This window comes from Ureaplasma ceti (genome assembly GCF_040369755.1).
Taxonomy (GTDB): Bacteria; Bacillota_I; Bacilli_A; order Mycoplasmatales; family Mycoplasmoidaceae; genus Ureaplasma; species Ureaplasma ceti.
On sequence record NZ_BAABQM010000002.1, the window covers coordinates 115,343 to 173,013 of the forward strand.

Sequence of the window (57,671 nt, forward strand, 5' to 3'; positions counted from 1 at the left end):
TTAGCAGCATCTTTTAAAGCCATAGATGCAGCGATCTTGTAAGCCATACCAGATGAGTCAACGTCGTGGTAAGAACCATCGAATAATGTTGCCTTAACATCGATAATTGGGTATCCAGCTAATGGACCAGCTTGCATTGCGTCTTTTAATCCGTTTTCAACTTCTTTGATGTATTCCTTAGGAATCTTACCACCAACTACAGCATCAACGAATTCAAATCCTTTGTCTGTGTTTGGTTCAAAGTTAATTTTAACGTGACCATATTGACCACGACCACCAGATTGTTTAATGTATTTACCTTCTGATTCATTTGCGATTGTGAATGTTTCACGGTAGCTTACTTGTGGAGCACCAACATTTACGTTAACGTTGAATTCACGACGTAAACGGTCAACTAATACATCAAGGTGTAATTCACCCATACCAGCGATAATTGTTTGGCCAGTTTCTTCATCAGAGAATGTTCTGAATGTTGGGTCTTCTTCAGCTAATTTAGATAAAGCAATACCCATTTTTTCTTGGTCAGCTTTTGATTTTGGTTCAACAGCTAATGAAATTACAGGTTCAGCGAATACCATTTGTTCAAGAATTACTTTTCTGTCTTCTGAACATAAAGTATCACCAGTTGTAGTTTCTTTTAAACCGATAACAGCACAGATATCACCTGCACCTACTTCGTCGATTTCGTTTCTAGCGTTTGAGTTCATTTTTACTAAACGTGAGATACGTTCTTTTTTACCTTTAGTAGAGTTGTATACGTATGAACCTTTTTGTAATGTACCTGAGTACACACGAACGTATGTTAATCTACCGATGAATGGGTCAGTTGCTACTTTAAATGCTAAAGCTGCAAATGGTTCATTGTCATCTGAGTGAACTTCAAAGATTTCACCATCTTCTAATTCACCTTTAATAGGTGGAACGTCTAATGGAGAAGGTAAGAAGTCAACAACTGCGTCAAGTAATTTCTTAACACCTTTATTTTTGAATGCAGTACCACATAATACAGGGTAAAGTTCAGTAGAGATTACCCCTTTACGGATACATGATTTAATTTCGTCAATACTTAATTCTTCACCGTTTAAGTATTTTTCCATGATAGCTTCGTCGAATTGAACTACGTCGTCTAACATTTTAGATCTTCATAATTCAGCTGTTGCTTTTAAGTTTTCTGGAATTTCTTCAACTTTGAAATCTTCAGCTTCTTTACCATCGTAGTAGTAAGCTTTCATTTCTAATAAGTCGATGTTACCGATGAAGTCTGCTTCAGCACCAATTGGGTATTGAATAGGAGTTGCTCTAACACCTAATCTTGTAATCATTGTTTCAACAGAGTATTCAAAGTCAGCACCAGTTTTGTCCATTTTGTTAATGAAAACAATTCTTGGTACGTTATATTTTGTAGCTTGTCTTCAAACTGTTTCAGTTTGAGGTTCAACCCCGTTTTGACCGTCTAATACAGCTACAGCACCATCTAAAACACGTAGAGAACGTTCAACTTCAACTGTGAAGTCAACGTGGCCCGGTGTGTCAATAAGGTTTAATTCATGGCCTTTTCATTGTGCGTAAGTTGCAGCAGATGTAATTGTAATACCACGTTCTTTTTCTTGGATCATTCAGTCCATTGTAGATTCACCATCATGTGTTTCACCAATTTTGTGGTTAACACCTGTGTGGTAAAGAATACGTTCAGATGTAGTAGTTTTACCTGCGTCAATGTGAGCCATAATACCGAAATTACGGTATTTTTCGATAGGGAATTCACGTTTCATATGTTTTGGGATTTCCTTCTATAAAGTTTTATATTATCAACGTAAGTGTGCGAATGCTTTGTTAGCTTCAGCCATTTTGTGTGTATCTTCTTTTTTCTTAACAGATCCACCAATACCGTTTGAAGCATCGATGATTTCGTTAGCGATTCTTTCTTGCATTGTTTTTTCGTTACGTAAACGAGAATATTGAGTTAATCATCTTAACCCTAATGTTTGTTTTCTAGCAGGAGTTACTTCAGTTGGAACTTGGAAGTTAGAACCTGCAACACGACGAACTTTAAGTTCTAGTGTAGGCATAATGTTGTCTAAAGCAGCTGTGAATACTTCCATAGCTGGTTTTCCTGTTTTTCTTTCGATGTCTTTGAAAGCACCGTAAAGAATACTTTGAGCTAATCCTTTTTTACCATCTAACATGATTGAGTTGATTAACTTAGTTACAAGTCTTGAGTTGTAAACTGGGTCAGCTAATACTTGTCTTTTTTCTGGTTTTGCTTTTCTCATATTATCTTTCTCCTAGCTTACTATTTTGATCCCTTAGGACGTTTTGAACCGTATTTAGAACGTTGTTGACGACGTTTTTCGATTCCTGTAGTATCTAATGTACCACGAACGATGTGGTATCTTACCCCTGGTAAGTCTTTTACACGGCCCCCACGAATTAAAACAACAGAGTGTTCTTGTAAGTTGTGGCCTTCACCTGGAATGTAAGCTAATACTTCTTCATTATTAGTTAAACGAACCTTAGCGTATTTACGTAACGCTGAGTTAGGTTTCTTAGGTGTCATTGTACCAACCCGTGTACATACACCTCTCTTGAATGGTGATGGATTTTCGTTTACTTTTTTATCTAATGAGTCATAAGTTGTTAACAAAGCTGGTGATTTTGATTTTTTAGCTTTGATAGTACGTTTATGTCTAATTAGTTGCGCAATTGTAGGCATAGTTTACTATATTATCCTTTCCTGATAAAAATTTGTTTTTTTTGTAAACAACTATTCCGTGTGTATCAATTTTAATGACTAAAAAATAACAACACATAAACTATTATACTATACGAAGCAAAATAATCTACTGTTTTATTTTTTATTTTTTATTATTCTGTTGGTGCCGTTTTAGTTTTGAAAACGTTCTCTTTAATAAGTTCTAAAGTAACACTATAAGATTTAGTTTCTGGATGGCTTTCAAAAGCGGTTTTAATTCTGTGAGCCAATAAACCTAACTCTTCATCTTTAACAGCTCTTGGATTAACAATAATCTTAATCAAGAAACCACTCTTTAACACTCAACAAGTTTTTACTTCAGGGAATTCGTTCACGATTTTTTCATACAGTTCTACCCGTTTAAAGAAATCGTCTTTTGAATTATTTCTGCTTCCTGGTTTAGATGCTGATAATTTATCTGCAATTTTTGTTAAAGCGGCATACTGGTCTTGTACAATCACTTTATCATGATGTGCTTCAATAGAATGCATGATGGTAGAACTTAAATTACACTCTTTTGCAATTCTTAGACCTTCTTCCACATGATCAATTCCAGCCTCATAGTCAGTTGCCTTCCCGATATCATGGAAGAATCCACAAAGTTTAGCCGTAGTTTTATCTAATCCCAAGGCATCTGCCATTTGTTCACAAATCAATCCAACTTCAATAGAATGTTCTAAAACATTTTGACCGAAACTTGAACGATATTTTAAACGACCAATATATGGATAAATTTTTTCATTTAAACCAAACACATTTAAATCTTGTTTTAAAACTTGTTCCCCTAAACTGCTTAAAGAATTCAAGAATTTAGCCGTTTCTTCTTCGTAATAATTTTCAATTTTATTTGGTTCAATATTTTTTGTTTCTAACAAACGTAACAATAGTAATTTAGCAATTTCTCTTTTAAATAAATTTGGTGATGAAATTGTAATCACTTCATCTTCATTAATGATAAGTTCCATGCCAGTCGTTTTTTCAAACGCCTTTTTATTACGTCCGTTTAAACCAATTAAACGAGACTTAGTTTCTGGATTTTTGCAAACTACTTTAAAAATTAAGTCTTCTCTATATGAATTTAAACTAATTCTAGACATAGAATTTAAAATTAAATTTTGAGCGTACTCTTGAGCGTTAGCTTCTAGTTCCGCTTTTTTTAAATTAAATTGATTCACAAATTCTTTTTCGGCAGTATTTAAATAAGAATCTAAATAAGCTCGCTTAAGTTCTTGTGAATTCATGCTATTCAATTGAAGAATTTTTGATTGTAATTCTTCATTTAATTTTTGATATTTTTGAATTTCAATTTCTAAGTCTGTCTGACTATTATTCTGACTAGGCTTTGGCTTTCTTTGAAATCATTTTTTAAAAAACATTTGTTTTACCTTCAATTTCTTTATTTAAAGTTAATGAAATGATAAACAAATAAGACACATTTATATAATTATATTAATATAGATTACTTATTAAAGGATATTCACGTAATATGACAGCAAAAATTGATAATTTAATTTCGCTTTTAAAGAAAGGCAAAATAACTTTAACCACAGCTGAATCAGCATCTTGCGGTGAGGTTGCTAACATTTTAGGTTCTTATAAAGGAATTAGTCAAATTTATAAAGGTGGCTTTATTACTTACTGAACAGAAATGAAAACTACCTTACTAGGTATTCCTGCAGATTTTATTGCTAAACACGGAGTTGTTAGTTCTGAAGTAGCTTACCATATGGCGAGACAAGCCGCTTTAAAAACTAAATCACAAATTGGGGTATCAATTACTGGAAATGCTGGACCTACAGTTTTAGATAATAAACCAGTAGGTAATTTCTTTATTGGAATTAGTAACTTCAACAAAACTGTCTGTTACGAAATTCAATTAGATAGTCAAAATAGCAGAGAACAAAACAGAAAAGAAATTGCTATTAAAGCTTTAGAATTGCTTTACGACTACCTAGTGAAATAATTTAAGTAAAACAATATCGCTTTTCGTTAATTTGTAAATGAGGTATACAAATTATGAAAAACGAAAACATTGAATCACATAAAAATTTATTATCCAAAGAATATTTAAATAACCTAATTACGTTAAAAACTTTAGACATTCCAATTGAAGTTATTAGTACTGGTAATCTTCAATTAGATAATATTTTAGGCTGTAAAGGAATTCCTAAAGGACGGATTACTGAGATTTATGGTAATGAATCTTGTGGAAAAACTACATTAGCCTTACAAATTGCTAAAGAGGCAACCAATAATAACCAAAAAGTTTTATTTTTAGATTTAGAAGCATCATTAGATTTAAATTATGTCAAAGGCATCGGCATTAATTTAGATAATTTTTATGTTGCCCAAGCAAAAAATGGTGAATTAGCTTTCAGTTTAATTGAAGATGCCTTAGAAAAGAAATCATTTGATCTTATCGTTGTAGACTCGGTGGCTGCAATGATTTCTGAATTAGAGTATGAAACTAAAATGGAATCAGCTAATCTTTTAGGCTCACATGCTAGACTCATGTCTAGAGGTCTTAGAAGAATTCAATTACCGTTATCCCAATCGCAAACTGCTGTAATTTTTATTAATCAAGTAAGAGAAAAAATTGGAGTTCTATTCGGAAACCCAGAAACAACCACTGGTGGTAAAGCATTAAAATTCTTTTCTAGTTTAAGAATTGAAGTTAAAAAGGCTGATTTAATTAAAAATGGTACTGATAAAATTGGTATCAAATCTAAAATTACAGTTATCAAAAATAAATTAGGTAAACCTTATGGCACCTGTTTCATCAATATCTATTTCGGTGAAGGTTTTGATGAAATTGCTGACTTACTTGACTATGCAATTCAAACCAACATCATCAAAAAATCTGGTAGTTGGTATTCTCATGATGAAAAAAATATTGCTCAAGGTGCTAAGCAACTTAAGCAATATGCAATCGATAATCCTGAATGATATGCAATCATTAAGGAAAATGTTTTAAACTTATTAAACCAAACTTCTGAAACTAATCGCGAAGAAATCATTTCGAGTTTAGAAAATTTTGATGAAGAAGTTGAATAATTTTAAAAAGCTTTCTGTAGAAAAATAATTTTTTACATCAAAATCGTTAAATGGTTTGTTTGTAAAAGCGTTATAAAAGCCGTTTAACAAAATGACATTTTCTAACCAAAAGTTTACATCATCAGATGGTGATACATTAATATCCATTAACATTTCATTAATCATTTCATGCTCATGTTCAATTGGTTTGATAGTTAAACCAAATAAATGTAAAAAGCTAACAATCGCAGAAATTTTTTCTACTTTAGTTAAAGAACTATTTACAACAGCTTTTAATCAAGCACTAAATTGTGTTTTAAAAGATGCTTCACGTGGCAATGTAATATTTTTTAAACCAATTGCAGAACAATTTAAAATCATTTGATTAGCAAATGCATCGACATCTAAAATTGGATACATCCCTAAAATAAAATCGTCGTTATCAAATTCATTCATGTTCGTCTTAATTTGGTTAAAAATAAATTCATTTTCTAATTTATTTTTAAACAGTGGGATAACATAATATGTCATTATTTATTCCTAATACTAGTTGATGAAATCTGTACTTTATCAGCATCAGCTAAGAAAAAAACTGTTTCAATATCGGGAGCCAATTTTTGATTTTGTTGCGCTAATGCTAATTCATATTTTAAGTCTAATTCGTTTCTTAAACCACGAATAAGATAATGTGCATCTAATTGGTGAGCTATATCCACAGTCAAACCACTATTAATAATTACATCAAATTGCACATTGTGATCTTGTAAAAATTGTTGAATTTGTTGTGCGCGCATTTCTAAACTATTAGAATTTTTATCTGGATTATTACTTACTACTACATAAACTTTGTCAAACAAAGCATTGGCCTTTATCAAAATTGATAAGTGGCCTTCGTGAATAGGGTCAAAAGAACCGCTATAAATAGCAGTTCTTTTGTTTTTTTTAGATTTTGTCATTAAATGTTGAGAAAGCTAAATTCATGTTTGAGAAAGTTAATTCATTAACTGGTAAGTCTACTTTTCCGTTCATTTCTTTAGCAGTATATTGAATGTTTAATAGTTTAGACTGTAAGGCGTTTCTAGCAGATTGTTCTGCAGCAGATTGTTCTGCAGCAGCTTTTTCCGCTGGAGTCATATCTTTTGTAATATCAGCTTCCACGGGACCAAAATAAACTTTTGTAGCATAAGTTAATAAATTTTGGTAACAAGGTGTATAGTTCACAAAGTCGAAGTTTTGCATACTACCAAATGTATAGTTACCATCTTTGTCTTCATCACCCATCGCCATATATGATTTATTTTCTACAACGTAATTTGCAGGATTTTTTTGTTCTGCTTCAGTTAACACTTGTCCATTTTTGCCTACAGGTTGGCCTTTACTGTTAACCTTATATGTTGGTAATCCAGATAAAGATACGTCATAAGCGATTTGATAAACTTTTTGTAATTGTTGACCTTGCGTGTAAGAATCAATCGTAATTCCGTCCATGGCCAAGAAATTTTGTTTTGGCATGATAAAGTGGAATTCATTTTGTGGATTACAGTCTTTACCAAATTCTGGTAAGTTAGGAGTATTAGATGCATTATCTCCACCAGCTGCTGAATAAACAGCATCACCGTTATATAAGAAAGCACCTTTAATTTGGTTACTTGCTAACTTATTTAAGATTGGACTTGAGTTAGTGTTTAACGTAATAGTATTAGGGTTTAATCCCTTATAAAAATTAGAAATGGTTTCGTATTGTTTAATTAATCAATTAATATCTGGTGCATCATTTCTTTTGGCTTGAACGCCTTTTTTCATTGTTCAACCATGATGATTAATTCAACGTTCGTTAGTCTTGCTAATCGGTTCATTAGCATTGTAACTACTATTGTATCCTCAGCCCGGATTAATATTAATTTGTTCGTCTGGGACATTGTTTTTTACTTCTCTAATTAATTTAGCTACGTCTCATTCAGTTCTAGCATCCTTAACCATCATAACTTTAGAGTTACCACCTAAGAATCTATTGTTTTTAATCTTAGAGTCAGTAATGTATTTAAAGATATCGTAGAATGATGAATCGGAATTCAATGATTTAATTTTTGGTCCACGATATGCGAACACAAAATCTTGCAAGAAGTAAGGGATTGAATATTCTAACAAGTTACCTTCGTGGTGATCATATCCTTTGATTCCACATTCTTGTGCAACTTGTTCGCAAAGGTTTCAAATAACTGGCGTTACTACACCTTTTAAGTCTCAGTAATTAGTTACAGGACTGTTAGTTTGGTTGTTTCATAAATGAAACTTACTTCAATCGATGCGTTGAATTTTACCTTGTAAAGCTAGTTGAGCAGCCATATTATTAGTGGCTACTTGTAAAGCAAACGTCTTATTATTCACATATGTAGGAATTTCAGCATTAGTTCCATAATATGCTCAGTTGATGTCATATTTTTTTTGTAAGGTATTCATTAACTCAGGAGACATATATGCTTGGAAATTACCGAATACCAATTCATTTTTTCCAACAACAGATAAACTGAATGGTAAAGCAATAATCCCTGCAGTTAGACCAACCGCAACGGTTGAGAAAAGGGAAATCTTAGTTCATTTTCTCATTTTATAATCTCTTGTTATTCATTAAGACTTTTGTTTTATCAATAAATTTTTTATTAGATTTTGCTTTGTTTTTAGATTTTTCTGTAACAAATTTCTTAGTTGCAATAATAAAAGCAACTGCAAATGTTACTAAAACAATAATTGCTCCAAAGGTTACAGCTCACGCTTTAATCCCTTTCGCCATACTATACATTTCAGTTGAAATTGTGTTAATTTTTCCACCAACTAATTTTGTAATGATGAAGTCATCAAAACTCATACCAAATACAATTGCAGCACCTGATAAGATAGCTGGTAATAAGAATGGAATAGTTACTTTAAAGAATGTTTTAATCTTTGAGTAACCTAAGTCTAATGAAGCAGAGATTAAACTCTTTTTCATTTTTTGCATTCTTGGGTAAATAATAATTAACGCATATGGGGTACAGAAGGAAATATGAGCCAGAATAATTGTGGCAAATCCTAGATTAACCCCCATAGGAATAACTGTTACAGAGAATAATAACGCCAAACTAATACCAGTAATGATATCTGGAATAACCATGTTTACTTTAGAAGAACCTAATACTGTGTTTACGTAAACTTGTTTTGCATTTCAAATACCAAATGCTGTCATCGTTGCAATAATTGTAGAAATTGGAACTACAAAAGCTAAGATGATTGCGGTATTAGCTAAAGCATTTAAGAAATCACTATTTTTGAATAAGTGAATTCAGTTTTGACCATCATTGAAGTCAAAGTTAACATTGATGTTACCCTTACTTGATGGCTGTGTAAAACTTAAAAATACAACAATAATTAATGGGATGTAGATGATAGCAATCACAATAAAAATGTAACTGCGTCTTAATCAAGCGAAAAATGTATCTTTCATTATTTCTTTGCAGCCGCCTTTCTAATAACTTTTACTAATTTTGGAGTTCAAACAATCAAGCCGTAAATTACGAACATGGCTGCTGATACCACTAAAGCTAATACTGAAGTTCTCGATAGAGCAACTTTACTACTTAAACCATTTTCACCTTGATGGATAATTGTATTACCAATTAAGCCACCATTATTATCATTGTTTAAGAACGAAGGCACCGCCACCGTTGTAAAACAAGGCAGCAACACCAAAACAACTCCTGAAATAAGAGCTTGTTTACATCACGGTAAAATCACCGCAAAGAATGTGTAGAATGAATTTCTTCCTAAATCTTTTGAAGCATTAATCAAATTTTTTGGTAATGATTCTAAAGCTGTATATAAAGGAATAATCATGAAAGGAATGTATAAGTACGTTAAACCTAAAATTGTAAAAATAGGTCCGTAAGTACTATTTTCTGCATGGTTCATTAAATCAAATAAAGTTTTTAACCCAATCAATTTAATTAACAAGTTCGTCCATACAGGCGCAGTAATGATCAACATAACAATCACTTTAAAGATTTTATTCTTTGACATTGACAAGCCATAAGCAAATGGGAAAGAAATTAAAACAGTAAGGATTGTAGATACGATAGAAATATACGTTGATTTACCAATTTTTATTCCTACAGTTCCTGTAATTACCCCTCAATTCTCGGCCACTGTACTATTTTTACCTGGAGTAAAGGCATTTACTAAAATAACAATTAGCGGAATTACTACAAAAATTAGAGTAATTAAGATAAACGGAATAATTAAAAATAAATTATTTGTGATTGTAAATTTATTAGTGAATTTTTTAAACGTATTATTGCTTAAACTTTTACCGTATTTTTTTCTGATTCTCTTAGGAGAGTCAGATTTAGTATTTAAATTAACAGTTTTAGTTACAACAGTTTCGTTATTCAATATCTTCTGCCTCTTTCTTGATTAAATGAACATCTTCAGAGTCAAAAGTTAAACCAATAATTGAACCAACGTCAACTTTGTTAATTGCTTCTACGTTTAAAATATATTCTTTATATTTACATTTGATGTCATATAACAAACCTTTGTATGTAACGTTTGTTACTTCAACATCATTTAAAATTCCTTGACCGTTGACTACAACATCGAAGTCTTCTGGTCTAATCATAATTTTGGCTTCTTCATTAATACTGAAATTGCTTGTTTCAGCAACATCACAAACCACGTCATAAAAACTAACTTGGCTTTGTCCAATATAAGTGCCATTTAAAATATTGGCTCTACCCACGAAGTTAGCAACTCATAAATTAATTGGTGAGTCGTAAATATCGTTTGGTGTACCAATTTGTTCAACGTGACCATTAGACATAACTACGATTTTGTCAGATAGCATTAAAGCTTCTTCTTGATCGTGAGTTACTAAGATGAAAGTTAAACCTAATTCTTCATGAAGTCTTTTAATTTCATCTTGTAATTGTTTTCTTACTTTAGCATCTAATGCCCCTAATGGTTCGTCAAGTAATAAAATTTCTGGTTCAATAACAATCGATCTTGCTAAAGCAACTCTTTGTTGCATACCACCGGATAAATCTGAAGGATAATTTTTTTCTTTCCCTTCTAAACCTACTAATTTAATTACTTTGTGAGCTCTTTCAGATATTTCGTCTTTATTTAATCTACGAGTAATGTTTCTTTTCTCGAAAGATTCTTTCTTAATATCTGGATAATTTTCTCAATAAGAAATTCAGTAGTCTAAATCGTTATACTTTTCGTTTAATCTATCGATTTTGTCATCAATAGGTTTTTTGTAACGATATCACTTTTTCAACGTATAAATTTCTTTTTCAATGTCGTTCATGTTCTTTGAAGACACTTTAAATTGATACGGAATTCTTAAATGCGAGAATAATGCATTGAAAGCATCTAAAAATTTAACTTTAAAAGTAATTTTTGATTCATAGTCTTCGCCATATTGTTCATCTAATTGTTCATATAGATTATCAATATGAGCTAAGAATTCAGTTCTTCTCATATTTGAGATTTCTTTTAAAGTAGGATCTTTATCATACTTCTTGTGAAGTTTATTGATATCTCTTTTTAAAGCAGCTCTCTTTTTGCCAATATCAATAATTTCTTTTTTAGATTTTTTTTCAGCCTCTTTATAAATTTTTTCTGCTTCAACGTAAACGTTATTGGGAACATCTTCTAATTTTGTTCTCATTAACTTCAAGCCGTATTCAATGTTCTGCAATACTGTCATATTAGGGAACAGCGCATAATCTTGAAACACGGTTGATGTAGGACGTTCTGTAATCGGCATATCTTTAATATCGATACCGTTATATAAAATCTTTCCTCTTGTAGGATCTTCAAAACCTCCAATGACTTTTAGCATTGTGGTTTTACCACATCCTGATGGTCCTAAAAGGGTAACAAATTCACCCTTGTCAATAGTTAAATTAAAATCTTTGACAGCGGTGAATCCATCATCATATGTTTTGTTTATGTTAACTAGTTGTAAAATTGGTTTTCTCATCCAAGAAAAATCCTCCATTACTTTGAAATAACAGAGTTAAAAACTCTTAAAGATTACTTTGCTTTGTGTTTAGCAACTGACGCAAAAACTAATATAAAATACGTCAAGAATACTTATTTATTTATAGCAAAAAAAACCAATATTTAATATTTATTTTAAATAAGGAAAAACATACTGATTCATAGCACGTGCAACAGCGTTTTTTTGTGGTTTAGACATCGCGTATTTTACGTACGGTAAAATTTGTTTATATTTTTGTCTAGCAGCAATTGGCAAGCCAACTAATTTGAACATAGAAATATCATTAGCAGAGTCTCCAAAAGCCACAAATTCATCTAGCGGAACGTTTAGTAATTCACTTAATCTAATGACTGAATTACCTTTATTTGCTCCATGTTTAGTAATCTCATATAGTCAGTGAGATGTCTTACTGATGTCTAGCCCACAAATGCATACATCTTTTAATTCTTCTTCTACTTTAGTGAATTTTGCTTTTGACATTTTTCTCAAAACATTAATTTTATATACAACATCTTCATCGTCTAATTTGTTGACGTAATTAATTTTAGTTTTTTTGTTCATTAAATTAATTAATCAAGTTCAACCTTTGTATCCATACACGCCCATAGTTTTTTGCAAAATTCCATTTCTTGTGTATGATGCAAAACTTAAATGATTGTTTTTACAAATGGTTAAAATTTTGGATGCAACCTCCGGAGATAAGGTATTTTCTTCTACATATTCATTTTTTCAGTTGTCGTACAATAACGTACCATTTAAACAAGCGATGTATCTCACTTTTTTCCCGTGAGATAAGACTTCAAATTTATCTGCCACATTTTTAGCAGAAGTAAGCGATCTTCCCGTAACAAAACAAACAATACCACCTAAATCTATAAATTTAGATAAAGCTTGCACGTTATCTTGAGAAATTTTATATTTTTTGGCCAACAATGTGCCGTCTAAATCAATAGCTAAAACTTTATATTTCATATTATGAATATTATAAAAATAAAAGAACAAAGCTTTACAACTTTGTTCTTTCTTATTGATATAAATAATTAAATTATTTTAAGCTTTCAACTTTTTCAGTTAATGAATCAATGTCCATGTAACCAACTGTTCTAGCAATTTCAGAACCGTTTTTAATGTAAACGATTGTTGGTACAGATTGAACTCTGAATTCTGAAGCTAATTCGTTGTATTGGTCGATGTCTACTTTAACGACATTAATTGAGTCACCCATGTTTTCAGCTAATTCTACTAAAACAGGAGCAAGCATTTTACAAGGACCACATCATGTAGCGAAGAAGTCTACAACTGTTAATTTATCTTGTGAAGTTAATTCTTCGAATTGAACTTTATCTTTTAATTCCATGGTTTATACCTCCGTCTTTTGTTTATTATATTTTACTCTATATCTTATTCTAAGTTCGTTTTTTTAGATTTACTGTTTGACTTAATGTACTTACAATCAGGGTAATTACTGCAACCAGTAAATGGTTTTTTCTTCTTATTAATTCTAATAATTAATTCTGAACCACATTCTGGACATGATTCTCCTGTCTTATTAGCATCAGGAATAGATTCAGTGTATTTACATTTTGGGAACGCACTGCAAGCGATAAATTTAGTGCCATATTTACTTGTTCTGTAAACTAATTCAGAGCCATCGTTAGGACACATTCTACCAACTTTTTCTAATTCCACTTTTGGTAAATTAGCATACACTTCTTTTAATTGACTTTCAAAGTTTGGTGCAAAACTTTCTAGATAACCGTTTCATGAATCTTCACCGTTAGCAATTTTATCTAGTTCGTTTTCCATATCTACAGTAAATTCTGGTGTCATAATTTGCGGGAAGTCTTTTTTCAATTCACCAATTACATTCATTCCCACATCAGTTGGAATTAACTTTTGAGAATCTTTGTAAACATAGCCTCTTTCTTCGCCAATTTTAGTCATTGTAGCGTAAGTTGAAGGACGACCTACACCAGATTCTTTTAAAGCGGCAATTAAACTAGCTTCTGTGAAGTATGCTGGTGGTTGTTTTTCTTTTTCGATCAATTCAGCTTTTCCTTTATAAACTTTTCCAACTTCCATATTAGGGAATTTTTGTTTATATTGTTTTACTGTTTTTGCATAGTAATCTAAAACATAGTAACCATCAAAAGCAATATCTTTATATGAAGCAAAGAATTCTTCGTGTTCATTTTCAAAATATAAATTATGCTTGTTGAATAACGGTACATTCATCATTGAAGATACAGTTCTAGTTCAAATTAAATTGTATAGCTTGAAAATTTGCGGTGTTACTGAATCTTTAATTGATTCAGGTGTAATGTTTACATCAACTGGACGAATCGCTTCGTGAGCATCTTGAACGTTTAGTTGTTTTTCTTTATTTTTAGAAACTTTAGAAACCACAAAGTCTTTATTGTAGTACGCTTCACCAAACTTATCTAAAATAAATTCTTTTGTAGCGTTAGTAAAGTCAAGACTTAATCTTTCACTATCAGTACGTGGATATGAAATTAACCCAATTTGATTTCCGTTAATTTCTACCCCTTCAAACATTTTTTGGGCCACTGAAGTTGTTTTAGTTGCACTTCAACCTAAGTTAGTTGAAGCCATTTGTAATAACTTGTCTGTAGTAATTGGTTTTTGTGCGTCACCTTTAGTTTTTTTGGGATCATCAATCTTAGTTAACACAAAGTTGTCTGTTAACTTGTTGAACACTTTTTCCGCATCTTCTTTTAAGGCAAATCTAAATGTATTAGTTTCACTGTCTTCGTACGGTTTAGCTGTACAGTTTTTACCCGTAAAGATTAAATCTACACCATTTTCTAATGTTGCAGTGATTTCTAATCATTTAGAAGGTACAAATTGCAATCTTTCTAACTGTCTGTTCACCACAAACATTAAAGCAACTGATTGTACTCTACCAGCAGAAATAGCATGTTGTGTTTTTTTCACTAAAGCAGATAATTTATAACCAATTAAACGGTCTAAAATTCTTCTAGCAAATTGAGAATTTACTAAATCCATGTCAATTTCACGATAATTTTCAATTGCGTTTAAAATAGCAGTTTTTGTAACTTCGTTAAATGTAATTCTTCTACATTTAGCTCTTTCTTCTTCAGTTAAGATATCTCACACATGTCAAGAAATAGCCTCCCCTTCTCTATCGGGGTCGGTTGCAAGATAAATTTGATTTGCTTTTTTTGCATGTTTTTTGATTTCTTTAATGATAGGTTCTTTTGAGTTTCTAGTTTTAGAACCTACGACTTGTCAATATGGTTCAAACGTGTTGTAATCGTAGCCTTTGGTTTTGTTTAATTCTCTTAAGTGACCATAAGTGGCGATAACTTCATAATCATCACCAACGTATGATTGAATCGTTTTAATTTTGTTAGGAGATTCTACGATAATTAAATTTTTGTTGTTCATTCCTTACACTCCGTTCATAACATGTGTATACCGTAACTTATTATATACTACTACCGCTGATTATTCTAACTACTAATATATCGTTCAAATTCTTAATTAATTCCTATTATTTGCTTGTATTTCTTAATAAAGGTTAAATTATTTTTATTGAAATTATTATAAATAATTTCGGAATTTTTTAGCCTTGTTGGACAGTAAATTGGTTTAATTATATTTTCTTGGTTGATTGCCAAATTATTAATTTTCATTTCTGACCGACTATCTACCATTATGATGTCAGAAAAAGCATAAATTAAGCGTTCGAGATTTTGTCCTTCGCTATTTATTCATAATTCACTTCAGTGTTCTGAAATGAATAGTGCCTCTTTGTAATGTAAAAGTTTTTGCGTGTATAAACCTTTGTTAAATAACACAATAACTCTCAACTGGTTTTGTAAACAAAAATTTCAGAAATCTCGACTAATGTCTTGGCGTTCTAAACACAAAACATAAGTTGCGTTGATTTCTTTTAACGAATCAAATTCTTTCTTGTTTGGTTTGCCGATAAAACCTAAGACTTTTTCGTTAATCATTAATTTATTACCAATATAAAACATAGCAAAGGGTGGCATATAAATATCTTTTAGTTTATTCGGGTAATCTTCTTTTGTAATTCAAAACATTACCGGAGAATAATCTAACGCTTGTTTACGCGCTAATTTAAAATCAATGGCTTCCTTATTACAAACAGCGTGGTAAACTTGTTCTCAATTGCCGTGGTACTTTTGCAAAATATAAAAAATAAGGTTATTCATATAAAAAATCCTCCATTACTAAATAATGGAGGATGATTATGCTTTACTTATTGAATCATTACTTGTCGTAATTTACATTGGCAATTTTACATAATGTAAAATCATTATACACAGTATCTTCAAACCGGTTAATGTCCAATTCTTCGTTACTGATTAAATATTGTCTAGTTCGACAAACTTTTTCGACAAACTCATAATAATTGTCAGCTGAATCAATTTTGTAGTATTGTAAAAGTTCATTCAAGTTATTTTCTTTTAAATAATTAAAGCCAAATTCTAGTACTTTTTCTACTGGTAAAATTTCTTTTTTAATACAGTTAATTAAACCTAATTTAAATGCAGCTTCGTAATTATCAATTTTCTTAAACAAGATTCCTGGAGTATCAATTAAATCAAAGTGTTGGTTAATATTTACAATCCGTTGGTTTTTAGTTACTCCGGGCTTGTTTTGTGCCACTACAGTGTTTTTAGATTTTAATAAATTGATCAAACTAGACTTACCCACATTAGGTAATCCAACAATCATGATTAAGAATTTAGGATTAACTAACCCTTTTTTTCTTTTACTTACAAACTTATCATCTAAAATTTCGTACAGCTTTTTAATCACAGTTTGTTTAAAAGCTTTGTTTTTAATGCTGCCAATTAATAAGTGTTCGTTTGTATTATGTGCCTTGTTTAGAGTGCTTCAGTCTTCTTTTAAAGCAATTTGTAAAATTGGTTTATTATTGGCTAATTTTCTTAATTCTTCATTACTTGAAGTAGTTACACATCTTGAGTCCACCACTTCAATAAATAAATCCACAAGTTTAGTTCTATCTTTAATTTGATCCAAGGCCTTTTTCATGTGACCAGGAAATCAGTTAATTTTTGTATCAATTACATCCATAATTATTTTTCGTAAGTTGTTGTTGGCAATTCACCGTCAACTCCAAAGATTGAGTAAATTGTCACTAATCCTTCCTTATCAATTTCTCTAATATTAGAAATTAGAGTTGGTAAGTTTAAGTATGAACATACGGTTTCTAATGATTTATTCGTAAATGATCCACCTAAACTGTCTGTCGCACTTTGAGAAATTAAGATTTTGTATTGTCAGTCTCTTTCAATTAAGAAGAAGGCCACTTCCTGAGCTTTCTTAGAATAGATTTGGACTTTCACAATTTTATTCTTAGGGAAGAAGTAATTGTAAATTAATCCCGCAAGAACAGATGATAATAACGATGCCACGAGGTTTGGTGAGAAGAAGGCTTCCACCACCGCGTTTGTCGTTCTTTGTTCTGGTGTTGAGTTAATTAACCAACATACAAAGGACCCCAAGGTAACCCCTAAAATAATACTTGCGACGTTAAAGTAAGTTAAGAGTGTTCCAATAGATTTATTTTTCACTTTAGCGTAGTAGAATCCAAAAACGTCAGTCCCACCAGTAGATGAACCTAAAATATAGATCACACTATTGTTGATTCCACCAATTAAAGCAAAGACTACTGCATAAATAAATAAGCTTGGAATAATACCTTTACCTGAGTTTCAAGGAATTAATTGTACGCCTTGAACGTATAAAGGTGATGTTTCTGAGCTTAAGTCGCTCATGTCACCGAATACAAAGATTCCGTGACCATTGTTAACGAAACCTAAACCTAAACCGACTAGTTGGGCAAACGCAATATACACAATCGTTAAAAGTGCAAACTGTTTTCCAATTTTAAAATAGCCAAAAATTAATAGCGGGATATTTAAAACAAAATACAATCCTCAGAAAATGGCGTTGTATAAAATCATCGCTAGTTTAGTTTGTCCAGCATTTGTTAACACAATTTTAATAATTTTCGCTAACCCTTGAATAATCCCAGATACTCCCGGTGAATATACCCCGGTGTATTGTACCAATAACCATACAATTACTGAAGCTACCGCTCCAATTAAAGCTGTCAATAAATATTTTTGTCATAATTTATTGATTTTATAAACTGCACCCATCCGAATAGTCTTGGCTGAATACTTCACGTTTTGAATTTTCACCGATGTAGTATTCGCACTCTTTTTATGTAGTTTATTTAATTCTTCTAAGTAGGTTTTAATAGCTACAATTTTATCTTCTAAGATTTTAATCTTAGTGATTAATTCCGGCGTTTTATTAATTGTCTCATTGAACTCTTGTTCTAAAAGTTCTAGTTTTTCTTTCGCTTGGTTAATTTCTTCCGTGTAATTAGTTGTTGACACCACTGAGGTGTGTTGGTTGTTATAGTTCCCTGTTAAAACAGATTTGTTTTGCAAGTACCGCGAAAAGTTTCTCTCAATATTAAACCTTTTCTTTGGTCTATCTGATGTGATAATCATATAAAAACTACTTTCAAATAAAAAAATAGGTTAAAAAAATTAAGGAATATATAAATCTAATTATATGGATAACTTAATTGTTTATTAAAAAGATATCTACTATTAAAAAGTAGATATCTATTATAACAATTCGTGAAGAAATTATTTCTTAATAATTTCTTTAATTCTTGCAGATTTACCTGAACGTTGTCTCATGTATGAGATGTAAGCTCTACGAGTACGTCCGTAACGTTTAACTTCGATTTTTTCAACTAATGGACTGTTTACGTCAAAACCTAATTCAACTCAAACACCGTTAGATTCTTTACGTACGATTACAGTTTCAGAAGCACCGTTGCCTCTTCTACGTAATACGATACCTTCGAATTTTTGAATACGAGATTTTTTACCTTCAATAATTCTGTTTGATACAACGATAGTATCACCAGAACCAAATTCAGGTACGTCTTTTTTAACTTGTGAAACTGCTAATTCTTCTAAGATTTGACCTTTGTTAATTTTTAATGCTGCCATTTTTCTTTCCTCCTAATTTAATAAACTTTTCATATAAATCTGGACGATTTTGTTTTGTAATTGCGATTTGTTCATTTAACCTAAAGTCTGCAATTTTTTGGTGGTTACCACTCAAAAGTACTGCTGGAACTTCATGGTCTTCAAACTTTACAGGTTTCGTATAAACCGGATAATCTAATAAATAATTATTAAATGATTCATCAATTAAACTATCAGAGTTAATTACTCCATCTAGTAATCTGATAATACTATCAGCCATAACCATGGATGGAAGTTCGCCCCCAGTTAAGATGTAATCACCAATACTGACTTGCTCATCAATGTAATGAATGATCCTTTCATCAAAACCTTCATAATGTCCGGAAATGATAATGAGATGATCATATTCTTTAGCGGCATGAGTAGCCATTTCTTGGTTGAACACTTTACCCTTAGGAGTTGTTAATCAAACTAACGAATTATCTGTTTTAATTGCTCTAATACATGAAACAATTGCCGGAAGTGCTAGCACCATTCCTGGGCCGCCTCCATATTGATAATCATCCACTTTGTGATGTTTATCAACACTATAATCACGAAAATCAACACATTCAATTTCAACTTTTTTATTTAAAATTGCATGTTTAATGATTGACGTTTCGCAGAATGCTTTAAACATATCTGGGAAAATAGTTACAAAACTAATCTTAAAAATAGACATTATTTGCTTTCGTTTTTGCTGTCAGTTTTAGAAGAAGCTTTTGCTTGTTTGCTTTTTGCAAATTCTGCTCAAATTTTTTCTTGTTTTAAGAATGATTTAACTGTATCAGTTGGTTGTGCACCAGCGTTTAATCATTTAATGATAGCTTCAGTTTTAAGAGATTTTTCTCCCTTAAGTGGGTTGTATTGACCTAATAATTCAATGTATGCACCGTTTGCTTTAGCTTTTGAGTCAGCTACTACGATACGGTAAGTTGGTGATTTGTGACGACCAATACGTAACAATCTAATTTTTACCAATGTAAAGTACTCCTTGTAAATTTGTTTTACTTAATAACTATGATATTATAGCAAAAAAATAAAAAGGTGTTAAGTATTTTTACTTTACACCTCGTTATTATTTTTTCCGTTCTCTGTCATCCGCGTTTTTCTTACCTTCACGTAGATGGCAGTAACAACTAATGCAACTAAACCAAAGCCTAAAATTACACCAAAGACAATTCATGCAATATCACTATCAGACACAGAGTTAGATTCAGCTAACTCGTTAGCATTTTCTTTTAATTCTGGATAGAGATTATTGATTGTAATGTGGTATGTATACACCTTTTGTGGCAGTTGGTTGCTCCAAGTAAAGTTCATATCAAAATGAGCTACTGTACCGTCTTTTTCAGTTTTAAAGTTAGTCATAGATGCTAATGGTGCTGATTGGTTAGGCAAAGTATTCATTTGCACCAACGCGGTTTGTACCACTTTGACTACATTCGCTAAAACAGAATTATCTAATTGTTTGGCCGTCATATGAGATAACGGTGAACCAGGTAAAATAGTTAACTCTAATGAATTAGTTCTTTGGTTAATCCGAACTTTATTAGTGTTGGCTCACTCTTTTAACATTCCCATCAGTTTGTGGTCCACTTCAATATTTCTGTCCATTCCTGTATTATCTTTAGGAATAGGTGAAGCGTATAGTTGTAAACCCAAACTAGATGAAGCTTTTGTTGCTTTTACCAAATTACTAGTAGTTAATGCTGTGGGTACCACTACTGCCGTACCGATTAAAGCTCCTACTGCTGTATAAAGAGCAATTTTGCGTTTCTTTTGCATTTTTAGAACCCGCTAAAGCCGCCTTTACCAAATGGGTTTTTACCCATTTGTAACATTTTTCCCGCTTCAGCCATTTTATCTTTTGCTTCTTCTCAACGTTTTAATAATTTGTTTAATTCATCCATGTTTCTTCCAGAACCCTTAACTACTCTAAGTTTTCTTGAAGGTTGTTTCTTAAACAATTTTGGATTTCTACGTTCTTTTAAAGTCATTGAAGATAGCATAACTTTTCAGATGCCCATTTTTTGTTCAGCTTCTTCTAGTCTAGCTTCAGAGACCTTCATGTTCGCTGCCCCAGGCATCATTTTCATAATTCCGTTTAATGAACCCATTTTTGATAATTGTTCCATTTGTCTTAGAAGGTCTTCTAAGTCCATTTTGCCTGACAACATTCTTTGCATTGCGTTTTTAGCTTGTTTTTCATCGTAAACATCTGCTGCTTTTTCAGCTAATGTCATGATGTCACCTAAACCTAAAATTCTGTCAGCCATTCTTTCTGGGTAGAAGATATCAAGAGAACCAACTCTTTCCCCAACCCCAGTAAATTTAATTGGAACGTTAATAATTGATGTTAATGATAAAGCTGCCCCAGCTCTTGCGTCAGAGTCTAATTTAGTAATAACAATCCCTGTTAATTTTAGTCACTTATTAAATTCTTCAGCAACGTTAATCACGTCTTGACCAGACATTGCGTCTACGACTAATAAAATTTCATCCGGACTTAAAGCTTTTTTAACTTCAACTAATTCTTCCATTAATTCAACATTAGTTTGTAAACGACCAGCAGTATCGACAATTACTAAGTCGTTGTTTTGTTTATCTGCTAAATCTAGCCCTTCTTTTACAATTTGTTGCGCAGTAGTTGTTGTACCGTGTTGGTAGAAGTCTACATTGATTTCTTGTGCTAATGTGTTTAATTGATCAATCGCTGCTGGACGGTAAATATCACCAGCGATTAACAATGGCTTTTTATTATTTTTGTTTTTGTAAAAGTTAGCAATTTTTGCTACTGTAGTTGTTTTACCAGAACCTTGTAACCCAACCATCATAATTTTCATTTGTTTTTTATTAGTATTAATTTCAGCTTTTTCTTTACCTAAAATTTGTACTAATTCTTCTTTAATAACTCTTAAAACAAAATCAGCTGGATTTTCTTTAGGATCTAAAATTTGGCCAACAGTTTTTTCTTTAATATTTTTAATGAAGTCTTTAACAACTTTGATGTTAACGTCAGAGTCTAATAAAGCGACTCTAATTTCTCTTAAAAGTTCTTTAATGTCATCTTCTGTAATTGTCGCATTTCTCAATTTTTTAGACATTCTTTTTGAGACAATGTTTCCAATTAGTCCGTTTAATTTCATATTTTGCTTTCCTTTAAATAGTGCTTAAAAATGTTAATTATATTTTATAAAAATTACAGAAAAAGTAAATAAAGCACATGGCTCTTAACTTAGAAGAGTGCAATTTTTGTTTAATGCGTCTTGTGTACCGCTAATTCAATCGGAAAGAAATGGTGTTCTGTGTCATAAGTATATTCGATTTGTGCTTGATAAATCATCTCATCACTTGTAGTTTGTTTTAATTTGAGATCATTCACCGTTTTAATGATTTCTGGATTATTAATAGTCACCTTTAGTTGGTTATCTACCAGTGAATAAGATAAATACTTAGTTGCAATATTACTGTTCACTCTAATATCAGTGTTCATGTATTCAGAAGAATCCTTTGAAACATAATGACCATCATCATAAACATCTAACACGTCAGCAAAAGTGTTGTAACGGTTGTTTAAGCCTAATAAAGCTCCAGAAGTTGGATCGGTTACTACTCATTTTTGGAATTTCAATCCGTCAGGTTGATTAACGTGGTTTGTTGTTAGTTCCTCAGACGGAATTTGAGAGTTTAAAGCCGTCACAATTGTATCCGTTAATGTCACACTGTCTTTTTGTTGAGTTTTTGGATTGAAAAAATTATAAGTTGCTTCTGGTTTTAAATCTTTTACCCAATTTTCAATCGCGTTATGACCTGGGTGACCTTTGTAATAAATGTTATATTTAGTACCATATTCTTTTATAGTAGTTAATACCACGTCTTTATCGCTAGAACGTCCAGTACCAATAATGATTAAATTAGGACGGTGATTCAGTTCATCATTGTGTTTAACGATATCACGTGCTTCTTCTCAATTAATGCCAGTAATTTGGTTATATAAGTTTGTTAAACGATGGTGTTCTTTATCTCTTGTTTGAAAAATTAAATCTTTTAAGCTTTTGCTTGCATCTGAAAAATAAGGATAGAAGTTTTTTAAGCCTAAATCAGTGATTTTTTGAACATCACTATTTGATGAGAAAAAGTCCACAATCCCGTTGTATGTACCAGGGATTAAGTACTGAGTTTCACGGTTAAAGTGTCTTAGCTTTGGTGGATTAAATTGTTGTGTTTGTGGATTGGTAAATTCTTGTTTTAATTCAGGTCCTCAATCATCGGCAACTAAATCTCCAATAATGTTAGAGTCTTCTAGACCGAATAAGTGGACATTAGGATAAGATGCTAATTCCACTAAACGTGGTGCATCTTTAATATGGTCACTGTTCACCCAAATATTAATTTTCTTGGTTGGGTTAGCTTGAACAATCTTTCTAAACATCGGCACCACTCACGCTTCTGTATAAATACCCAAATCTTGGACAGTGGATTTTTGTAAATCAGCTTCTTTAGTTTTATCTACTACTTTACCATTTCTAAGAAATTCTTGAAATAAAGGTGCATTAAGGGCGTTTTGGAAGTTGTTAGTTTTTAAATATAGTCTTGATGAGTAGAAAAAATGAGTTTCTGTGGGAGCTAACATTGCTAGCCGAACTAGATTAAAGAAAGTTTGCACCCCATAAGATGAGTAATACATATTGATATCAGCTTCCTTTTGTAAGTCCGCAATGTTTTGAAAATGCTGCATTTGTTGCTTTAAGTCATATTTAACAAAACCGTTAGCACGCTCGTTTTTAGCAATTCTTGTCATGGAAATATTTTGCACAGCGTCAAAAATTCCATACGTCACGCCACCTAAAGCAGCAGTACCTAAAAGAGTACTTAAAGTAATAATGGCAGCCTTCTTTGCTTTTGTCTTCGTTTTCATACTTTCACCTCAAAAGAAAATTTACACAAAAATTAGTGTATGATATATTCTCATATTATCAAATAAAACATATTTGTGTTGTAATAGTGTTTTTTTAAAATTGAGAAAACAAAAGGAGAGCGGGTGTGCCACTCTCCTTTTTTTAAATTAAATCTACAAATTATCTGTTTTTTGCAATGTTGTAGAATGTGTTAACGATTGCTCCAGTACCTTTGTGTTGGTTTCTGAAGTCTTTATCAGCTGTAGCAGCTACGTCAAAGTGACCGTATGGTTTACCTTCTGTGAATTCTCTTAAGAAAGCAGCAGCTCTTGAAGAACCACCTCTCATGTCAGCTACAGAGTTAGCGATGTCTGCGTATCTTGAGCTTAATAAGTCTTTAAAGTCGTGGTGGAATGGTAATCTTCATACTAATTCACCAGCTTTTTCAGCTTGAGCTTCAATTCTGTGTCATACATCGTTTGTTGATGCTCAGATACCTGAGTATGTGTTACCTAATGAGAAGACCATTGCCCCTGTTAATGTAGCGATGTCGTATACTTCAGTAACTTTTAAGTCTCTTACAGCGTAAGTTAATGCATCAGCTAAGATTAATCTACCTTCAGCATCTGTGTTGTCAATTTCTACTGACATACCGTTGTATGAAACGATAACATCATCAGGACGTTGTGCGTTAGTGTCGCATAAGTTTAATACTAATGGCATTACAGCAACAGCGTTAACTTTTACGTTGTTTGTAGCTAAAGCATGAAGTGTTGATCCAACAATTGCAGCACCTGACATGTCGTATTTCATTCATCTCATATGTCCTGAAATCTTAATGTTGTTGCCACCAGTATCGAAGCAAACACCTTTACCAACGAAACCGATTAATTCTTCTTTGTTTTCTGGGTTACCTAAGTATTCGATAACCATTAATCTTGGTTGATCAGCTTCTTTTGTAGCAGCTTGGCCAACACCAACTAAAAGGTTCATACCTTTTTCTTCTAATTCTTTTCTTTCAAGAACAGTAATCTTAACGTTTAAACCAGCAAAGTGTTCTTTCATTAATTCAACGAATTTACCTGGCACCATTAAGTTAGATGGCATATCTTGTAATGATCTTGCAAAGTTTCTATCTTTTGCAACTTGGTGTCTTTCTTGAGCTAATTTAGTCATGCAGTGGTCTGTAATAACTAAAGTATGTTCTGGTCTTTCAGCACCTAATTTTTTGTTTAATGTTCAAGGAATCATTGAACCATATTCAACAGCGTTTACTAAAATATTGATTAATGTTTCGTGGTCTTCTTTTCTTACGATGTTTAAGAATGAATCTACATCAATATCGTAGCTAACTCTTGTTTCAGCTTCGATGAATGTTGATAATGCTCTGAATAATTCATCAGCTTCCAATTCTTTACCCATAACGATGTTGTAAGAATTTACTTCGTGATGGAAGATTTGGTGAGTACCTTTAATGTCTTCGAAGTCAGCAATACCGTGGTTAGCTTCAACAGCTTTTAACACACGTTTGCTTTCAAATTGATTAGAAATTTTCATACATATTTCTCCTATATGTTAATGATTAAGTGTTGCATTTAAAACTGACATAACTATCGTTCATGCAACAAATGTTGATAGATATGTAACTCAAGTAATAAAGAAAACTTTCTTAGTTTCTTTTTTTCTGACCTTTAAAAAGTCTTCGTATTCTTGAAGGTTGGATACATGGTCTATAGCATAGTCATGTCTAGAAACCTTTTGTCTTAAAGCATCTAACTTTATTAGACGAGAGAATTTCATCATACCATATCTCGTTGTCGCAAACATTCCTGTACGACCGATTGCTCATAAACCAATGAAACACATGGCAGCGCCTAAAATGTATCATATGATGTTGTATCATTGGTGGTATAAAAAGACTAAATGTTCTTTATTAGAGTAGCCCTTAGGAGTTAATCCTAAAGCTAGCCCTAAAGTAATCACTACGGCAATCGTTAAAGTAACCGCCGGAATAATTCCATCAGGATATTTACGTTCTTCGCCACCATATTGTGTAAATCTTTTTACTTCTTTACGTTTTAGGTTTCACTTATTACGTGAACCGTATCCTTCATTAATACCACCTAAAGGGTTTCCTTTTGCATTCAAGAGTTTACCTCCTCTTTTTGTCCGAACACGTAGTGTTCAGAATCACCATCAATTTTATGGAAGCTTGATAGATAATCATTTACGGTACTTGGATCGTAATTCATTCTTCTATCACTGAATTTAGCTAAGTTCATGTGAATTTTAGATAATTCAGGAGCCGCATTCATTAATGAAATGGTGTAAGGGTGAACCGGATTGTTGAAGATTTCTTCTGTATTACCCTTCTCTAAAATTCTACCATTATGCATGATAATCATTCTATTACATGCATAGTTAACCATTGATAAGTCGTGTCCAATGAAGACGAAGGTAATGTTTTTTTCCTTCGCTAAGTTTTTCATAATGTTAATTACTTGGGCTTGAACAGACACATCAAGAGCACTAATCGCTTCGTCGGCAATAATTAATTTTGGATTATTAATTAAGGCTCTGGCAATTACAATCCGTTGTCTTTGACCCCCACTAAATTCGTGTGGGTATCTAAAGGCATGTTCGTTTTTTAAACCAACTTCGTTTAGTGATTTATAAACCATGTTAAGTTTAATGTTATCTTTTAAGTCGCGACGTCTTAAAGCAACTTTTAATTTGTTCCGACTTAATAATCAGTCGAATAAATTAATGACTTCTACGTTATTTCTAAATTCGTCAAACACAACTAATGGTGCTTTTCTTTTAATCCGTAAGTCATTAGCAAAGATTCTAAAGTCTTCTAAATCGTCAGCGTTATCTTTGTTTAATTGTGTTCAAATTGCTTTGAATTGTTTTTTCTTATTAGCTACTTCTACGTTAATTTTTTTGATGTATTGTTTTACTTCATTAATTACTAATTTAGTGTCAGCCAATAAGGTTGATCTTTGTTGTTGAATTTGGACAACTTTTTCTTTATTAGCAGCAGTTTTCTTTTCAGTTAATTGTTGTTCTAAAACTTTTAAACTTTCAGTAAATTGCTTTAACTTCATTTGTCTTTGTTCGATAATAGACTTATCAACCAAATGAGTTTGGTTTGCTTCTCACGCTTGCTTTTGTTGATTTAACCGAGCTAATTCTTCATTAACTTGGTCTAGCTTTGTGTGAATGACTTTTGCTTTTTCATAAGAAGGGAAAGCTTTCAAATCAAATAATGTTGTTAAATCAAAAGTGTTAATTGTTTCAGTGACCTTAAATGTTTTAATTCAATTTTCTAATTCAACTATTTGTTCTTGATTACGCGTTTTTTTCAACTCTTCAATCAATTCATATTTGTGTTTAATGAACTCAAAAGTATATTTATTTACCTTTTCGTAGCATTGTAAAACACCTTGTTTATCAATTAAATTAAAACCAGTAAACTGTGCCATTATTTCGTAATTTAAAATCTTTTGTAAGATTTTAATTTGAACATCCAATGCATTTAAATAGTTACCAGTAATGTTTAATTCTCTTCTCGCTAACACTAAGTCCTTTTTTAAAGAATGCATGTAGTAGTTAAAGAATTTTTTAGCTTTTACTGGGTCGATGTAATAATCATCATCCATTAAAGTTATCTTGGCTTTATTTAAAACAGCAATTTGGTTGTTTAACTGAATATACTCATCAGTAAATGTCAAGTTTTGATTTATTTGGTTTACCTTAGCTTGTAAAGTTTGGATTTGGTGCATTAACACCATATCACTATCTTGTTTTTCAAACTCATGGTAATCGTTCAAGATTTCCCGATATTTAGACACTGACTCAAATGATTTAGTAAAGCTTTGTTTGATACTTTGGTCTAAATCATCTAGCAAGTTAAAGAAGACTGATTTGTTTTCTGAGAAAGTAATTTCTTCATCATAATTTCAGTTTTGAATTTTTTCTAACGTTAACTTGTATTGTGCTAAACATTCCTTATAGAACACAGCGTAAATATTTTGCATGTGTTCTAATTTTTTTTCTTCGATAAAAGCATCAGCTAAACGAGAAATGTTTTGGAAATCTTTAATTTTTTCTTTTGCAATCTGTTTTAAACTACCGTTCACAATTAAGGGTTCAGCAATTAAGTTTAAAACATTCTTTTTGGGGTTTAAAGAAGACATTGGGTCTTGGAAAATCATTTGCATGTTTTTAGCCAAGAACTTAGTAATCTTCTTATCATTACTTTTGTCAGAAATTAATTTATCATCAAAAATAATGCTTCCTGAACTTGGTTCTAATAATCTAATAATAGTTTTACCTACTGTAGATTTCCCAGAACCTGATTCACCAATAACTCCAAAGAAATCGGTTTCGTAAACTTGGAAGTTGGCGTTATTAATTGCTTTAAAGAAACTTTCATTTTTAATAAAGAATTTATATAAACCTTTAACGTTTAATAAAACCTTTTGATTTTCTAAATTACTCATTAATTATCAGCCCCTTCCGTTTCCTTATTTTCAGAGTCATCGGTATGTTTGTCTGATTGACTTGATTTATTTGTTGACTGAGGACGTTGCTTCTTTTCGATAGAAGCTAACGCAATAGCCGCTTTTTGTCTCACTTCGTTTGGAATTGGAATTCTTTCTGCATCCGGACTTAATAATCAAGTGGCAGCGTAGTGAGTATCACTGATTTTAAACATCGGTGGTTCTAATTGGAAGTCAATTTTTAAAGCATATTTATTTCTCGGAGCAAAGGCATCACCTTTAGGTGGGAATAACATGTTTGGTGGAGTTCCCGAAATACTTACTAATTCATCTTTTGAAGATGGATCAGGAATAGAAGAAATTAACGCTCAAGTATATGGGTGTGCCGGACAAGTAAAGATATCTTTAGTTGTTCCTTTTTCAATAATTTTTCCAGCATATACTACATTAATATAATCACAGAAGTTTGCAACTAAAGCAATGTTATGGCTAATGAAAATAATTGAAATGTTTAGGTTATCTCTTAGCTTTTTAATTAATTCTAAAACTTTGGCCTGGATAATTACGTCTAGGGCTGTAGTTGGTTCATCAGCAATAATTAAGTCTGGTTTTACAGCTACGGCCATTGCGATAGCAATTCTTTGACGCATCCCCCCACTAAATTCATGAGGATAAGCTTTAACTTTTTGTTCTGGATTGACAATTCCAATAAAGTTTAATAAGTCAATCATTCTTTTATACATAACATCTTTTTTAACGTTATGTTTGTATTCTGCTTTGGCTTGTTGCATTTCTGCGCGATAGTTTGGTGTCTTCGCTTTTTGCAGTTCAAACAATTTTCATTGCAGACTACGATATTCAGAGACTTTAATTGCTTCCAAGATTTGGCTCGCAATAGTTTTTGTCGGATTTAATGACATTAAGGGGTCTTGAGGAATATAAGCGACTTTGGTACCACGGATGTAAACTCATTGTTTTCTTTTAATCGTAGTTAAATCAATGTTTTCCAAGTTGAATAAATCGGCAGTGGTTGTAGAACCATCGTTAAAACCAATAATTGATTTCAACATTACTGATTTACCAGAACCTGATTCACCTACTAAGCCTACGATTGAACCACGTTTAATTTCTAAATCAATTCCTCTTACCGCTCTTAAAGTACCGGCTTTGGTTTTAAAACTAACTGATAAGTTTTTGACACTTAGTAAAGTATCGTTATCAATCTTTTTTTCTTCATCCGTAATAAAATTTTTGTCAGTTAAAATATTTCTCATTTAGTTAATCCTTTATGCACTAATTTTTGGGTCAATCGCATCGTTCAAGTTATTAGCAATAATAATTGATGATAGCGTTGTTAAAACTAGGGTTAGGGCTGGACCCACCAATAGTCATGGATAAACTTCTAATCATGCGGTGTTAATCATTGTACCTAAAGATACAGAGCCAGATGATTGTAAGCCTAAGAAGACTAATGAAGTTTCAAAGAAGATAATTACTGGAATTCTGTTAACGAAGACAACTAGTAATCTACCTACAATGTTTGGAATTAAGTGACTGAAGATGATTCTAATTTGTGAAGCACCTAAAGTTTTAGCTGCTTGAACAAATTCAGAGTCTTTGTACTTAATTACATAAGTTCTTGCAATAATTGCTGAACCCATTCAAGTGGTAATAATCAATGTTAAACAAATTGTAAAGATGTCTAATGAACCGCCAGAAACAGCGACAGAGATAATTAACACTCAAACGATTAATGGAACACCAGAGATAATTTCAATAATTCTCATCATGATAGTATCTGGTGCTTTACCAGCGAAGCTACCAGCAATTGATCCGTAAATTGTACCAATAATTACAGAACCGGCAGCAGCGATAATTGAGACAATTAATGATTTAGCAGTTGCATACCACATTAAGTCTCATCAGTTTCTACCAACACCATCTGTCCCCATAATTGGGTAAACATTTCTAAGAGCTGGTAAAACGTATGGGTTGTAGTCCTTTAAGACTCATGAAGAACCTTGTTGAGTTGCTGACGCAAATAAGTGTTCACAACCCGGTGTATGTTCTTTAATATCTAATAAAACGTTATAAACTTCTTGGGTTACGATTCTTTGAGAGACAATTCCGGTCAAGCCGACGAATGGTGCTCTCGGTGGTAAGTAACCAACGATTGTACTTGATAAGTGACCAATACTTTCGTTAGTTGAGTTTGGTGTTGCTAATGGAATAATAAACGCCATTAAGATAATCGCAGCCAAGATAATTGTAAAGATGATAGCAACTTTAGATTTAGCAAATCTTTTCACCACATCTTTAATGTATGTTGATTTTTTACCAACGATTTGTTCGTTGTTGAATGAATAGTTTTTAATTGGTTTGAAGTAATTTGGTTTAATACTCTTTTGAATGTATGTTGATACTGAGTAATCTTGAGCTACTAAAGTTTGTACTGGAATTTGTTGCAGTGACATTTGAATAGCTTCTTTACTAATTAATTCAGACTTTAACTCTTCATCCGCTTTTTCTGATTCTAATAACTCTAATTCATATTCTTTTTGCATTTGAGATACTTTATCAGCATGTGCTTGCACCATTACTGGTGTAGGATGTAATGTATTTTCTTTAGATTTTTGGTAATCTAGTTTTGATTTAATTTTTTTGAAAATTGAAATATTCTTTGAAGCTGCCAATTTAATTCTTGGATCAATATATGTGTAAGAAATGTCGACAGCAATTTGCAATGCAAAGTAAATACCTGAATAGAACATTGTACTAAACATCACAATATAGATTTCTTTATCTTGGATCGCGCTAATTAAAATAGTTGATGATCCAGGGATGTTAAAGAATTTTTCAATAATAATTGATCCGGTTAAAATTCCCATAAATGATGGTAATAGACACGCTAAGACCGGAATCATTGCATTTCTCAATGCATGCGTGAAAATAATTTTTGTGAAACTAATACCTTTAGCAAGAGCAGTTTTAATGTAGTCTTGTTTGAAGATGTCCACTAATTCGTTTCTTGTATAGTAGAAGATTGCACTAATTGAAGACAACGTCATTGCGGCAATTGGCATAATCAGAGATAGTGCCTGTTGACCGGGTGTACCATTACCGGGTGCGATAAATTGGGTTGGTAACCCAATAACCCCAGCTAATTTAACTAAATATAATGCAAAAATAAATGATGGGACCGCTAAGAATAAAACGGCCAAAATATTTACACAGGTATCAACTAAAGTACCCCGATATCTAGCAGCAACAATTCCTAACGTAATACCTAAAATACTTGAAAGTATAAACGCTGGACCTGCGACCATAATCGTGTATTGAATTGGCACCAAGGTTTTCTGCACGACGGTTTGTCCGTCTGAGTTATATACAACCCCAAAACGACCTTTTGTAAATATACCAGCAATAAATTTAAATAATTGGATAACCGGGTTATCTAGTAACCCTTTTGACCGCAACATTTGGTAATAGTATTCAGTTGTTCAGTTTTGTTCTTTTTTAAGCGGATATCCTGGGATGGCTTGCATCAGGAAGAAAATCAAGATAGTCAAGATAATCAAGGCCAATGCAGCTAGCAAGATCCGCCGAATTATGTACCTAGTCATTATTCTCCACTTTTTAAATGTGCCTTTCACACATTAATGTATTCTGGTCAAGTTCATTCGGTGATACCACCAAGTCTTTTACCAGGTTTTTCAAATTCAGGATTCATTTCTGTTGTTACTTTATAAATAGCTAAACTTCAGTAAGTTAGTCTTGAATTTGAAATATCATCGCTTAAGTTATCTACACCGTATGGCATAAATGAGTTTTGAATCACTTGTGATTTTCCACTATCGATGATAGAAGTTAATGCGAATCAGTTGATGCAGTCGTTAATAGCCGTTCTAATAATGGCACTTGATCTGTCAATAGCCGGTAATAATTTACCGTCTGGACCTGTCGCATCAATTGGAGTAAAGAAGTTTTTTACGATTAAGTCGTAGTATCCATCAGAAATTTTAGATTTTACTTTAGGATGGTAACCATCTTTAAATACGTAGTTACCATATTTATCCATAGAAACGTATTTATCGCTAAAAGGAACTTCCTTGTCGTTCTTATCGAATAACTTGATTGTTCCTTTACCATCAACTTCTAGAACTCTTAAGTTATAAGGAATCAAGTTTGACTTATCTAATTTAAGAGTGCTTTTTTGGTAAACTTCTTTTGAAAGAGTTGGATTTGCATAAGTCTCAGCTAATTTAGCTGTCGGAATGTCTGATTCGTCCAACTCGTTAATTTTGAATTGTTCGTAAGCTAATTGAACGTTGTAAGCAGAAGAATAAATTGATTTAACTTCATCAAATTTTTTAATTGGTAATTCTACAGGTTCAGTTTTGCCAGTAAATTTACCGTCTTTTTCAATTTTCTTTTGAATTGTAATCTTACCGTTCAAGAAGTTTTGACAATAATTTGGATTATCAGCAACATCCTTTCATGGTCCAGGGTTTTCTACACTTTGTCCAAAATAATGTTTGTTGATTTTGAATACAATTTGTTGCGTGTTAATTTGGTTCACTGTATATGGACCAACACTTCATAATTGTTTTCAAACATTTGGGTCTTGGTAGAAACCACAACCATAGAATTTGCTCATATCCACTAATTTGTTATCAGAAATGTTTAACACACCGTTAGTTTGACTAACGTGAGCAATACTTTCAAATTTTTGATCATTAGTAATGTTTTGTACTAATGGACTAAATTCAGGTAAAGCAGCAAAATATTGTTTTGTTAAGATATCCACAATATCACTACCACTTAAAGTTGGGTTGTCAAAGTAAATTCTGAAAGTTTTATGTTGTTCTGGTGAAGTGTTACGAGCTTGGTTACCCGGATAACTCAACATCTTGTTCATATCAAGACCTAGTAAATCCATGAAGTAGCCGTTGTAGTTCAATTTAACACTTACAGATCTTTCATAAGCTTTGAAACCTGCTCAATAATCTTGTGGTGATAAATAATGAATGTTGTTTGTTGTATTTCCTTCATAGTTAACTCATGGTAGAGGTCTAATCGGAATATCAACATATTTTGATCCATCTTTATCAATACCACATTTGATATCAGAGAATGAATTGTCAGTAAAACCACTATCAATAACTTCTTCTAAGTGTTTTGGGTTCGTCATTGCACCATCGGCGTTTAATGATAAACCATAATTACTCTTATAAGCAGATTCTTGATTGTAGAAATCTCCGTGTGTTGATCAGCTGAATAAATTTGTAAAAGTTGAGCTTAAAACGTTATTTGTACCTTTATTAAATGAAGGGTTAAGAACTGTAATGTTACCCAAGAATGGGTTACCTTTTAATCAGTTACGGAAAACTCCATCGCCCTTGTAAATTTCAGGATTGTAGTATCAATCTCTAAAACTCTTTGAACTATTAATGTTTTCAGGAGCATGAGCCCCTAAACGTACTAAACTAGCAGTCTTTGTATTTGGTCCATCTTGAACGTATGGAATGTTTGGTTTGTATTGTGTTAAAAAGTCCATCAAGTTTGTTTGCATTGAGGCTTTAAAACTTTTTAAACCACCGTGGAATGATGTGTAAGTACCATCCTTATATAAGTTAGGATCATTATCATCCATTGGCACTGCTTCATATTTTTTAGCTTCTGGTGAATCGGCTCAAGCAGAAATTGCGTTCGATAACGAAGTGTAAATTGCACTTGAAGACACACCTTTTTCTGTATAAGACATTAATTCATTCATGTCCATTACATGGTTTTCTTTATTTACTAACGGTACAAATTGACCGTTTTTATCTTTAAAACCAAAATTACGTTTTTTAATGTAGTTTCTTAAGTTATCTACTCAAGACTTATGTTCCACATTCATTGTTTCATTTACAACAGTAATTTTGTGGTTCATGGCCGCTGCTACAGCCGGTCATAAGTTGGCAATTTGTTGATCTTGGAACATGTACGTTAATCAAGTACCTACGTCATTGTAGTCTGGACTTCAAATCATTGAAATCATGTCAGCGTTTTGTTGGTAAAAACCTTGCTGAACTGTACTTGGGCTACGTTGAATCATGTTAAAGCTTAAGTTGGGGTTAATTGCCTTTAATGTTTTATTAAGTTCTTCAAAAAAAGAAACTTCCCCCGGAGTAGGAGAAGCTTTCAAATTGATGTAATCAAGAGTAAGACCCTTATATTCCTTATGTTCTTGCTTATACTGTTTAAAAACTTCTGATACTTGCCGTTCTAAATCATTAATATATTTTTGTTTAGGTGATATAGTGTCGATGGCAAAATTATCATTTGATCTCTCAAATGATTGTGTTCCTTCGTTTTGATTCATAGGTGCTTTAAAATTCATCAAGTATGTACTTGTTGCTTGAGGAGCACGTGAATCACTTGCGATGGCTAATAAGCCTAATAAAGGAGTTGCCACAATAGCAGTAACACCTATACCTATTAAAAACTTTTTAAATCTCATTTTTTATACCTTTACATTATAAGTATATTACATTTTTTTGACCGTTTTGACCGCTGGAGGCCATTATAAAAGGGGATGACAAAAGTTTTATATATAAATATATTTATATATAAATATAGGCGAAATAAAAATTTGAGATTTTTTTATTTTTGGAGAAAATTTATCTTTTTCTAACAAAAAATGCTTTAATTTATGTGTTTATTTTTGGAGTTGCACCAAAATTTCAACTACGACGTTAAACATATGGCAGGGGTAATAGGAATCGAACCCATGTAGACAGTTTTGGAGACTGTCGTTTTACCACTAAACAATACCCCTAAGTATAAGAAAAAGACTCCCAAAATGGAAGCCTTAATTTTAAAATGGCAGGGGTGACAGGACTCGAACCCATAACAGGCGGTTTTGAAGACCGCAGTTCTACCATTGAACTACACCCCTAATAACGTTAATTATTATAAGAGATAGTAGTTAAAATTTCAATAGATTTTTCTTATTTATTTAAACAATTTTGAAATGCGTTAATTAAATCTTCTAAATTTTTGATTTTTAACAACACTTCGTCATCCAATCTGACATTTAATTTTTCTTCTACTTTAAAAATTAAATCCATCATAGCCAATGAATCTAAACCAATATCTTTTAATGTTGCTTGTCTATTGTTAGGATTAATTTTAATGTTGTTTTCTCTCGCCGTTGCAACAATTGCATCTAATACTTTTTGTTCCATTTTGTTTTACCTCTTATTTAGATTGCTTAACATTACTACAAATGTATCATAATATCACTTTACAAAGTCTAAATTAATTAAGTTTGTAAAGCTTTTACTTCAATTTAATTTTATTTTAAGCTGGTCATTATTAAAATTCAATTTGTAAAAAACGTGCAAATTTAGATGGCACTGGTGATCGTTAATTTCTAAAATTTTATTTAGTTGATTTTGCATGTATTTATATAAATTTTGACGAATTAATTCTTCATCAAAAAACAAAGAATTGTTTTGTACTCAATTAGTATAATTAGTAGTATTTTGCGTTAATTCGTATTTATCTAATTTATCAGCAATGTGTTTTAATTGTAAATCTTTAGTAGCAGTTACAACTTTAGGCTGTTCGGTTTTTTTCTTATGGGTTGTAGTGTAATAAAAGTAACTAGCTGTAGCTAAACCTCCGCCTAATCCTAAGGTGGCCAACAGACTAAAAATTAAAGTTTTATATTTCATTATGTCGCTAGGTGTCAATTTATATTTGTGTCAGATAATGTAGTCACAGTAATATTTAAATTTGGATTTTCGGCACTATAAAGATTTTGAGAAAAGTTAAAATCAAATTTATCAATATATCGTTGAGAACCTTTAACCATCGTTACATTAACTGTGCCATATGTTTTTTCTGGAAAGTAAATACCTTGCACTCCAGTACTATTTTGTAATAATTGATGGGTTCGAAAATCGTATACAGTGTGACAGTTTAAACTTAAATAATTATCTTGTTTTGATGTCGTTTTATCACTAGGTAGTAAATTTAGTGTAGTGGTGTACTTCTTTTCAAGAATGTAATACTCTACTATTAGTTGAATTTTATTAAAATAGTTTGCTAAATTTCCTTGGCCAATATTAGACTGATAAATATCGTTTATCGTTTCGTTTAAAGAATACGTTTGCTTAGTCACTCGATTAAAGTAATAATCTGGATAAGAAGTTAAATTAGACTTCTCTCAAGTAAAGTAATCATGTGGTAACCTTTGACCTAGAAACTCTTTATTTTGGTATTGTTTTGAAACATAAAAAGCCGTTAGTTTGTTAATTGGGAAGTAGTTACTAAAAAGTATCTGACTATTTAATTCAATTTTACTAAGGTCATTTAAGAAGCCATCAAAAGTGGTGTCTAATTTAGCAGCTGTAAAAACGTTTGCATCGATACTAAGAAAAGTTTTAAAATGTCATTCTTCTAAAAATAGTAAATTAGCATTTACTGGCGCGTTAGAAAAACTAATATTACAGTGGGCTTTAAAGTGATGTAGGCCTTCATTGGTTACGTTTTCTACTTCTTTTAAAGGAATATTAGAAATATTCCCAATACTAGAATCTACGTCTAAATTCAATAAATAAGGCGGAATATTAAAATCACCATTTAACCAAATATCATAGGTGATTTCCATTGAATTTTTATACGTATTAAATGTAATCTTAGGCGTGTAATTTTGCGCTAGTTGTACATAGATTTTATTGGTAATATAAGGCAAATCATTATCAGGATGAGAATAGTAGTTATTTGCAACGTTATCTTGGTCGTTATTAGCATATTTAGACATGACAAAACCTCCCGTTATTAAGTAACGAGAGGTTTATTTTGTTTTACTTATTTTAATTAGTATGCTCTAGCGAAAATTACTAATTGTTGAGTTGGTTTGCCTGACATGAAGCATTTACCTTCTTTAGCAGTTGTTGACACAATGCATCTAGGTGTTGCTCCTGTAAGTTCTTTCACTTTCTTTTCATCAGCGATTGAACCATCAAAGTACATACGTGCTCATTTTTTGTTTTCTACAACAGCTTTTAATTCTTCAATTGTGTTTACATCTTCGATTGAAGAGTCTAAGTGTTGTTTTGCTTTTGCAAAAATGTTTTGTTTGTAATCAGCAATTAAACCATCAATAGTTGCAGAAACGTTATCTAATGATACTTCTAATTTTTCGTTAGTGTCTCTTCTAACGATCATCATTTTGTTGTTAGCGATATCTTTTGGTCCAATAGCAATTGTTAAAGGAACACCTTCAACTTCAGATTGAGCCATCATGTAACCGAAACCTTTACCTGAATTATCAATTTCTACTCTGTAGTTGTTGTCTAATTCAGCTTTTAATTGGTTTGCAGTTTCTAATACAGCAGGATTTTTGTCTGCAAATAAAGGTAAAATTCTGATTTGAGTTGGAGCGATAGCTGGTGGTAAAACTAAACCTTTATCATCAGAGTGAACCATGATTAAAGCCCCAATAATTCTTGTTGATAAACCGTGTGATGTTGTGTATGGGATTTCTAATTTGTTGTCTTTTGATTGGTAAGTGATACCAAAAGCCTTAGCAAAGTTTTGTCCTAAAAGGTGACTTGTAGCAGATTGTAAAGCTTGACCATCTTGCATCATTGATTCAATTGTGTAAGTGTTGTCAGCCCCTGCAAATCTTTCACCAGGTGTTTTAACACCTTTAATAACAGGAATACATAATTCTTTTTCACAGAAGTCAGCGTATAAGTCTAAGTGTTGTCTTGTGAATTGGTCTGCTTCTTCTCTTGTTTCAAACACACAGTGTGTTTCGTGTCAGTGGAATTCTGAGTTTCTTAAGAATGGACGAGTAGTTTTTTCTGCTCTTAAAACACTTGTTCATTGGTTTAATTTCACTGGTAAATCTTTGTAACTGTTAACGATTGATTTGAAGTATTTACAGAATAAGATTTCACTAGTTGGACGAATTGCTAATGGTTCTTCTAATGTTTTGCTACCAATTTGGTTAATTGTGAATAATTCTGGTGCAAAACCTTCTACGTGGTCTTTTTCTTTTTGGAATTCACTAATTGGAATTAATAAAGGCATGTAAACGTTTTTCACGTTCATTTTTTTGAATTCTTTATCTAAGATGTTTTTAATGTTTTCTCATAATGCTCAACCGTTTGGTTGGAAAATCATAAAACCTTTAACATCAGAGTATTGAATTAATTTTGCTTGGTGCACGATTGAAGTATATCAATCAGCAAAGTTTTCTGATCTAGTTACAATTTTGTCTAGAACAATTTTGTTATTTTCGCTCATATTTTCTTTCCTTACTAAATTATTTGTCTATGTCTAATTTTAGCAATTGATTTAGTTCTACGGCATATTCCATTGGTAATTCTTTACTAAATTCATCTAGGAATCCGGTTACGATTAAACCTTCTGCTTTTTCTTTCGTCAATCCCTTAGACATTAGATAGAACAATTGTTCTTCTGAAATTTTACTAATTGTAGCTTCATGGGCTACAGAAGAAGAATTATTTTGTACTACTTCAGTCGGGAATGTGTCTGAAGTAGATTCTTTATTTAATAATAGTGTGTCGCATTCTACGAATGCTTGTGAATTTGTGGCTGTAGGACCAATTTTAACTAGTCCTCTATAAACGCTGTGACCGTCGTCTCATGAGATACCTTTAGACACGATTTTTGATTTGGTGTTTTTACCAATATGGATCATCTTTGCACCAGAGTCTTGGTGAACTCCAGCTTTAGCGACTGCAACTGAAATACATTCAGCAGCAGAATTATCACCCATTAAGATAGTGGCAGGATATTTCATGTTAATTTTTGAACCAATGTTACCATCAATTCAAGACATTTTTCCGCCCTCTTTACAAACCGCTCTTTTAGTTACTAAATTTAACACATTATCTGATCAGTTTTGAATTGTAGTGTATCTACATGAAGCGTTCTTTTCTACAAACACTTCTACAACTGCAGCGTGTAAATTATTTTCGTCATAAATCGGTGCAGTACAGCCTTCAATATAGTGGACTGAAGAACCTTCATCGACAATGATTAAAGTTCTTTCAAATTGACCTGCATTTTTAGAGTTAATTCTAAAGTATGACTGTAATGGTTTTTCAATATGTGTATTTTTAGGTACATAAATGAAAGTTCCACCAGATCAAACCGCAGTGTTTAATGCAGCATATTTGTTGTCAGTAGCAGGAACTAATTTTCCAAAGTATTTTTGGAAAATTTCTGGGTGTTCTCTTGCTGCGGTATTAGGGTCTGTGAAAATAACGTTTTTTTCTTCTAATTCTTTTAACAATGAATGGTAAACCATTTCAGAGTCGTATTGTGTCGCTACCCCGTTTAAATATTTTGCTTCACTTTCTTGAATTCCTAATTTTTTAAAAGTTTCCTTAATTTTACTTGGTACTTTTTCCCAGTTATTTTCCATCTTGTTAGATGGTCTAACGTAGTAAGTGTAATCTTGGAAATCAATGAAGTTTAAATCCGGTCCTCAAGTTGAGGGGTTCTTTTTATCTAAAAAGATGTTGTAAGCTTTGACTCTTGAGTTTAATAGTCATTCATCTTCTTGTTTAATTTTGGAAATGTTTCTAACGATTTCTTCGTTTAACCCTTTGTCAAACTTAATGACGTTAATGTCACCATCGTTAAAACCATAACCGTATTCTTCTTTACTTAGTTGCTTGTCCATTAGCTAGCACTTCTTGAATGCAAGTCTTAATTGCATTCACTCCAATCTGTGAACATTTAATTCTGTTTGACTGATTGTTAATGTTGTAGAAGGCGATTAATTCATCTAATAACTCTTCGTTGTAAGGTTGACCTAATGTCATACTTACATAGTTGTCAATAATTTCCATTGCTTGTGCAGGAGTTTTGCCTACTAATCAGTTGCACATAATATCTGTTGAAGCGGTTGAAACAGCACAACCTAAACCGCTAAAGTACACTTCAGTGATAACATCATTTTCAATATTAACGTATGCAGTAATGTCATCAATACAAGTTGATGATTTGTTTTGGTAATGGTGTAAACATGCGTGTTCTGAGTTTACATCAATTCTTTTTGATGGTGTATCGTAATGATCCATAATGATTGATCTTAATAACATTGGATCTTTAGAATAACTCATATAATTCGTCCCCTTTAGTAAAGTTATTTAAAACATCAAATAATTTATCGACATCTTCTTTAGTGTTGTAGATGTATAAAGAACATCTTACTAACGCTTTAGTGTCAATTAAGTTACAGTATAACTTGGCACAAGATAAACCACTTCTAACGATGATTTTTCTTCTACCTAAGTAACTTGCTAAATCTTGACAGAACACACCTTCGTAATTAAAGGCAATTGTCGGTGAATCGTTACCTTCGTTGTAAATAATGATGTTCTTAATTTGTGATAATTTTTCTCTAGCATATCTTGCTAGTTCCACTTCGTGTTCGTGGATTGCTTCGTAACCCAATTCTTGTAAGAATTCGATAGCTTTCTTTCAGCCTAAAATACCAGCAACGTTTTGTGTACCACCTTCGTATTTCATAACTCCTTCTAATAATTCATAAGACTGAGTTTCAATACTGAAGTTCATCCCGCCACCATATCTTAACGGTTTCACTTTGGGTTGTAAAGATTTTTTAATGTAAGCTGCTCCTACACCAGTTGGTCCAAACATTTTGTGTGCAGAACATGCCATAAAGTCAAAGCCTGACTTTTCAATGTTAATTTCTCTGTGTTGAATACTTTGTGTCGCATCAACTACCACCATAATTTCTGGATTGTATTCTTTAACGATTTTGGTAATAGCCGTTTCGTCTAATGAGTTACCAGTTAAGTTGTAACCAGAAGCAAAAGCTACCACTTTAGTTTTTGGTGTTAATACGTTTAGATAGTCTTCAGGTGTTACCATTCTAAATTTTTCACCAGCATATTTAATTTTTAAGTTTTTAATTTCTGCAATGTGCATTCACGGCAAAATGTTAGAAGCGTGTTCGCCATAAGTTAAGACGATTTCGTCACCTTCTTCTAATAAATCCATAATTCCATTAGCAATTAAATTTAAAGCTTCAGTTGCCCCAGAGTTAAACACAATTTCATCTGGTTGACAATGTACTAATTGAGCTAATGCGGCTCTTGTACTTTCCACCATATCATGGACTTGGTGTGTAATTTTTGAATCAGTATTATGTGGATTAGTTGATCAACTAGTGTAGTAATTTACAATTTCATCAATCATCATTTGTGGCTTTAAAGAAGTTGCACCACTATCCATGTATACGTATTCTGGATTGTTTTGGAATCAAGGAAAACGGTTTTTAATATTAAGCATTGTCCGCCTCCAATATTTCGTTAATTTGTTTTTTGTAAACAGCTTGTTCTTCTTCGGAAAGATCTACTAAAGCTTGGTTAATTAAACCACTCACAATCATCTTTTGAGCTTCCACTTCTGGAATACCTTTTGATTGTAAGTAGAATAGTTCTTCATTATTTAAAGCGCCAATATTTAAAGCGTGTTTAGCCATAATGTCTTCAGTATTAATTACTAAGACTGGTTCACCTAAAATTTTGGCTTTCTTAGACATAATCACTCCACAAATATCTTGGTCCACTCTATTGTTTTTTGTCATAGAGTCTACAGTAGAAGTGATTCTTACGTGCGTTTCTGATTTTTGCACACCCAAAACTACCACTTTAGCAAAGAATTTAGCTAAGTCTACGTTTGAGTATGAGTTAACATTAATTTCTACTTTGGCACTTTGGTTCGCTAAGACCAAAACATAAGTAGTTGCGGTTGCGTTAGTATCTAAACGAAAATTTAAATCTACGCTTGTATCTTCATTAGCGATTACTAAAAAATTTCTGCTGATATTGTCATTGGCAGCAACAGAGAATTTGTATTCTCTATCTTGCGTGATGTATAAAAAATCTTTATTTTCCACTGCAAGCGTACCCTGAAAGAGTGCCTTTTAAGAAGTCATCATCAGATTTATCTTTAGCAATGTCTCAACCCTTTTTCTTAGCGTATTCTAAGTAGCCGATTGAGTTAATTTCGTCAGCAAGTTCAGCCCCACCAACTTCTTTGATCGTACCGTTAATTAACACAATTACTTTGTCCGGCACTAATTCAGATAATAATTTATCGTTATGAGAGATATATAGAATTGCTTTACCGTTCTTTTTTTCTTCGATTAAAGCGTCAGCAATTACGTTCACAGCATCCACATCTAAACCAGAGTCAATTTCGTCAAGCAAAATAAAGTCAGGGTTCAATACTTGCATTTGCAAGATTTCGCTCTTCTTTCTTTCTCCACCAGAGAAGTTTTCATTAATTGAACGTTTTAATAATTCTTCGCTCATGTTCAATTTATTCATTCTCTTATTAAGTTCTTTATAAAGCTTTAGGACACTGACTTTTTCGTCATTCTTTTGAATTTCAGTTCTAATTAATTCCAGCATGTTCACACCGGGAATATCGATTGGGTATTGGTTAGATAAATAAACACCGTAGTTAGCGATTTTATCGGTTGTTCATTCATTAGTGTTGTGTTCATCAAAGTAGATATGACCACCAGTAATTTTAGTTGAATAGTGGTGCATAATTGTTTTTAATAAAGTTGATTTTCCGTGACCGTTTGGACCTAAGATTAAAACGGTTTCTCCTTTATTAATAGTTAAATTTAAATCGTGTAAAATAAGTCTATTTTCGATTTCAACGTTCAGTTGTTTAATTTCTAATTTTTTCAAAATTTGTCCTCTTTCGCCATGCGTTATTTATGAACAATTACATGTTATATATTGTAATTTAGTATAATATTAAATATTATAAATTCTAAATAATATACTATATATTAATATAGAAGACACTTAAAATTTCTTATTAAGAGTAAGGATGTAATAAATTGAAAAGTAAACACAAAAAAATCCTATGAACCACATTCGGTATTAGTGCCATCGCTGCCATCGCAATCGGTTTAGGGGCTGGATTATCACACAGAAATGCCCAAAATAACGCACAACAAACAAGCAATCCCACAATCCAAAGCAACGGACAATTCACTAACATGTATAGTGACAATTTGAGTCCAATGATTGCTTCTATTTTGACATCTAAAAGTGGAAGAGAATCTACGCTACAAACTGCTACTAACAATATCCTCTCTTCATGATTCAAAAATATTAACAACTCATCTTTACAAGCAGATTATGTCCAATGACACCAAGATGCACAAAAGAGTTACAACAACCAATACAAAGAATATAAAGATAAAAAAGGTTCTAACTGACAAGAATTATTCCAACGTGAAGTTCTAGATCCAGTTGGTGGAACAGAACAAGCTTATATTCAAAACCAAATTGACCAAAATTTAAAGTCAACTTTTATCTCTGCTGTTTTTAACAAAAACTATGAAGGTATTCAAACTACCACTGATGGTAAAACAACGGTTTTACCGATTTCACAAGGTTCTTCAAAAATTGTTAATGAAGCGAAAAACATTAACGGATTACATGGAGCTGGAACAGACAACGCTTTTACATTTAGTGCTGAAACTGTCCCTGCTAACTCAGTCCAATCCGTAGACTATGGTTATGCTGATTTTACAAACTTCTTAATGAACCAATGAGTAAAGCAAACTTTACCATTGCCAGTTATCATGTCATTATGAAAAAATGGCGACAAACCACAAGACTCTGGTCTATTCAACCAAGCCTTCTTTAAATCAGCTGTTGGTACTAGTGGTTCTTACAAGTTCCAATACTTCACTCCATCATCAGCTGATGCTCAAGTTTTAACAACTACTGATAAATTCAAACAATTAATCCAAGGTATTAACGAAGGTCAATACGTTAATGCTACAACCGGAGCTATTACTTTACCAAACAACGATACTGAAGATAGTTCAACAATTATGACTATTCAAGCATCTAGTTTATTTAACGGTACCATTGCTACTCCATTTAGTGCTGCTGCTTTATACAAATTCAACAACACTGTCTTTGGTACAGTAGATGCTAATATGCCAACTGCAAGTTCAATCGATACTTCATCAATTATGAAAAACTTCTTGGTGTACAGCAAAAATGGTGAAGCTCCTAGTTCAGATAAAGCAAATTCAAGTCCAGCAACAGCTCATGCAACTTCAGCCGTCGCTTTAAGAAATAACTTTGCTGCTCAACCAAATGCACAAAAAGGTGTTTTCTATTTCCCTTACCAAACAACATTCGTTAACCAAGAACAAGGTTCACAAACACAATCAGTCTTTACTGGCATTTATAAAGATGCTGTCGGAATTAAAGACACAGTTAACATTACTGGCGCTGTAACAAAACAAGATAGTTCTGATCCAACTAAATCAACTTCGGCTAATTTAAATGACTTCATCTTAACTAGAGACCAATTTGGTGTTCACTTAATCAGCATTGATAGATTGTCACAAATTCAAGCTGCTGTAGCCAAAATTTCTGGCACAACTCCAGCTGATGAATATAAAAAATTCGAAGCTGCATGTACTGAAATTAGAAACACATTCATGTGAAGAGCTGCAACCGATATTGCTAACGGAACAAATAACTACAAGTTACAAGATTCATTAAAAGAATTCTTAACTAATAACTTCAACGAGTTAATTATTAAATACGCCCAAAAAGCTTTAAACTCTCAAGACGCTTACAACTTATTTGGTGCTAACGTAATGTCTGGTAACAAACCATCAAGCTCTGAATCTACTAACAAATTAGGTACATTTGGAACAGATTTAAAAGAATACCAAAACATTTTAAATTCAATCCAAGCAAGTACTGATTTAGGTAAATTGATGTTATCTTCAATCTACTTAGATGATTCTGAAAAAGCTTTAACATTTGTAAACAATGTAAGACAACAGCTATACGCAAACCAATCTTCATATTCAAGTCCAAACCCTTCAGATTGAAAGGATTATGGTTTAGCTGGTGTACTTCCATATACAAGAAACTCTAAAACTGGTAACTTCGATTCATTAACAGCTTTAGTTAACGCTTTTGTTGGCAACTTTACACCAAAAGCTGCTAGTAAAGCTCCGGTCGCTGCTAGAAACGCAAGCAACGCTAATCCAAACCAATTAACTGCTGGCAACGATAAAGAATTAGTTCAAGCTCCAAAGACCACTGAAGATTTAGTCACTAACGCAAAAGTAAACTTTGAAAATGATGTAGTTAACTACATCAATAACAACACTTTCACACAAATTACTACAACTTCAAACGGTAACTTTACTTTAGTAGGTTCACCAACTTACTTAATCACAAATAACGTTTATGTAAACAATGCTATCCAAGCTAATAATGGTGCCAACCAATTAGCTCCAATTGTTCAAAACTTATACATGCAACGTTACTTGATTGCTCAAAATAAAATTGGTACTAACCAAACAGTGATTCAAGGTTCAAGCAAAGGTAGCGAAAGTAATTTAATTAGCTTAGCAGCTGCAGATACTAGTGCAACTTCAAGTTCATCAACAAGTTCAAGTCAATCAAGTGCTGCTAAAGGCTACTTCTATGACTTCAGTACTAACAGTATTTGACAAAGTGCTAACGCTTCAAGTGAAGTTAATACAGCAGGTTCAAACGCATGAATCAGAAGCAAAATGCAAGAAGCTATTGATTCAAACTACATGATTAATAACTTCACAAGTTTAACTAATTTATACGACCAAGGTGACTGAACAAGCTTAGAAAGTACAAAAGGTTCAGCCGATGCAAACGGTATCTGAAAAATTGCAAGACAAGTGTGATTGAAATCATGACAATCTTCGCAATACATGTACAAGAACAGTAACGGTACCACTTTCTATGCTTATGAAAACCCAACAGCTGCAAGTAATTACCAAAAATTCTTAATCACCGTTGAATACTTGTTAGATTACAACGCAAGCACTAACACATTCTCATTCAAGAATTTAATTAATTACTTAAACAAAGTTACAGCTAATAACAACAGAGCAATGGTTGCTTGAATGAATATGTCATCTACTAAAGGCGACCCATCATTCGGTTTATTAAGCACTTATAAATCAGCTGAAAACACAACTAGCGTACAAAAACAAGTCCAAACTGACGCTACTTTCAAATCATTACCAATTTACTTATCAAAAGTGTCTCCATACTCTTGATATAGTGCACCAAACTACTTCACATCAAATGCAGCTACTTCAAGCAATCAAGGTAACATTGCTGCACAATACAAAAAAGATGTAAGTTATACAACTGACAGCAACTACTGATATTCAGCACCAATGACTGCATCTGAAAAAGATACTACTAACACTGGCTTTGTTGGTTTCCAAGCAAATAACGGTAGCGAATTTGGTTTAAATAACTTAATTACTAATAGTGCTTTTGATAACAGTACTTACGCTACTCCTTCATTTGTTTCAGACAAACAAACAGGTGCAGAAAACTACAACTACTTAGGTACGCTTTACCAATATGGTTCAAGAGCCGACTTAATTAAAGCAGTAGAAAACATTTCCACTCCAAACGGTTTAATGAACCTTTATGATTCTGTTTTAAGAAACTCTGATTTACCTGTTTCTCAAACAAGTAAAGAAAAAATGGAAAGCTTAAACAACGCTATTTACAAAACATCATCAGATAAAGTAGCCGCTTTAAGCAAAGAAATCGTTTCAATTATTCAAGATACTAAACAAGTACCAGATTCAGCTTTCAGTAAGATGAACGGTATGCCTTTATGAAACAACAATAACGGTACAACTTCAACTAAGTTTGCCGCTTCTTCAAGTAAAGATAGTGCCATGGTTTACGAATACGTTGTTACTTTATTCAACAGCAACGATGTTAAAGCTTTAATGACTAATGGTAAACTAAACACTACATCAACAGGTTTCTTAGGACTAAACCCACAAACATTCTTCAACGCAATTGCTTTATTAGCAACAAGCAACTACCAATTACAAAACGATGCAATGAATAACATGGTTAACGTTATTGGTAAGATGAAAGTCTATGATCAAAGATTAGCCAACTCATTAAACTCTAGTTGAATTGCTAACTACGAAGAATGACAAAAATTAAAAAATAACTAATATTATCAATCTCTATCCCTAAAGGGTTAGAGATTTTTTCTTGTTAACGTGTGATTTTTTGACAGTTTTATTTGTGTGTTACACACAAAAATACAACTACTTTTAAAAAACCTAAATATTTTGTACAAAAAATAATAAAGGGGCTTATTTGTTCTCATATAATGGAATTGTTGTTGTGTAAAGAATATGACGAGATTCTTTGCAGAACACGATTAAAAAGGGCTTATTTTCTGCAAAAAATAAGTATAGGTATATTGATCTATGTTAAAAAAACGTAATAAAAAAATTTTATGGTCTCTTATTGGGGCTGGAGCCGTTGCTTTAACTGTAGTTCCGCTATCTGTCGGTTTAGCTTCTTGTTCTTCATCAGGACAAACAGCAACTACAACTGAAGCACAAAAAGACGTATCTAAATTCTTGACAACTCAAGCATTTAACGGCTTCTTAAATAATAACCATGGTAGATTTGCTGGTAACTTCAGCAACTTTACTAATGTAAAATCAGATAATACAGGTTTAGAAGGTATTACTGGTGCTTTTACAAACAAAGACTTAGAAAAGCATTTAGCGCACCCTCTAACTGAAACAATCGATCCAAATAAAGATAACTATGGTTCTTACCATGCTTACTTATATTTAAAAAATGAAATTAAACAAATGGGTTACCAAGACAATAACCCTGAAGGTTTAGTCAAATACCCAGCACAAGGAACTGTTACTGAAGTAGCGGGCCAAAACGGTAAAATGACTAAAACTTATACAGCTGCTCAAGGTACACTAGAAAATAAAGAACATGGTGTAACAATGAGAGCTGAAGATTCAAAAGACTTAAAACCAATGCTAAAAAAAGATGGTTTTATTACTCAAGGTTTCTTATGAAACGGTTCTGATAACGCCAATGGTATTGCTGGCACAACTTACAACAACGTTGGTAACAACTTAGTTGTAACAATTAACCCAACTATGGCAAAAGCAGACAACGCAACAATTAAAGATGTCTTTATTATTTCTCACTATGACTCAACCGCATACGCTGAAAGTAAAGATGGCACAAGACACTATGGTGACATTATTAAAGGCCACCAAAGTTGAGGTGCAACTGATAACGGTACTGGGGTTTCAGTTAACTTAGCATTATTAAAATACTACTCACAACCAGAAAACCGTAACAGTTTAGGTGTAAGATTACACATTATGTTCTCTGACGCGGAAGAAGAAGGAGTAATGGGAACTTATGCTTTCGTTACTTCATTTGTTAAATCAAACAAGACTACAGAAGGCGTTGAACAAAACGAATTACTAAAGAATACTTTATCTGTCATTAACATGGATACAGTAGCTGGTGGTGACCACACATACATTCACGCTCGTGGTGGTACTGCTCACAAAAAAATGACTTTAGTAAGAGACCAAATTGAAGCTGTCTCTCAAAGAAGAGCTAAAGAATTAAACGACCCTACTCAAGCATTAGAAATCCACCCTGCTTTAAGTAGAGCCGAATCTCAAGATGATTCATTCTTAGAAGCTGGAGAAACTGGTGACTGATCAGACCATGAACCATTCTACGAACAAGGTGTAGCAACAGCTTACTTTGAATCAACTAACTTCGATATTTGAAGTAAAAACCACATGTACGATGGTTACTCACAAGTAAAAAACCCAGCGGCATGAATCTTAAAAAACGGTGAACACGTTGATTTAAAACAAACAAAAATTAACGGTGGTGTTCTTTCAAAATACGACTGACCAGCAGGTCATGACAAAAAATCTGACTGATTATTAACTGGAGACATTTGACACAGCGACTTAGACACTCCAGAATTTATGATCAAAACTTTTGGAAACAGAATCTTCTTACAAATGGATACTGTCTTCCACTCTTTAGAAGCATACTTAAGAACAATTTACGATTTTAATCCAGACAACCAAACATTCACATACATGAACCAATAATTGTACTCCTCATCATATTCACGCATCTCTCCTCAAACAATTATCAAGTTCATAAAAAAAGTAGCATCCCTCAATGCTACTTTTTTTCTTTACCAACTAAATTTTGTAAGGGTACATACCTTCAATATAAGTGTGTTCTACAACATTTTGACCAGTTAATAACACTCTAAATAACTTATCTGGTGTAAATGGATTAGAAATTGTAATGGCTTCACTTGTGGTGAAGGCCATCATAGTATAGAAGTGATCAGAGTTAGGTGGCATACTACCTAAAAATTGACTGTATTCTGCTCACTTGTTTGGATTTTGAATCTCTGCACCAATTAAACTGTTGACCCCTTGGTTTAAAACGGTTTTTAGTTCTAAACTAGCATTTTCTTTTAACCCATGAGGAAAATCAGTGACTGGAATATTTGCCACACTTCAATGAACAAACGGTTTAGCACCAGCAGAAATTGCGTCATAGTCAATAAAAATTAAATGAACAAAATGACTATTAACGTTTTCTACTTCTCAATCTAATTGAAAACTAGTTTGAGGTAAGCCATTCACTAAATACGCTTCACTTGCAAATTTGCCAAAGTTTAAATCAATTAATTGATTTTGAAAACTAGGACTAGATAATTTCATTATTTACCTGCTTTTAAAATATTGTACGCTAAGTCTTGGTTAATAACTTCGTCATCTAACTTCACATTTTTAAAGTTTAAACCAATTCCTACTTGGTATTTAGGGATGACATGAAGGTGGAAGTGGTTTACTACTTGACCAGCAATTTCTCCTTCATTTGATAAGTAATTTACACCTTGAGCTTTCAATTCTGAAGTTTTCATTTTTTGAGCAACTTCAGCCGCTAATGAACTCACTGCTTGCAATGAGTTTGCGTCAGCGCTTGAGAAGTTATCAAAGTGTGCTTTAGGGATAACTAATGTGTGACCTAAAGTGTTTGGATTGATGTCTAAAAAGGCAATCGCTCCTTCATTTTCACCAACAACTTTCGCAGGAATTTCGCCCGCTACAATTTTACAAAAAATACAATTTTCCATATTAACTCCTTGATAAAGTTAATTATATTAGTTTATGAATAATTAGTAAACAAACTACGAAAAAAACTAGGTCTCACTCTATGAGAACCTAGTTTATTTATTTTAAAAAGCTAATGTACGAGTCGTTTGTTGTTCTTTAAAACTAGACTGAATCTTTTCAATAATTTGTGCAGTTTTATTTCTGTCAGCAAACACCATTTGTAAACGAGAGATTTTGCCCATGCTAGCTAAGAGCATATCACCCTTACCACAAAGGTAGTAAGCTGTTACTTTATCTAACACTAATTGAGACTCTTCAATTGATTCCAATTTCATTGCGATGATGTTATTCATCTTCTTGTTAAATTGAACCACTTCTTCAGTCACATTCGCACTAGTCATAATAACAATGAAACCACATTTAGCAGCGTTATCTAAGATACGGTTTAAATCAGTTACAGCGTCTGGATATTGGTTTAATAATGAACTTACTTCATTAATTACCACAAAGACGTTGGGCATCATTTCTGTATCCGTTACTTTTAAATTGTATTCGTAGATATTGTCTACACCCATTTCTTGGAACTTCGACAATCTTTCGTCGATTTCACTAGTGGCTACAATCGTTAATACATCTTCAGCCGAATCTTCGTCAGTAGCTGCTTCCATAATTAAGTGTGGTAAATTGTATAAAGATTTTAATGATTTACCAGTAGTGTCAATTAAATAACCTTGTAATTCGGTTGGGCTGTTTAAGAAACACATTGAAGTGATCATTGATGAAATTAACATCATCCGTCCAGAACCAATGCCACCGTAAACAATGGTATTAGGTTCATATAACGCATTGATTCAGAAATCACTTCTATCGACTTCTTTACCAATAGCCATAGAAATCGGATGTTCTTGACCAATTGACATAATTAATTCTTCTAAACTTAATTTTGAACCATCAGCTAATTTTAGAATGAAAGTACCAATATTACTTTCACCGTTTCAACGAATTTCAAATCTATCTTTAAATTCTTCATCGTTGTTTAAGTGTGTGAAGATTTCGTTTTGTGTTTCTTCTAGTAAGATTTTTGTAAAGATGACTCTTAATTCTGCTGTTTGGAATAAAATCCGTTTTTTAATAACGCCGTCTTCTTTAACGTTTAGTTCTTGTAAGACTGCTTTTACTTTTTTCTCAAAACGGGTTAGTTCTTGACAGTGACCATCATATGGATCGTAGTCAGATATAATGTCGTCACCTAGAACAGGATAATCAAATTTAGGTAATTCTTTTAACTTTTGTTGATACTGGTTGATTAAAGCATACTTCGGATTATGGAAGTATTCAGCCTGTCTCATTTCTAAGAGTTCATGTTCTTTTAGTGGGACATTATCAACAATATTATCTAAATAGTTAGCATTATGTTCTAAATTAGATGTCACTGATCAATCATTGTTTGAACTATCAACTTCTAATAATTCATCATTATCGTTGTCGATTGCTTCAGGACTGATGTCTTGCAGGTTCTTCTCAGTTGTCAATTCGTTAAACTTCTTGTGAATTGAACTTGAGAATTTCATTTCACTAATATCGTATTTTTGAATTTCTTCAGATTCTTGTTTTTCTGTATAACCACCAAGAATTTGAATAATTTTCTTTCTTAATGGAGTCATTACTTTATTTTTACGTTTTTGTGCAAAAACTAAATAAGTAATTACACTAGCAATAATACCTAAACCAAGCAACACTAAAATTGCTGATGAAGTATAGATAAATGAAGATACACAGAAAATCCCGAATAAGCCACCATATTCAAAGTGACTTGGTGAAATTTCGTATGCATAAGTGATGTTCACTGTTTTGTTATCAATTAATACTTGTTGTCCATAATGAACCAAATCATGGTCTCATAAGTTTAAGTATCAAGAAGTGATATAAGCCCGATTTTGTAGAGTTCAACTTAACTTATCATCATTTAAGATATAGAACTTTTCGTATGCATCTAACTTATTTAGACCCATAACATAATTACCTACACCAGACATAATAATGCTTAGAGATAATGTAATGGCTAAATAAATCAGTCACTTCCGTTTACTAAAGACTTTTCTATAGTATTTAGGGAATCATAATAAGAATAAAGCAATTAGTAAAATTGCATAAACAAAATATCTTGCTCATCCGAATAAGAACCCAAAGATTGTCGAGTCAATGAAAGAGCCTAAGTAAGGTACTCTAATGATTGATAACAGCAGCAACGTGATCGCTAGACCTTGCAGAATACCCAATGAAACATCTTTAAATAATTTCTTATTAAATTTAGGTTTAAACGCTTTTTGTTTCGTTTCTAAATTAAAGTCATCATCAAATTCATCTGCAGTTGGTGTTTCCACTTCTGTTTCAGGTTTAACAGTGTCTTGTTCTAATGAAGTTTTTGGTTCTTCATCTTGTACAGCTGGCAGCTCAAGTTCTTCTTGAGGTACATCAGTTTGTTTTGGTTTTTTAAACCATGAGCCAAACTTCTTTTTAGATTTTTCTTTTTTTGGTGAATCATTTTCTAAAAAATCATCAAAATCAAAATCCACGTTAGTTGGCACGGTAGTTGAATCGAAAACGTTTCCGTTCAACTGTTTACTTCTTTCTAATTGATTAGTATCAACAGAATCAGTTTCGTAAAGATCTCTATTATCAGGGGTCATGATTTTTACTCACTATTCTGTTACTTCAATAATTGAAGGTAACACTAACGGACGTTTATTAAATTTCTTTTCAAATAATTTTGTAAAGCTCTTCTTTAATAAAAGTTTAGTTTCTTTTGTGTCAATTTTCTTCTTATTATTGTCGTACACAATGTAGTTCACTAAATTTTCTTTGAAAGTATCTACGATTTCTTGGAAATCTTCTTGTGTTCTTTCGTCTTTAGTAACTACACCGAAATCTTTAATAGACATTGTTTTTACAAATTTTTGTTTATTCTTATCTAAAACAAAAGTTAACAAGATAATACCAGAATCACCCATTTGTTCTCTTTCGTGTAAGATTGAAGAACCAACATCCATTACACCAGCACTACCAATGTATTTTTCAGATAATTTAATGTTAATTTTTTTGTTAATTAATTGACCATTAACGAATTGAACACCTTCACCATTATCTAAGTAAATAACTTGTTCTTTTTTAATTCATGTTTCAGTCATTAATTGTTCGTATTTAACAACTGATTTATATAAACCTTCAATCGGTAAGATATATTTCGGTTGTAATAAACCTACTAAACTCTTGTGGTCTTCGTTAGAAGCTGACATCGGTAAAATAGTTCTTGGCAAAATAAATGAATCAATATCTAATCTACTTAATGAGTCCATTAATCTAGCACCATGACCTTCGTAACCAGGTACTAATTGTGTTCCTAAAACAAATGTATCTGTTTGTTTTAGTTGCAACATATTAACTTCACCTTCTACGATTGAAGCTAATTTTTTAAATAAGTTATCTTGTGTGCTTACGCATACTACAATAGCGTTTTCTGAATTGTTAATTTCAGAAATTGGTAAGCAGTTTAAACCTTTAGTGTTAATCAACTTATTTTTAACAATACCACTAAAAGCATTCATGAAAGTGTTACCGTAAATGCTGAATGGACGTCCTAATTGTTTAGCAATTTGCGCTAAGTTTAAGATTGTGTAAGCATCTCTATCGTTAACAGCTACGATAACTCTACCTTTAGCACTTTTAACTACAGATTCATAAAAGTTTACGTTTTTATGATTAGGCGCTGTGTAGCCTTTTCAGTTACCTACATTCCCTAATGAAGGAAGTAGTAATAGCGTATTTTTTTGTGTAATTGTGCTTAAATGAGGAGTTTGTGAGTAAAAGGCTTTAGTCTTATCGTGGTTGATCATAAATTCATCTGTAAACACGATAGAACCGTCTTCCGTTTTAATTACTCATCCTAATGAATCGGTAATTGAATTCGTTACTTTAAATGGTGTTACAACACTTTTGCCAATTTTGATATCTTTCATCGCTTCTACGACTTTAAATTTAGGGTTTGGTAATTTTAAACCTTTTAATTTCTTTTCGTAGTAAGTTTCAATAATAATTTTGGCAATTGCGTTACAGTATACTGGAGTATTAGGATTGATTTGCTTTAGTAAGTATGGTAATCCAGCATAGTCATTAAAGAACGGTGAACCAATAAAAATCCCTCTAATTTTTGATGAGATTTTTGATAAATATGCGAAGTCAGGTGTAATCATCGATACACCTAACTGACCATTAATGGGAACTTTAACGCCGCAGTCAAAAATATATACATCTTCATCCACTTGAACGATGTAACAATTTTTTCCGCGTTCGTCTTGCCCACCTAATGGTAAAACTTGAATTTTAGCCATTATATTCCTTTCAATGGGTTATTTCTATAAAATGTTAAGTTAAAGAAAATCTTCTCGTAATTAAAAGATTAATATTTTAATTATATTAGAAATATCACTAATAAATTTAGGAAATTAACTATAATAATACGATTTTGAAAAAATAAATTTTTTTGTAGACAAAATCGCAAAAAAACTTTTATTTTCTTGTGTTTTACCCCTATAATTTACACCGTATATATTTCAATTTTTTAATAAATGGTGAACGACAATTACAAATCATAACATTAGTTCAGAAACTAATTTATCTAACCTGAATGATAAATTGGCGTGAAATAATGCTAAAGACAACCATGAAGTAAAAAATCACTGTGAAAAAAATAAAAACAATAATTTCGATAAAAGTATTTGAAAAAAATTAAATCACAGATTCCAACACTTGCCAGTTGCTTTAACTGGTTTAGCGTTAGGTTTATGTGGTATTGCATCTGCATTAGATACAATTTTCAAAAAGTTTTATCATCCGAACTGTTGATGAATCTCTATCGGATTTATCGCCGTCGCTTCGTTCTTATTACTTTTAGCGACTATTAGAAACTTTAGTCACAAAAAAGTAGTACTCTTTGAAGCGAAAGAACCATTATTATCTTCATTCTTACCAACATACGCAATGACTTTAATGTGTATTGCCGGATTTATCGCTGGTTGAGAAAAAGGTAATTACTTTGGTAAGGTTCCACCTTGCCAAGTTATTGGGGCAATTTTAATGTGCCTTTCAGTAGTTATTCAAATCGTATGTATCGTTGCGTTTGTAAAAAACGTTTTACTAAAACACAACTGAGATAAAGACAGCATGTACGGTTCATGATTAGTTCCTACTGTAGGTCCAGCTACTGCTGCAACTTTTACTGGACGTTTCAACGAAAACATTTTACCGGTTTGATTCTTCCAAATTATTTGATTCTTTGCTTTTGCTAACTACGTTGTTTTATTCGTAGTAGTAACTTACTCATTATTGTTTAAGAAAAAAGCTGATATTCATAAATTCCCAAGTATCGCAGTTTACTTTGCTCCTGCTAACTTAGTGTTAGCTGGGTTCTTACAAACATTTGCTATTCCATCTGTGGAACCATACTACATCCACACACCTGAAGTACAAGCGTTTATCGGCCACAACTGAGATTTCATTAACATCGCAATCATTTTCATGGCTTGCATGGCATTTACTTACAATATCTTGTTGTGATTCTTTATCGTTAAAATCTTCAATAGCACAAAATTTGCGTACATCTTCGCTTCTGTAACATTCCCATTAGCAATCGGTGCTTCAGCAATGCTTTACATTTATGGATATCTAGGATTATACATGCATGTGACTCATGACCACAGTCATATCATCACAATGCTTGAACAATTCTTTAGATATATTGGTTATATTTTCACAGTTGTTGCTACATGCATTATCCTTTATGTTGCAACAAGATTTATTATTAACATCATGAAGTCTTTAGTAACAAACATGAATGACGACAAACACCACTGTGTTTATACAGCGGCGCAAACTGCAGAATCTAACACTGCATGTCCTTCAAAAGTAGTTTCTGAAGAACAAAAATAATATAAATATTTCACAAATTACAGAATAAGTAAGGCTGAGCCTTACTTATTTTTTTATATTTAAGTTCTTGTTTGTTTAAAATAGAAGAATAATTATTAATATACGGAGGCCACAAATATGGTGAAATTATATGATTCAAAAACAAATAATTTAATAGAACTAAACGAAGAAGAAATCTCAATTTATAATTGTGGACCCACAGTTTATAATCACATTCATATCGGAAACGCAAGACCATTAATTACATTTGACGTCTTAAACAGATTGTTATTAAAATTAGGTAAAAAAGTCACTTATGTTTTAAACATTACTGACATTGACGACAAAATTATTAACGAAGCTTTAAAACAAAATATGGCTGAGTTAGATTTATCAAACCACTATACAGAAGAATATTTAAAGATCAAAGCTGCTTTAAATACCTTACCAATGACTAACCCTAAAGTGAGTGAAAACATTGCGGGTATTATTGAATACATCGCTCAATTAGTGGATAACGGCTCAGCTTATGTGGTTGATGGTGACGTTTACTTTGACACTACTAAAAACCCAAATTATGGTAGTATCTCAAAAAGAAAACCGGATGAATTGCTAGAAGGTGCCAGAGTTGAAAAAGACTTAAAGAAAAGACACCCAAACGATTTTGTGTTGTGAAAAAAGACTGACAAGGGTATCCAATGAGATACTGAATGATGTCGTGGTAGACCAGGTTGACACACAGAATGTGCTTATTTAATTCATAAACTAATTGGTAACCAAGCAACAATTCACGGTGGGGGCATGGATTTAAAATTCCCACACCACGAAAACGAAAATGCACAAAACGAAGCTTTATACGGTTGCTCATTAGCCAAAGTCTGAATGCATGTTGGGATGATTAACATCAATAACGAAAAGATGTCTAAATCATTAAACAACTTCATTTTAGTTAAAGACATCTTACAAGAATACACATACCAAGCTTTAAGATGATTCTTCTACCAAGCCAACTTCTCTAATCCATTAAACTACTCAAAAGAAGTGATGGATTCAATGGAAAGTGAAGTGAATAAGTTTAAAACTTCACTAAACCAAGCTAGAAACTTCATGTTAATCAACGGAATTGATTACAGCATTAACCCAGAAACAATTAATCCCGAAATTATCAACTTCTTATCAGATAACTTAAACGTTAATAATGCAATTACAGTTATTTACGACATTAACAAACGTTTAAACATTGCTATTAGAAATAAACAAGCTGAAGAAGTAAAAAATCTTTACTTTGAATTACTAAA

46 protein-coding genes, 2 tRNA genes and 1 pseudogene (2 of these 49 running past the window's edge) are annotated in these 57,671 nt (G+C 32.3%); 6 read left to right on the forward strand and 43 right to left on the reverse strand.

Annotated features, from left to right (window positions below):
- From fusA to ABWU82_RS01860, 4 genes are all read right to left on the reverse strand, one after another.
- Positions 1-1,772, reverse strand: partial view of an elongation factor G gene (gene fusA / locus ABWU82_RS01845; RefSeq protein WP_353289803.1) — the 5' portion only. The gene continues 301 nt to the left of window position 1, outside the view; 1,772 of the gene's 2,073 nt are visible here — the first part of the coding sequence; it begins with the start codon at positions 1,770-1,772; its stop codon lies off the left edge, out of view.
- A gap of 33 nt (positions 1,773-1,805) precedes the next feature.
- On the reverse strand, positions 1,806-2,273 hold the full coding sequence (gene rpsG, locus ABWU82_RS01850) for a 30S ribosomal protein S7 (protein WP_353289804.1): 468 nt from the start codon (positions 2,271-2,273) through the stop codon (positions 1,806-1,808).
- 20 nt (positions 2,274-2,293) lie between these two features.
- A complete protein-coding gene (gene rpsL / locus ABWU82_RS01855) occupies positions 2,294-2,713 on the reverse strand; it encodes a 30S ribosomal protein S12 (protein WP_353289805.1) in 420 nt (139 codons plus the stop codon).
- Positions 2,714-2,865: 152 nt separating this feature from the next.
- Positions 2,866-4,128, reverse strand: coding sequence for an HDIG domain-containing metalloprotein (locus ABWU82_RS01860; protein WP_353289806.1), 1,263 nt, complete (start codon positions 4,126-4,128; stop codon positions 2,866-2,868).
- Positions 4,129-4,238: 110 nt separating this feature from the next.
- Between ABWU82_RS01860 and ABWU82_RS01865 the strand changes: the two genes are divergently transcribed.
- Together ABWU82_RS01865 and recA are read left to right on the forward strand one after the other, a co-directional pair.
- On the forward strand, positions 4,239-4,715 hold the full coding sequence (locus ABWU82_RS01865; protein WP_353289807.1) for a CinA family protein: 477 nt from the start codon (positions 4,239-4,241) through the stop codon (positions 4,713-4,715).
- Between the two features lie 53 nt (positions 4,716-4,768).
- Positions 4,769-5,806: a recombinase RecA gene (gene recA, locus ABWU82_RS01870; RefSeq protein WP_353289808.1), complete on the forward strand. Its 1,038-nt coding sequence runs from the start codon at positions 4,769-4,771 to the stop codon at positions 5,804-5,806.
- On the opposite strand, the gene ABWU82_RS01875 is transcribed toward recA, so the two are convergent.
- The 35 genes and pseudogenes from ABWU82_RS01875 to sufC form a co-directional block, all read right to left on the reverse strand.
- On the reverse strand, positions 5,777-6,316 hold the full coding sequence (locus ABWU82_RS01875) for a hypothetical protein (RefSeq protein ID WP_353289809.1): 540 nt from the start codon (positions 6,314-6,316) through the stop codon (positions 5,777-5,779). The two genes, recA and ABWU82_RS01875, sit on opposite strands and share 30 nt — an antisense overlap.
- Positions 6,316-6,741 (reverse strand): pantetheine-phosphate adenylyltransferase, encoded by a 426-nt coding sequence (gene coaD / locus ABWU82_RS01880; protein WP_353289810.1) that lies wholly within the window; start codon positions 6,739-6,741, stop codon positions 6,316-6,318. The genes ABWU82_RS01875 and coaD overlap by 1 nt, the downstream gene beginning before the upstream one ends.
- On the reverse strand, positions 6,728-8,392 hold the full coding sequence (locus ABWU82_RS01885; RefSeq protein WP_353289811.1) for a type 2 periplasmic-binding domain-containing protein: 1,665 nt from the start codon (positions 8,390-8,392) through the stop codon (positions 6,728-6,730). Before ABWU82_RS01885 ends, coaD begins: the two co-directional genes overlap by 14 nt.
- A gap of 1 nt (position 8,393) precedes the next feature.
- Positions 8,394-9,266 (reverse strand): ABC transporter permease, encoded by an 873-nt coding sequence (locus ABWU82_RS01890; protein WP_353289812.1) that lies wholly within the window; start codon positions 9,264-9,266, stop codon positions 8,394-8,396.
- Entirely contained in the window at positions 9,266-10,210 is a 945-nt protein-coding gene (locus tag ABWU82_RS01895) for an ABC transporter permease (RefSeq protein ID WP_353289813.1), read from the reverse strand. Before ABWU82_RS01895 ends, ABWU82_RS01890 begins: the two co-directional genes overlap by 1 nt.
- A complete protein-coding gene (locus ABWU82_RS01900) occupies positions 10,203-11,804 on the reverse strand; it encodes an ABC transporter ATP-binding protein (protein WP_353289814.1) in 1,602 nt (533 codons plus the stop codon). Before ABWU82_RS01900 ends, ABWU82_RS01895 begins: the two co-directional genes overlap by 8 nt.
- Positions 11,805-11,954: 150 nt before the next feature.
- Positions 11,955-12,797, reverse strand: coding sequence for an HAD family hydrolase (locus tag ABWU82_RS01905; protein ID WP_353289815.1), 843 nt, complete (start codon positions 12,795-12,797; stop codon positions 11,955-11,957).
- 73 nt (positions 12,798-12,870) lie between these two features.
- A complete protein-coding gene (gene trxA, locus ABWU82_RS01910) occupies positions 12,871-13,182 on the reverse strand; it encodes a thioredoxin (RefSeq protein ID WP_353289816.1) in 312 nt (103 codons plus the stop codon).
- A gap of 44 nt (positions 13,183-13,226) precedes the next feature.
- Positions 13,227-15,254, reverse strand: a complete 2,028-nt coding sequence (gene topA, locus ABWU82_RS01915) for a type I DNA topoisomerase (RefSeq protein ID WP_353289817.1) — start codon at positions 15,252-15,254, stop codon at positions 13,227-13,229.
- 92 nt (positions 15,255-15,346) lie between these two features.
- Complete coding sequence (locus ABWU82_RS01920) at positions 15,347-16,048, reverse strand: hypothetical protein (RefSeq protein WP_353289818.1); 702 nt, start codon at positions 16,046-16,048, stop codon at positions 15,347-15,349.
- Positions 16,049-16,106: 58 nt separating this feature from the next.
- Positions 16,107-16,937, reverse strand: a complete 831-nt coding sequence (gene ylqF, locus ABWU82_RS01925) for a ribosome biogenesis GTPase YlqF (RefSeq protein ID WP_353289819.1) — start codon at positions 16,935-16,937, stop codon at positions 16,107-16,109.
- Between the two features lie 2 nt (positions 16,938-16,939).
- Positions 16,940-18,388 carry a YitT family protein gene (locus ABWU82_RS01930; protein ID WP_353289820.1) on the reverse strand — a complete coding sequence of 483 codons (1,449 nt, stop codon included), beginning with the start codon at positions 18,386-18,388 and terminating at the stop codon, positions 16,940-16,942.
- 141 nt (positions 18,389-18,529) lie between these two features.
- On the reverse strand, positions 18,530-18,901 hold the full coding sequence (gene rplS, locus ABWU82_RS01935; RefSeq protein ID WP_353289821.1) for a 50S ribosomal protein L19: 372 nt from the start codon (positions 18,899-18,901) through the stop codon (positions 18,530-18,532).
- Complete coding sequence (trmD, locus tag ABWU82_RS01940; RefSeq protein ID WP_353289822.1) at positions 18,882-19,601, reverse strand: tRNA (guanosine(37)-N1)-methyltransferase TrmD; 720 nt, start codon at positions 19,599-19,601, stop codon at positions 18,882-18,884. The genes rplS and trmD overlap by 20 nt, the downstream gene beginning before the upstream one ends.
- Positions 19,601-19,900: a 30S ribosomal protein S16 gene (gene rpsP / locus ABWU82_RS01945; RefSeq protein ID WP_353289823.1), complete on the reverse strand. Its 300-nt coding sequence runs from the start codon at positions 19,898-19,900 to the stop codon at positions 19,601-19,603. The genes trmD and rpsP overlap by 1 nt, the downstream gene beginning before the upstream one ends.
- A gap of 84 nt (positions 19,901-19,984) precedes the next feature.
- Positions 19,985-20,707, reverse strand: a complete 723-nt coding sequence (locus tag ABWU82_RS01950) for a hypothetical protein (protein ID WP_353289824.1) — start codon at positions 20,705-20,707, stop codon at positions 19,985-19,987.
- 2 nt (positions 20,708-20,709) lie between these two features.
- Complete coding sequence (ffh, locus tag ABWU82_RS01955) at positions 20,710-22,068, reverse strand: signal recognition particle protein (protein WP_353289825.1); 1,359 nt, start codon at positions 22,066-22,068, stop codon at positions 20,710-20,712.
- Between the two features lie 110 nt (positions 22,069-22,178).
- Positions 22,179-23,840 (reverse strand): hypothetical protein, encoded by a 1,662-nt coding sequence (locus tag ABWU82_RS01960; RefSeq protein WP_353289826.1) that lies wholly within the window; start codon positions 23,838-23,840, stop codon positions 22,179-22,181.
- A gap of 160 nt (positions 23,841-24,000) precedes the next feature.
- Complete coding sequence (locus ABWU82_RS01965; RefSeq protein ID WP_353289827.1) at positions 24,001-25,377, reverse strand: leucyl aminopeptidase; 1,377 nt, start codon at positions 25,375-25,377, stop codon at positions 24,001-24,003.
- 18 nt (positions 25,378-25,395) lie between these two features.
- Positions 25,396-25,968: a hypothetical protein gene (locus tag ABWU82_RS01970; RefSeq protein ID WP_353289828.1), complete on the reverse strand. Its 573-nt coding sequence runs from the start codon at positions 25,966-25,968 to the stop codon at positions 25,396-25,398.
- Positions 25,944-28,223: pseudogene (locus tag ABWU82_RS01975) on the reverse strand (ATP-binding cassette domain-containing protein); the annotation flags it as partial. The gene ABWU82_RS01970 and the pseudogene ABWU82_RS01975, both read right to left, overlap by 25 nt.
- Before the next feature lie 101 nt (positions 28,224-28,324).
- Complete coding sequence (locus tag ABWU82_RS01980; RefSeq protein WP_353289830.1) at positions 28,325-29,599, reverse strand: ABC transporter ATP-binding protein; 1,275 nt, start codon at positions 29,597-29,599, stop codon at positions 28,325-28,327.
- Between the two features lie 12 nt (positions 29,600-29,611).
- Positions 29,612-31,948, reverse strand: a complete 2,337-nt coding sequence (locus ABWU82_RS01985) for an ABC transporter permease subunit (RefSeq protein WP_353289831.1) — start codon at positions 31,946-31,948, stop codon at positions 29,612-29,614.
- A complete protein-coding gene (locus tag ABWU82_RS01990; protein WP_353289832.1) occupies positions 31,948-34,785 on the reverse strand; it encodes an MG321/MPN456 family lipoprotein in 2,838 nt (945 codons plus the stop codon). The genes ABWU82_RS01985 and ABWU82_RS01990 overlap by 1 nt, the downstream gene beginning before the upstream one ends.
- Before the next feature lie 289 nt (positions 34,786-35,074).
- Positions 35,075-35,148 (reverse strand) — tRNA-Trp (locus ABWU82_RS01995).
- Positions 35,149-35,193: 45 nt separating this feature from the next.
- Positions 35,194-35,268 (reverse strand) — tRNA-Trp (locus tag ABWU82_RS02000).
- A gap of 52 nt (positions 35,269-35,320) precedes the next feature.
- A complete protein-coding gene (locus tag ABWU82_RS02005; protein WP_353289833.1) occupies positions 35,321-35,557 on the reverse strand; it encodes an acyl carrier protein in 237 nt (78 codons plus the stop codon).
- Between the two features lie 6 nt (positions 35,558-35,563).
- The gene (locus tag ABWU82_RS02010; protein ID WP_353289834.1) at positions 35,564-36,049 is read right to left on the reverse strand and encodes a hypothetical protein; all 486 of its coding nucleotides are present in this window, start codon (positions 36,047-36,049) and stop codon (positions 35,564-35,566) included.
- Positions 36,049-37,140, reverse strand: a complete 1,092-nt coding sequence (locus tag ABWU82_RS02015; protein WP_353289835.1) for a hypothetical protein — start codon at positions 37,138-37,140, stop codon at positions 36,049-36,051. The genes ABWU82_RS02010 and ABWU82_RS02015 overlap by 1 nt, the downstream gene beginning before the upstream one ends.
- Before the next feature lie 56 nt (positions 37,141-37,196).
- Positions 37,197-38,633, reverse strand: coding sequence for a proline--tRNA ligase (gene proS / locus ABWU82_RS02020; protein WP_353289836.1), 1,437 nt, complete (start codon positions 38,631-38,633; stop codon positions 37,197-37,199).
- A 19-nt stretch (positions 38,634-38,652) separates the two neighbouring features.
- Positions 38,653-40,041, reverse strand: coding sequence for a Fe-S cluster assembly protein SufB (gene sufB / locus ABWU82_RS02025; protein WP_353289837.1), 1,389 nt, complete (start codon positions 40,039-40,041; stop codon positions 38,653-38,655).
- The gene (gene sufU, locus ABWU82_RS02030; protein WP_353289838.1) at positions 40,022-40,483 is read right to left on the reverse strand and encodes a Fe-S cluster assembly sulfur transfer protein SufU; all 462 of its coding nucleotides are present in this window, start codon (positions 40,481-40,483) and stop codon (positions 40,022-40,024) included. Before sufU ends, sufB begins: the two co-directional genes overlap by 20 nt.
- Positions 40,470-41,678, reverse strand: coding sequence for an aminotransferase class V-fold PLP-dependent enzyme (locus ABWU82_RS02035; protein WP_353289839.1), 1,209 nt, complete (start codon positions 41,676-41,678; stop codon positions 40,470-40,472). Before ABWU82_RS02035 ends, sufU begins: the two co-directional genes overlap by 14 nt.
- Positions 41,671-42,288, reverse strand: coding sequence for a SufD family Fe-S cluster assembly protein (locus ABWU82_RS02040; protein WP_353289840.1), 618 nt, complete (start codon positions 42,286-42,288; stop codon positions 41,671-41,673). The genes ABWU82_RS02035 and ABWU82_RS02040 overlap by 8 nt, the downstream gene beginning before the upstream one ends.
- On the reverse strand, positions 42,278-43,093 hold the full coding sequence (sufC, locus tag ABWU82_RS02045) for a Fe-S cluster assembly ATPase SufC (protein ID WP_353289841.1): 816 nt from the start codon (positions 43,091-43,093) through the stop codon (positions 42,278-42,280). Before sufC ends, ABWU82_RS02040 begins: the two co-directional genes overlap by 11 nt.
- A 155-nt stretch (positions 43,094-43,248) precedes the next feature.
- On the opposite strand from sufC, the gene ABWU82_RS02050 reads away from it, so the two are divergent.
- Both ABWU82_RS02050 and ABWU82_RS02055 read left to right on the forward strand, forming a co-directional pair.
- A complete protein-coding gene (locus tag ABWU82_RS02050) occupies positions 43,249-47,430 on the forward strand; it encodes a DUF3713 domain-containing protein (RefSeq protein ID WP_353289842.1) in 4,182 nt (1,393 codons plus the stop codon).
- A 261-nt stretch (positions 47,431-47,691) separates the two neighbouring features.
- Positions 47,692-49,383, forward strand: coding sequence for a M28 family peptidase (locus ABWU82_RS02055; RefSeq protein WP_353289843.1), 1,692 nt, complete (start codon positions 47,692-47,694; stop codon positions 49,381-49,383).
- A 96-nt stretch (positions 49,384-49,479) separates the two neighbouring features.
- Here ABWU82_RS02055 and ABWU82_RS02060 read toward each other — a convergent pair whose 3' ends face one another.
- The 4 genes from ABWU82_RS02060 to ABWU82_RS02075 form a co-directional block, all read right to left on the reverse strand.
- The gene (locus ABWU82_RS02060) at positions 49,480-50,013 is read right to left on the reverse strand and encodes a YbhB/YbcL family Raf kinase inhibitor-like protein (protein ID WP_353289844.1); all 534 of its coding nucleotides are present in this window, start codon (positions 50,011-50,013) and stop codon (positions 49,480-49,482) included.
- On the reverse strand, positions 50,013-50,429 hold the full coding sequence (locus ABWU82_RS02065) for an HIT family protein (RefSeq protein WP_353289845.1): 417 nt from the start codon (positions 50,427-50,429) through the stop codon (positions 50,013-50,015). The genes ABWU82_RS02060 and ABWU82_RS02065 overlap by 1 nt, the downstream gene beginning before the upstream one ends.
- 102 nt (positions 50,430-50,531) lie before the next feature.
- A complete protein-coding gene (locus ABWU82_RS02070; protein ID WP_353289846.1) occupies positions 50,532-53,099 on the reverse strand; it encodes an FtsK/SpoIIIE domain-containing protein in 2,568 nt (855 codons plus the stop codon).
- Between the two features lie 12 nt (positions 53,100-53,111).
- A complete protein-coding gene (locus ABWU82_RS02075; protein WP_353289847.1) occupies positions 53,112-54,797 on the reverse strand; it encodes a ribonuclease J in 1,686 nt (561 codons plus the stop codon).
- A gap of 304 nt (positions 54,798-55,101) precedes the next feature.
- On the opposite strand from ABWU82_RS02075, the gene ABWU82_RS02080 reads away from it, so the two are divergent.
- Positions 55,102-56,394 carry an SLAC1 family transporter gene (locus tag ABWU82_RS02080; protein ID WP_353289848.1) on the forward strand — a complete coding sequence of 431 codons (1,293 nt, stop codon included), beginning with the start codon at positions 55,102-55,104 and terminating at the stop codon, positions 56,392-56,394.
- 117 nt (positions 56,395-56,511) lie between these two features.
- Positions 56,512-57,671: the 5' portion of a cysteine--tRNA ligase gene (gene cysS / locus ABWU82_RS02085; RefSeq protein WP_353289849.1), read on the forward strand. Its footprint extends 151 nt past the window's final position; the window shows 1,160 of its 1,311 coding nt (coding positions 1-1,160); it begins with the start codon at positions 56,512-56,514; the stop codon falls past the right edge of the window.